Annotated in this window: 60 protein-coding genes; 25 read left to right on the forward strand and 35 right to left on the reverse strand. The window is 65.5% G+C overall.

Going from position 1 to position 55741, the window contains the following annotated elements:
* Positions 1-296 precede the first annotated feature (296 nt).
* Both AB0M74_RS19230 and AB0M74_RS19235 read right to left on the reverse strand, forming a co-directional pair.
* A complete protein-coding gene (locus tag AB0M74_RS19230; protein WP_366527611.1) occupies positions 297-1208 on the reverse strand; it encodes an SDR family oxidoreductase in 912 nt (303 codons plus the stop codon).
* A gap of 49 nt (positions 1209-1257) precedes the next feature.
* Positions 1258-2058 (reverse strand): SDR family oxidoreductase, encoded by an 801-nt coding sequence (locus AB0M74_RS19235; protein WP_366527612.1) that lies wholly within the window; start codon positions 2056-2058, stop codon positions 1258-1260.
* A 74-nt stretch (positions 2059-2132) separates the two neighbouring features.
* Here AB0M74_RS19235 and AB0M74_RS19240 point away from each other — a divergent pair, with 74 nt between their 5' ends.
* Genes AB0M74_RS19240 through AB0M74_RS19255 form a run of 4 tightly spaced genes read left to right on the forward strand, consistent with a single transcriptional unit; the run spans position 2133 to position 5682 of the window.
* A complete protein-coding gene (locus AB0M74_RS19240) occupies positions 2133-2909 on the forward strand; it encodes an enoyl-CoA hydratase family protein (RefSeq protein WP_328408671.1) in 777 nt (258 codons plus the stop codon).
* Positions 2910-2913: 4 nt separating this feature from the next.
* Positions 2914-3798 (forward strand): CoA-transferase, encoded by an 885-nt coding sequence (locus AB0M74_RS19245; protein ID WP_366527613.1) that lies wholly within the window; start codon positions 2914-2916, stop codon positions 3796-3798.
* Positions 3795-4553 carry a CoA-transferase gene (locus tag AB0M74_RS19250; RefSeq protein ID WP_366527614.1) on the forward strand — a complete coding sequence of 253 codons (759 nt, stop codon included), beginning with the start codon at positions 3795-3797 and terminating at the stop codon, positions 4551-4553. Before AB0M74_RS19245 ends, AB0M74_RS19250 begins: the two co-directional genes overlap by 4 nt.
* A 37-nt stretch (positions 4554-4590) precedes the next feature.
* Positions 4591-5682 carry a nitronate monooxygenase gene (locus AB0M74_RS19255; protein ID WP_366527615.1) on the forward strand — a complete coding sequence of 364 codons (1092 nt, stop codon included), beginning with the start codon at positions 4591-4593 and terminating at the stop codon, positions 5680-5682.
* A 429-nt stretch (positions 5683-6111) separates the two neighbouring features.
* Here the strand turns inward: AB0M74_RS19255 and AB0M74_RS19260 are convergent, their stop codons facing one another.
* The 5 genes from AB0M74_RS19260 to AB0M74_RS19280 all read right to left on the reverse strand — a co-directional run bounded on the left by AB0M74_RS19260 (position 6112) and on the right by AB0M74_RS19280 (position 11272).
* Positions 6112-7266 carry an acetyl-CoA C-acetyltransferase gene (locus AB0M74_RS19260; RefSeq protein WP_366527759.1) on the reverse strand — a complete coding sequence of 385 codons (1155 nt, stop codon included), beginning with the start codon at positions 7264-7266 and terminating at the stop codon, positions 6112-6114.
* 41 nt (positions 7267-7307) lie between these two features.
* Positions 7308-7916 carry a TetR/AcrR family transcriptional regulator gene (locus AB0M74_RS19265; protein ID WP_366527616.1) on the reverse strand — a complete coding sequence of 203 codons (609 nt, stop codon included), beginning with the start codon at positions 7914-7916 and terminating at the stop codon, positions 7308-7310.
* Positions 7917-8018: 102 nt separating this feature from the next.
* The gene (locus tag AB0M74_RS19270) at positions 8019-8753 is read right to left on the reverse strand and encodes a hypothetical protein (protein WP_366527617.1); all 735 of its coding nucleotides are present in this window, start codon (positions 8751-8753) and stop codon (positions 8019-8021) included.
* A 522-nt stretch (positions 8754-9275) separates the two neighbouring features.
* A complete protein-coding gene (locus AB0M74_RS19275; RefSeq protein ID WP_366527618.1) occupies positions 9276-10085 on the reverse strand; it encodes an SDR family oxidoreductase in 810 nt (269 codons plus the stop codon).
* Entirely contained in the window at positions 10082-11272 is a 1191-nt protein-coding gene (locus AB0M74_RS19280) for an acyl-CoA dehydrogenase family protein (protein WP_366527619.1), read from the reverse strand. The genes AB0M74_RS19275 and AB0M74_RS19280 overlap by 4 nt, the downstream gene beginning before the upstream one ends.
* A 97-nt stretch (positions 11273-11369) precedes the next feature.
* Between AB0M74_RS19280 and AB0M74_RS19285 the strand changes: the two genes are divergently transcribed.
* The 6 genes from AB0M74_RS19285 (at position 11370) to AB0M74_RS19310 (ending at position 17731) form a co-directional block, all read left to right on the forward strand.
* On the forward strand, positions 11370-12923 hold the full coding sequence (locus AB0M74_RS19285; protein ID WP_366527620.1) for a FadD3 family acyl-CoA ligase: 1554 nt from the start codon (positions 11370-11372) through the stop codon (positions 12921-12923).
* On the forward strand, positions 12923-13810 hold the full coding sequence (locus tag AB0M74_RS19290; protein WP_366527621.1) for an enoyl-CoA hydratase: 888 nt from the start codon (positions 12923-12925) through the stop codon (positions 13808-13810). Before AB0M74_RS19285 ends, AB0M74_RS19290 begins: the two co-directional genes overlap by 1 nt.
* On the forward strand, positions 13810-14952 hold the full coding sequence (locus AB0M74_RS19295; RefSeq protein ID WP_366527622.1) for an acyl-CoA dehydrogenase family protein: 1143 nt from the start codon (positions 13810-13812) through the stop codon (positions 14950-14952). Before AB0M74_RS19290 ends, AB0M74_RS19295 begins: the two co-directional genes overlap by 1 nt.
* A 91-nt stretch (positions 14953-15043) precedes the next feature.
* Entirely contained in the window at positions 15044-16075 is a 1032-nt protein-coding gene (locus AB0M74_RS19300) for an acyl-CoA dehydrogenase family protein (protein ID WP_366527623.1), read from the forward strand.
* A complete protein-coding gene (locus AB0M74_RS19305; RefSeq protein WP_366527624.1) occupies positions 16072-17127 on the forward strand; it encodes an acyl-CoA dehydrogenase family protein in 1056 nt (351 codons plus the stop codon). The genes AB0M74_RS19300 and AB0M74_RS19305 overlap by 4 nt, the downstream gene beginning before the upstream one ends.
* Before the next feature lie 154 nt (positions 17128-17281).
* Positions 17282-17731, forward strand: a complete 450-nt coding sequence (locus tag AB0M74_RS19310) for a MarR family transcriptional regulator (RefSeq protein WP_366527625.1) — start codon at positions 17282-17284, stop codon at positions 17729-17731.
* Between the two features lie 191 nt (positions 17732-17922).
* Here the strand turns inward: AB0M74_RS19310 and AB0M74_RS19315 are convergent, their stop codons facing one another.
* Positions 17923-19263, reverse strand: a complete 1341-nt coding sequence (locus AB0M74_RS19315) for a DUF2716 domain-containing protein (RefSeq protein WP_366527626.1) — start codon at positions 19261-19263, stop codon at positions 17923-17925.
* 194 nt (positions 19264-19457) lie between these two features.
* Here AB0M74_RS19315 and AB0M74_RS19320 point away from each other — a divergent pair, with 194 nt between their 5' ends.
* Together AB0M74_RS19320 and AB0M74_RS19325 are read left to right on the forward strand one after the other, a co-directional pair.
* Positions 19458-20288, forward strand: a complete 831-nt coding sequence (locus tag AB0M74_RS19320) for an NAD(P)H-binding protein (protein WP_366527627.1) — start codon at positions 19458-19460, stop codon at positions 20286-20288.
* Positions 20289-20329: 41 nt separating this feature from the next.
* Positions 20330-21082 carry a DUF427 domain-containing protein gene (locus AB0M74_RS19325; RefSeq protein ID WP_366527628.1) on the forward strand — a complete coding sequence of 251 codons (753 nt, stop codon included), beginning with the start codon at positions 20330-20332 and terminating at the stop codon, positions 21080-21082.
* Between the two features lie 201 nt (positions 21083-21283).
* Here AB0M74_RS19325 and AB0M74_RS19330 read toward each other — a convergent pair whose 3' ends face one another.
* Positions 21284-22207 (reverse strand): AraC family transcriptional regulator, encoded by a 924-nt coding sequence (locus AB0M74_RS19330; protein ID WP_366527629.1) that lies wholly within the window; start codon positions 22205-22207, stop codon positions 21284-21286.
* A 90-nt stretch (positions 22208-22297) separates the two neighbouring features.
* On the opposite strand from AB0M74_RS19330, the gene AB0M74_RS19335 reads away from it, so the two are divergent.
* The gene (locus AB0M74_RS19335) at positions 22298-22474 is read left to right on the forward strand and encodes a hypothetical protein (RefSeq protein ID WP_366527630.1); all 177 of its coding nucleotides are present in this window, start codon (positions 22298-22300) and stop codon (positions 22472-22474) included.
* Here the strand turns inward: AB0M74_RS19335 and AB0M74_RS19340 are convergent.
* On the reverse strand, positions 22471-23310 hold the full coding sequence (locus tag AB0M74_RS19340; RefSeq protein ID WP_366527631.1) for an MBL fold metallo-hydrolase: 840 nt from the start codon (positions 23308-23310) through the stop codon (positions 22471-22473). The genes AB0M74_RS19335 and AB0M74_RS19340 overlap by 4 nt on opposite strands.
* 76 nt (positions 23311-23386) lie before the next feature.
* Between AB0M74_RS19340 and AB0M74_RS19345 the strand changes: the two genes are divergently transcribed.
* The gene (locus AB0M74_RS19345) at positions 23387-23785 is read left to right on the forward strand and encodes a helix-turn-helix domain-containing protein (protein ID WP_366527632.1); all 399 of its coding nucleotides are present in this window, start codon (positions 23387-23389) and stop codon (positions 23783-23785) included.
* A gap of 7 nt (positions 23786-23792) precedes the next feature.
* On the forward strand, positions 23793-24203 hold the full coding sequence (locus AB0M74_RS19350; protein ID WP_366527633.1) for a cupin domain-containing protein: 411 nt from the start codon (positions 23793-23795) through the stop codon (positions 24201-24203).
* On the opposite strand, the gene AB0M74_RS19355 is transcribed toward AB0M74_RS19350, so the two are convergent.
* The gene (locus tag AB0M74_RS19355; RefSeq protein ID WP_366527634.1) at positions 24200-24529 is read right to left on the reverse strand and encodes a hypothetical protein; all 330 of its coding nucleotides are present in this window, start codon (positions 24527-24529) and stop codon (positions 24200-24202) included. The genes AB0M74_RS19350 and AB0M74_RS19355 overlap by 4 nt on opposite strands.
* Complete coding sequence (locus tag AB0M74_RS19360) at positions 24529-25743, reverse strand: Rieske 2Fe-2S domain-containing protein (protein WP_366527635.1); 1215 nt, start codon at positions 25741-25743, stop codon at positions 24529-24531. The genes AB0M74_RS19355 and AB0M74_RS19360 overlap by 1 nt, the downstream gene beginning before the upstream one ends.
* 198 nt (positions 25744-25941) lie before the next feature.
* Between AB0M74_RS19360 and hsaA the strand changes: the two genes are divergently transcribed.
* The 5 genes from hsaA to AB0M74_RS19385 all read left to right on the forward strand — a co-directional run bounded on the left by hsaA (position 25942) and on the right by AB0M74_RS19385 (position 29903).
* A complete protein-coding gene (hsaA, locus tag AB0M74_RS19365; protein ID WP_366527636.1) occupies positions 25942-27105 on the forward strand; it encodes a 3-hydroxy-9,10-secoandrosta-1,3,5(10)-triene-9,17-dione monooxygenase oxygenase subunit in 1164 nt (387 codons plus the stop codon).
* A gap of 8 nt (positions 27106-27113) precedes the next feature.
* Positions 27114-27995: a 4,5:9,10-diseco-3-hydroxy-5,9,17-trioxoandrosta-1(10),2-diene-4-oate hydrolase gene (gene hsaD / locus AB0M74_RS19370; protein WP_366527637.1), complete on the forward strand. Its 882-nt coding sequence runs from the start codon at positions 27114-27116 to the stop codon at positions 27993-27995.
* Positions 27995-28900, forward strand: a complete 906-nt coding sequence (hsaC, locus tag AB0M74_RS19375; protein ID WP_366527638.1) for an iron-dependent extradiol dioxygenase HsaC — start codon at positions 27995-27997, stop codon at positions 28898-28900. The genes hsaD and hsaC overlap by 1 nt, the downstream gene beginning before the upstream one ends.
* A gap of 20 nt (positions 28901-28920) precedes the next feature.
* Positions 28921-29496: a 3-hydroxy-9,10-secoandrosta-1,3,5(10)-triene-9,17-dione monooxygenase reductase subunit gene (gene hsaB, locus AB0M74_RS19380; RefSeq protein ID WP_366527639.1), complete on the forward strand. Its 576-nt coding sequence runs from the start codon at positions 28921-28923 to the stop codon at positions 29494-29496.
* Positions 29497-29711: 215 nt separating this feature from the next.
* A complete protein-coding gene (locus AB0M74_RS19385; RefSeq protein WP_366527760.1) occupies positions 29712-29903 on the forward strand; it encodes a helix-turn-helix domain-containing protein in 192 nt (63 codons plus the stop codon).
* Positions 29904-30133: 230 nt separating this feature from the next.
* Here AB0M74_RS19385 and AB0M74_RS19390 read toward each other — a convergent pair whose 3' ends face one another.
* From AB0M74_RS19390 to AB0M74_RS19440, 11 genes are all read right to left on the reverse strand, one after another.
* The gene (locus AB0M74_RS19390; RefSeq protein ID WP_366527640.1) at positions 30134-32038 is read right to left on the reverse strand and encodes an ABC transporter ATP-binding protein; all 1905 of its coding nucleotides are present in this window, start codon (positions 32036-32038) and stop codon (positions 30134-30136) included.
* Between the two features lie 25 nt (positions 32039-32063).
* Positions 32064-32630: a hypothetical protein gene (locus tag AB0M74_RS19395; RefSeq protein ID WP_366527641.1), complete on the reverse strand. Its 567-nt coding sequence runs from the start codon at positions 32628-32630 to the stop codon at positions 32064-32066.
* Positions 32631-32676: 46 nt separating this feature from the next.
* Complete coding sequence (locus AB0M74_RS19400; protein WP_366527642.1) at positions 32677-33252, reverse strand: hypothetical protein; 576 nt, start codon at positions 33250-33252, stop codon at positions 32677-32679.
* Positions 33249-33692, reverse strand: a complete 444-nt coding sequence (locus AB0M74_RS19405; RefSeq protein WP_366527643.1) for a hypothetical protein — start codon at positions 33690-33692, stop codon at positions 33249-33251. Before AB0M74_RS19405 ends, AB0M74_RS19400 begins: the two co-directional genes overlap by 4 nt.
* A gap of 20 nt (positions 33693-33712) precedes the next feature.
* Positions 33713-34519, reverse strand: a complete 807-nt coding sequence (locus AB0M74_RS19410) for a hypothetical protein (RefSeq protein ID WP_366527644.1) — start codon at positions 34517-34519, stop codon at positions 33713-33715.
* Positions 34520-34884: 365 nt separating this feature from the next.
* Positions 34885-35796, reverse strand: coding sequence for a T3SS effector HopA1 family protein (locus tag AB0M74_RS19415; protein WP_366527645.1), 912 nt, complete (start codon positions 35794-35796; stop codon positions 34885-34887).
* A 40-nt stretch (positions 35797-35836) separates the two neighbouring features.
* Positions 35837-36949, reverse strand: coding sequence for a phosphotransferase (locus AB0M74_RS19420; RefSeq protein WP_366527646.1), 1113 nt, complete (start codon positions 36947-36949; stop codon positions 35837-35839).
* An 8-nt stretch (positions 36950-36957) separates the two neighbouring features.
* Positions 36958-37803 (reverse strand): hypothetical protein, encoded by an 846-nt coding sequence (locus AB0M74_RS19425; RefSeq protein ID WP_366527647.1) that lies wholly within the window; start codon positions 37801-37803, stop codon positions 36958-36960.
* Positions 37800-38351: a flavoprotein gene (locus AB0M74_RS19430; protein ID WP_366527648.1), complete on the reverse strand. Its 552-nt coding sequence runs from the start codon at positions 38349-38351 to the stop codon at positions 37800-37802. The genes AB0M74_RS19425 and AB0M74_RS19430 overlap by 4 nt, the downstream gene beginning before the upstream one ends.
* 76 nt (positions 38352-38427) lie before the next feature.
* A complete protein-coding gene (locus AB0M74_RS19435; RefSeq protein ID WP_366527649.1) occupies positions 38428-38652 on the reverse strand; it encodes a hypothetical protein in 225 nt (74 codons plus the stop codon).
* A gap of 467 nt (positions 38653-39119) precedes the next feature.
* Entirely contained in the window at positions 39120-39647 is a 528-nt protein-coding gene (locus AB0M74_RS19440; RefSeq protein ID WP_366527650.1) for a hypothetical protein, read from the reverse strand.
* 56 nt (positions 39648-39703) lie between these two features.
* Here AB0M74_RS19440 and AB0M74_RS19445 point away from each other — a divergent pair, with 56 nt between their 5' ends.
* Positions 39704-40165, forward strand: a complete 462-nt coding sequence (locus AB0M74_RS19445; RefSeq protein WP_366527651.1) for a DUF433 domain-containing protein — start codon at positions 39704-39706, stop codon at positions 40163-40165.
* Complete coding sequence (locus AB0M74_RS19450; RefSeq protein ID WP_366527652.1) at positions 40162-40365, forward strand: hypothetical protein; 204 nt, start codon at positions 40162-40164, stop codon at positions 40363-40365. The genes AB0M74_RS19445 and AB0M74_RS19450 overlap by 4 nt, the downstream gene beginning before the upstream one ends.
* Positions 40366-40376: 11 nt before the next feature.
* Here the strand turns inward: AB0M74_RS19450 and dmpG are convergent, their stop codons facing one another.
* The 4 genes from dmpG to AB0M74_RS19470 are packed head-to-tail and all read right to left on the reverse strand — an operon-like array spanning position 40377 to position 44806.
* Entirely contained in the window at positions 40377-41414 is a 1038-nt protein-coding gene (gene dmpG, locus AB0M74_RS19455) for a 4-hydroxy-2-oxovalerate aldolase (RefSeq protein WP_366527653.1), read from the reverse strand.
* A 12-nt stretch (positions 41415-41426) separates the two neighbouring features.
* Positions 41427-42338, reverse strand: coding sequence for an acetaldehyde dehydrogenase (acetylating) (locus AB0M74_RS19460; RefSeq protein WP_366527654.1), 912 nt, complete (start codon positions 42336-42338; stop codon positions 41427-41429).
* 10 nt (positions 42339-42348) lie between these two features.
* Complete coding sequence (locus AB0M74_RS19465) at positions 42349-43134, reverse strand: 2-keto-4-pentenoate hydratase (protein WP_366527655.1); 786 nt, start codon at positions 43132-43134, stop codon at positions 42349-42351.
* A 1-nt stretch (position 43135) separates the two neighbouring features.
* Positions 43136-44806 carry an FAD-binding protein gene (locus AB0M74_RS19470; protein ID WP_366527656.1) on the reverse strand — a complete coding sequence of 557 codons (1671 nt, stop codon included), beginning with the start codon at positions 44804-44806 and terminating at the stop codon, positions 43136-43138.
* A 105-nt stretch (positions 44807-44911) separates the two neighbouring features.
* Between AB0M74_RS19470 and kstD the strand changes: the two genes are divergently transcribed.
* Both kstD and AB0M74_RS19480 read left to right on the forward strand, forming a co-directional pair.
* Entirely contained in the window at positions 44912-46621 is a 1710-nt protein-coding gene (gene kstD, locus AB0M74_RS19475; protein WP_366527657.1) for a 3-oxosteroid 1-dehydrogenase, read from the forward strand.
* Between the two features lie 206 nt (positions 46622-46827).
* Positions 46828-47694, forward strand: a complete 867-nt coding sequence (locus AB0M74_RS19480) for a MaoC/PaaZ C-terminal domain-containing protein (RefSeq protein WP_366527658.1) — start codon at positions 46828-46830, stop codon at positions 47692-47694.
* Here the strand turns inward: AB0M74_RS19480 and AB0M74_RS19485 are convergent, their stop codons facing one another.
* The 8 genes from AB0M74_RS19485 to AB0M74_RS19520 form a co-directional block, all read right to left on the reverse strand.
* A complete protein-coding gene (locus AB0M74_RS19485) occupies positions 47695-48153 on the reverse strand; it encodes a hypothetical protein (RefSeq protein WP_366527659.1) in 459 nt (152 codons plus the stop codon). It abuts the gene before it with no gap.
* On the reverse strand, positions 48150-49424 hold the full coding sequence (locus AB0M74_RS19490) for a DUF58 domain-containing protein (protein ID WP_366527660.1): 1275 nt from the start codon (positions 49422-49424) through the stop codon (positions 48150-48152). Before AB0M74_RS19490 ends, AB0M74_RS19485 begins: the two co-directional genes overlap by 4 nt.
* Positions 49421-50383 carry a MoxR family ATPase gene (locus AB0M74_RS19495; RefSeq protein WP_366527661.1) on the reverse strand — a complete coding sequence of 321 codons (963 nt, stop codon included), beginning with the start codon at positions 50381-50383 and terminating at the stop codon, positions 49421-49423. The genes AB0M74_RS19490 and AB0M74_RS19495 overlap by 4 nt, the downstream gene beginning before the upstream one ends.
* Positions 50384-50501: 118 nt before the next feature.
* Positions 50502-50999: a hypothetical protein gene (locus tag AB0M74_RS19500; protein WP_366527662.1), complete on the reverse strand. Its 498-nt coding sequence runs from the start codon at positions 50997-50999 to the stop codon at positions 50502-50504.
* A complete protein-coding gene (locus AB0M74_RS19505; protein ID WP_366527663.1) occupies positions 50996-51940 on the reverse strand; it encodes a DUF4129 domain-containing protein in 945 nt (314 codons plus the stop codon). Before AB0M74_RS19505 ends, AB0M74_RS19500 begins: the two co-directional genes overlap by 4 nt.
* Positions 51941-52175: 235 nt before the next feature.
* Positions 52176-52745 carry a hypothetical protein gene (locus AB0M74_RS19510; RefSeq protein ID WP_366527664.1) on the reverse strand — a complete coding sequence of 190 codons (570 nt, stop codon included), beginning with the start codon at positions 52743-52745 and terminating at the stop codon, positions 52176-52178.
* A 407-nt stretch (positions 52746-53152) separates the two neighbouring features.
* On the reverse strand, positions 53153-53665 hold the full coding sequence (locus AB0M74_RS19515; protein ID WP_366527665.1) for a type VII secretion system-associated protein: 513 nt from the start codon (positions 53663-53665) through the stop codon (positions 53153-53155).
* Positions 53666-53937: 272 nt separating this feature from the next.
* Entirely contained in the window at positions 53938-54615 is a 678-nt protein-coding gene (locus AB0M74_RS19520) for a TetR family transcriptional regulator (protein WP_366527666.1), read from the reverse strand.
* Positions 54616-54673: 58 nt separating this feature from the next.
* On the opposite strand from AB0M74_RS19520, the gene zapE reads away from it, so the two are divergent.
* Positions 54674-55684: a cell division protein ZapE gene (gene zapE, locus AB0M74_RS19525; protein WP_366527667.1), complete on the forward strand. Its 1011-nt coding sequence runs from the start codon at positions 54674-54676 to the stop codon at positions 55682-55684.
* The last annotated feature ends 57 nt before the right edge of the window (positions 55685-55741 follow it).

Raw genomic sequence — 55741 nt, forward strand, 5'->3', positions numbered from 1 at the left:
CCCCGCAAACGCCACGGCTTCCGAACACCGACCTACATCCTCGACCAGGTACTGTCCAACACTGCCCCTGTTGCATCGACCACGTGAATCCGCCGAGGGCGGGGACCGCCATTTCACTGCGCTCGGCGATGGGGTGGGTGGGTGGGTGGGTGGGGCGTCACTGTGACGCCACATGCGGCGGCTGCGTCAGAGCCTGGGTGGGCGTGCTCAGGGTGCGCGGTGTGTCTTGGCCACGTCAGGCGCGCACCGTTTCAGAGTCGTTCCGCGGCGTATGCAGCGGAGGGTTCAGGCATTGCTCAGGCGCCGTATACGGGCTCCGCCGGAATGGCCTTTGCGATCAGGTCGGCGACGACGGGGCCCAGTTCCGCGGGGGTCCAGCGGGCGCCGCGGTCTACGGGGACGCCATGATGCCAACCGTCGGCAATGGCCACTTTGCCGCCTTCGACCTCGAACATGCGGCCGGTGACGCCTGCGGACTGCGAGCTGCCGAGCCAGACGACCAGGGGGGAGATGTTCTCGGGGGCCATTGCGTCGAAGCCGTCCTCGGGGGCCGCCATGGTTTCGGCGAAAACGGTTTCGGTCATTCGGGTGCGGGCGGCCGGTGCGATGGCGTTCACGGTGACGCCATAGCGGGCGAATTCGGCGGACGCGGTCAGGGTGAGGCCCGCGATGCCCGCCTTTGCCGCGCCGTAGTTGCCCTGGCCGACGCTGCCCTGGAGACCAGCGCCCGAGCTGGTGTTGATGATGCGGGCGTCGACCGGGCGGCCCGCCTTGGATTCGCCGCGCCAGTATTCGATCGCGTGCCGCATGGTCGCGAAGTGGCCCTTGAGGTGGACCCGGATGACCGCGTCCCATTCGTCCTCGCCGAGGTTGACCAGCATGCGGTCGCGCACGAAGCCCGCGTTGTTGACGAGCACGTCGAGACCACCGAACGTGTCGACAGCCTGCCGGATGAGAGTGCGGGCGCCATCCCAGTCCGCGATGTCGTCGCCATTGGCGACGGCCTCACCACCGAGCGCTTTGATCTCCGCGACTACCTGTTCGGCGGGTGTCTCCGTGGTTTCCGCGCCGTTGAGCGCCGAGCCGAGGTCGTTGACCACCACCCGGGCTCCCGCGGCGGCGAAGGCGAGCGCGTGGGCCCTGCCGATGCCTCGGCCCGCGCCGGTGACGATAACGGTGCGCCCGGCGCAGATCTGCTCGGTGTCCATACCTGTTGTCCCTCTGTCGTATTTGTCTTGTTGGATCAGGTCCGCCGGGTCAGGCGTCGGCCCGCTGCTGTCCGCCGACCACCGCATTGGACGCCGCGAGGAAAGCGGGCCGCTCCCCGCCACCGTGCACGAGCAACGTCGCACCACTGACGTAGGAAGCCAGCGCAGAGGCGAGGAAGGCCGCGCAACGGCCGATATCGTCGGGCGCGGCCATCCGCCCGAGCGGGATCGTGGCACCCACCGCGTCGATGCCATCCTGGTCGCCGTAGTGCAACTGGCTCTGTTCGGTCTCGACCGGGCCGACAACCAGCGAATTCACCCGGACCTTCGGCGCCCACTCGACGGCGAGCGAGGCGGTGAGGCTGTCCATGCCCGCCTTCGCGGCCCCGTAGGCGGCAGTGCCGGGCGAGGGGCGGTGCCCGCTCACACTCGACACCATCACGATCGATCCGCCGCCGGGCTGCTGTTGCATCACCGCGTTCGCGGCCTGCGAAACAAGTAGTGGTGCAAGCAGATTCAGTTCGACGATCTTGGCGTGGAAATTCTTGCTCGCCTCGGCGGCAAGGGCGAACGGTGCGCCACCGGCATTGTTGATCAGATGGTCGAGACGACCGTGCCGCTCGACGATCGTGTCGATGAGTGCCTGCACGGAACCGGCGTCGCGCACATCGCACGGCAGATATTCGATCTCGCGCCCACCGCTGCGCACCGGGCCGTCAGCCGGCCGCCGTGCGCATGCCACCACGGTCGCGCCCGCGGCGAGAAATGCCTTGCTCACCCCGGCGCCCACCCCACGCACACCTCCGGTGACCAGAACGACGCTGCCGGCGAGATCGATTTCGAGTGCCACCGTGCTAACCTACCAAGCAACTGCTTGCTTTGCCAATGCGCCGAGCTAATCCGGCACGCACGATGGGATATGCGATGGGGATCAACCGTCACTCCGAATCAACCGGCATCACCGTGGTCACGGTCGACTACCCGCCGGTCAATGCCATACCGTCCGACGGCTGGTTCGCCATTGCCGACGAGATCCGCGCAGCAGGGCGCGACCAGGAGACCAAGGTGGTCGTACTGCGCGCGGAGAACCGCGGGTTCAATGCCGGGGTCGACATCAAGGAAATGCAGCGCACGCCCGGCCACCAGGCGCTGATCGACGCCAATCACGGCTGCTACGAGGCGTTCGCGGCGGTCTACGACTGCCCGGTTCCGGTGATCGCGGCCGTCCAGGGCTTCTGCCTCGGCGGCGGGATCGGGCTGGTCGGCAATGCCGACGTCGTCATCGCCTCCGACGATGCCACCTTCGGCCTACCCGAAGTCGACCGCGGCGCGCTCGGCGCGGCCACCCATCTGTCGCGACTGGTGCCACAGCACCTGATGCGGGCGCTGTTCTACACCGCGAGCACCATCACCGCACAGCAGTTGCAGCACTTCGGCTCGGTGTACCAGGTGGTGCCGCGGGCCGAACTCGACGCTGCCGCAATGGAAGTCGCGAAAAACATCGCGACGAAAGACGGCCGGGTGATCCGCGCGGCGAAACGCGCGCTCAACGGCATCGACGTGCAAGACGTGCACCGCAGCTACCGCTTCGAGCAAGGCTTCACCTTCGAGCTGAACCTGGCAGGCGTCGCGGACGAGATCCGTGCCCGCTTCGACGACGACCTGGCGGCGCGCAAGGCAGCAGAGAGCAAGGGGAACTGAGACCATGCGAGACAAGCGAATGTCGCTCGACGAGGTCGTCGGCGAACTGCGCAGTGGCATGACCATCGGCATCGGCGGCTGGGGTTCCCGGCGCAAGCCGATGGCCCTCGTGCGGGCCATGCTGCGCTCGGACATCACCGACCTGACCGTGGTCAGCTACGGCGGACCCGACCTCGGGCTGTTGTGCTCGGCGGGCAAGGTCAGCAAGGCCTACTACGGCTTCGTGTCGCTGGATTCGCCGCCGTTCTACGATCCGTGGTTCTCCAAAGCACGCACGTCCGGTGCGCTGGTAGCCCGGGAAATGGACGAGGGCATGCTCAAGTGCGGGCTGGAAGCGGCCGCTGCGCGACTGCCGTTCCTGCCGATCCGCGCCGGACTCGGGTCCGATGTCCTCGAGTTCTGGGACGGCGAACTGCGGACCGTCACTTCCCCGTACGCCGACGCGGACGGCAAAACCGAGACACTCGTCGCGATGCCTGCACTGAAACTCGATGCGGCGCTTGTTCATCTCAACCTCGGAGATCGACACGGCAATGCCGGCTACACCGGTGTCGATCCGTACTTCGACGACCTGTACTGCCTTGCCGCCGACCGCCGCTACGTCTCGGTGGAACGGGTGGTCGATACCGAGGAGCTCGTGAAAACCGTGCCACTGCAATCACTGCTGCTCAACCGCATGATGGTCGACGGCGTCGTCGAGGCACCCAATGGCGCGCACTTCACCTTGGCGGGCGACAGCTACGGCCGTGACGAGAAGTTCCAGCGCCACTACGTCGAAGCGGCCAAGACGCCGGAAACCTGGCAGCAGTTCGTCGACAAGTATCTGGCCGTCTCCGAAGCGGAGTACCAGGCCGCCGTTCGTGAGTTTGGACAGGAGGCATCGAAGTGACGAGCACCGAGACCAGCACCAGGGCCGAGATCTGCGCGGTCGCCTGCGCCGAGATATTCAGCGGCGCAGGGGAAATCATGGCGAGCCCGATGTCGCCGATGTCGATCATCGGGGCGCGTCTGGCCAAACTCACCACCGAGCCGGACCTGCTGCTCTCCGACGGCGAGGCGCTGTTGTTCGCCGACACTCCCCCGATCGGCGGAAAATCGCCGATCGAGGGCTGGATTCCGTTCCGCAGAGTGTTCGACGTGGTGGCCTCCGGCCGCCGCCATGTGGTGATGGGCGCCAACCAGATCGATCGGTTCGGCAACCAGAACCTGTCGGCCTTCGGCCCGCTGCAACAGCCGAGCAGGCAGATGTTCGGGGTGCGCGGCGCGCCGGGCAACACCATCAACCATGCGACGAGCTACTGGGTGTCGCGGCACACGAAGCGGGTCTTCGTGGACACCGTCGACATTGTGTCCGGGGTCGGCTACGACAAGATCGATCCGGCCAATCCGGCGTTCCGGTTCCACCACCTGCACCGGGTAGTCACCAATCTCGGCGTTTTTGATTTCGAGGGCCCCGATCACACCCTGCGGGCGCGCAGCCTGCACCCCGGCGTCACCGCTGCCGAGGTCGCCGAGAACACCTCCTTCGAGATCGCGGGACTTGCCGACGCGGGCGAGACCCCGCTGCCCACCGCCGAGCAGCTGCGGTTGATCCGAGATGTGCTCGACCCCAAGAAGGTTCGTGAATCGGAGGTACCGGCATGAGTGCGCGCAGCAAGTCGAGCGCCGGCGAGGTGGCGTCATGAGTGGACCACTGCGGACGCCACTGACCGAGCTCGTCGGCATCGAGCATCCCGTCGTGCAGACCGGCATGGGCTGGGTAGCGGGCCCGAGCCTGGTGTCGGCCACCGCCAACGCCGGTGGTCTCGGCATTCTCGCCTCGGCCACCATGACCTTCGAAGAGCTGGAAGCAGCGATCGCGAAGACCAAGGCACAGACCACGAAACCGTTCGGCGTGAACATCCGCGCCGACGCGACCGATGCCGGCGAGCGCATCGACCTGCTGATCCGCGAGAAGGTGGCGGTCGCCTCGTTCGCGCTCGCGCCCAAGCAGGACCTCATCGGCAAGCTGAAAGATGCCGGAGTCGTGGTGATTCCGTCGATCGGCGCGGCAAAACACGCCGTGAAGGTCGCCTCCTGGGGTGCGGACGCGGTGATCGTGCAGGGCGGTGAGGGCGGTGGGCACACCGGACCGGTGGCCACCACCCTGCTCTTGCCTTCGGTGCTCGACGCCGTGGACATTCCCGTTGTCGCGGCGGGCGGCTTCTTCGATGGACGCGGGCTCGCCGCCGCCTTGGCCTACGGCGCGGCAGGTGTCGCGATGGGCACCCGTTTCCTGCTCACACAGGAGAGCACCGTGCCCGACGCGGTCAAGCAGGAGTACCTGGCCAAGCAGCTCCAGGACACCGTCGTCTCCCTCAAGGTCGACGGCATGCCGCACCGGGTGCTGAATACGGAATTGGTACAGCGCCTGGAGCATTCGGGCCGCTGGCGCGGCCTGGCCGCCGCAGTCTCCAATGCGGCGAAGTTCAAGGGTATGACCGGCATGAAGTGGTCGACCCTGGTCCGTGACGGCCTGGCCATGCGCAAGGCCAAGGACCTCACCTGGTCCCAGGTCGTCATGGCGGCCAACACCCCGATGCTCCTGCGCGCGGGCCTTGTCGAGGGCAACACCCACGCGGGCGTGCTGGCCGCGGGCCAGGTCACCGGCATCATCGACGACCTGCCCACCTGCAAGGAACTCATCGACCGCATCATCGCCGACGCCGTCGCCCGAATCGAGGCCATCAACGCCCTCACCGAACACCACAAGGTGACACCGAGCGCGCCCTGACCCGCACACCCTTCGACTTATCCACAAAGGCCGCCCCGATCCTGCCGACCGGAGCGGCCTTTGGTGTGTCACGAGCGCCGTCCCGTTGCACCAACGTCGAGAACGCCTCTGCGCCATCTGCCACTGGTCGAGCTCGGGGTTGTACCGAGCGGCATGACGCACTTGGATGCCAGCTGGCAGCTCACCCCGCCCCTTCGAGGTCAACGGGATGGTGGCAGTGCTGCGGAACGTGCAGCGCTGTTGGTGATGATTCTCGAGGCGCAGAAATCGAGGCCGCCCCAGGGAATCGCTCCCCTGGGGCGGCTTCGGTTCGCGGCGGTAACCGATCTCGTCACTGGATACGTCGGGCACGCCCGATATCCAGGCCGAACCGTAAGCAGAACCTGCCGAAAGCCTTGCGGCGCTGACAAGTACGGCCTGAATACTCGGCTAGTCGGACAAGCGTTCGATGATGGTGGCGTTTGCGGTACCGCCGCCTTCACAGATGGTCAGCAGGCCGTAGCGGCCGTTGACGCGCTCGAGCTCGTTGAGGAGAGTGGCGAAAAGCTTTGCGCCGGTGGCCCCGAGCGGGTGGCCGAGGGCGATCGCGCCGCCGTTGACATTGACCCGCTCCGGGTCCGCGCCGATCTCCTTCATCCACGCCAGGACGACCGGTGCGAACGCCTCGTTGATCTCGACCACGTCGATGTCCTCGATGGTGAGGCCGGACTTCTCCAGCGCCCACTTGGTCGCCGGGATGGGGCCGGTGAGCATCATGATCGGATCGGCGCCGCGGGCGCTGACGTGGTGGATGCGGGCGCGCGGGCGCAAACCGTATGCCTCGACAGCCCATTCGGAGGCCAGCAGCGTCGCGCTCGCGCCGTCGGAGATCTGGCTGGCGACCGCGGCGGTCAGCGTGCCACCCTCGGCGAGCACGGGCAGCGACGCCATCTTCTCCAGCGTGGTTTCGCGCGGGCACTGGTCGATCCAGAAGTCACCGACGGGCACGATCTCGTTGTCGAAGCGACCGTTCTTGATGGCATCGCGTGCCCGTTCGTGACTGCGAAGAGCCCAGCGCTCCATGTCTTCCCGGCTGATATCCCACTTGTCGGCGATCAGCTGCGCGCCGTTGAACTGCGACACTTCGCCGGTGCCGTAGCGGTGATCCCAGCCGGTGGCCCCGACGAAGGGGGAATCGAATCCGTACTCCTTGCCCGCGAGCATCGCCGCGGAGATCGGGATGGCGCTCATGTTCTGCACACCGCCCGCGACGATCACCTCGGCGGTGCCGCTCATGATGGCCTGGGCACCGAAATTGATAGCCTGCTGGGAAGATCCGCACTGCCGGTCGACCGTGACACCGGGGACTTCCTCCGGGTATCCGGCAGTCAGCCACGCCGTACGGCCGATATTGCCCGCCTGCGGGCCGATGTTGTCGACGCAGCCGACGATCACGTCGTCGACGACCGCCGGGTCGATCGGGGTACGGTCCAGCAGTCCGCGCAATGCGGCCGCGCCGAGGTCGGCGGGATGCACGGCGGCCAGTGCGCCGTTGCGCTTGCCGACCGGTGTGCGCACCGCGTCGATCACGTAGGCATCGCGCATCGGCGCATAGGGACGGCGGGCAGGTGCAGACATGGAATCTCCTACTTGGTGGACTCGGGCACGGTGAGCCCGTCGAGCACGATGGTGAGGTATTGCTTGGCAAGGTTTTCGACAGTGATGGCGCCACCCGGCTCGTACCAGCGCACCGCGACCCACACGGTGTCGCGCAGGAAGCGGTAGGCCAGCTCGACGTCGAGTTCGGGCCGGAAGCTGCCGTCCTGCACACCGTTGGTCAGTACTCGGTGCCAGAGCTCGCGGAATTCGCGGTTGTAGTCGGCGATATAGGTGAACCGCTCCGAGCCGCGCAGCCGTTTGGCCTCGGCCTGGTAGATCGCCACCGCCGCGTGCGAGCGATCGAAGGACTCGTAGGAGGCAAGCACCAAGGCTTCCAAGGTGTCTCGCGAGCTGAGCCCGGAACCCACGATCTCCCGATAGCGCCCGAACAGGTCGTCGAGGAAGCCGCGCAGGATCTCATCGACCATCGACTCCTTGGAATCGAAATGGTGATAAAGGCTGCCCGATAGGATTCCGGCCGCATCGGCGATATCGCGCACGGTGGTCGCGCGCAGCCCCCGCTCGGCGAACAGCTGGGCTGCCAGTGCGAGCAGTTCATTGCGCCGTGCTGATTTCGAGGCGTCTGGTGCGGTCACGCCGCCATAATACAACCAAGCATTTGCTTGGTCGAGAGGACACGCCTTCCGGTCATCCTGACAATCGGTGGCACGCCGCACGGACCACGCCGCACCTGCCCATCACCGCTCCGAATACCGCAGCGGTGAGGAGACCGACAGGTCCGCCAGCAGCCGGTCGCAGATCACCACGGGCGAGATCCCGGCGCGCGCCATTCGCGCGACCAGCGCAAGACGGCGCTCACAGCTGTCCCACTCGACGACGAGATGACCGCGCCCTGGCCCGGCATCCACGGTCGCCATCACCCGTGGCGGCCCGAAAGGTACCGATACCTCGTTCAGCTTCAGCACCATGCCCCGCTGCCAGGCTTGATAGGTGTCCATATCCGCACCGACGACCAGCTTGTCGGTAGCGGCGCACAGCCCCTGCGCGATCTCATCCGCAAATGCCACGCGATCGAATCGGAATTTCCTGGACTTGCTGACCACCTCCAGCAAATCGGCGCGCACCTCACTCAGCAGCGCCTTCTGCCGCTGTCTGCGCCGATCTTGGTCGGAGGCGGGCGTCCCCGACTCGACGCTGAGCCCGATCCGGCAGGCTCGTGCGTTATCGCGGGCTATATCCGAGCGCAACGCACCACGCGGATCGCGCGCGACTTCGCTTTCATCGACCGCATACCGCTCCAGGATCTGCGCGGCCCGTGTCGCAGTCGCCCGCTCGGACGGGTGATCCATCAGTTCGGCGCCGAGCGTCAACGCGGCAAGTACCAAGCTGTCCAGGCGCCGCCTGGCCAGTACCACTTCGCGCACCAATTCGAGTTCCAATTGTTCGCGGGCAACTGGGCGATCCAAGCCCATAGCCATCGCCCCTTTGGGGAGTGCGGGATCCGACCACTTTCAGCATGGCACACCCGCAGACACAACGCGCCATCCTTTTTACCTGATCGGACGCCCCCTCGGCAGCAAAGCCCGGGGGCCGGAATGCGATCGCATTCCAGCGCTGAAGTCCACCAAAAAGCCGGTATTACGCATGCCGTTCACCGCCGCCTCGCGCGGAAAAGCAACCGCATCCAACAAGGTCGCATCACACCCGACGCACCCTATCGGCGCGATAGCGTCTCCCGAGCGCAGCAAAACTCACCACTCGAGTTCGCCGCCCACCCCACCCGCTGTGCATGGCCATAAGCCCCCTACACCTATGCGCCGGCTCGGCACGATGGCATGCTCCGAGCGCGACGAAACCCAGCACTAGAGTTCGCGGCCCGTCTCGCTTCCGAGCCGTCGAAGCGCACGCGACGAAGTCGCAAGTCTCGACGGCTCGGAAGCGAGACCAAGGGGGCCGCGAACCCGCAGCGCCGCAGGCGCTGCCAAAAACACAGCTCAAGCGCGCTGACTGCTGACCGACACGACTTCACCGGTCAGGTAGGAGGTGTAGTCGCTTGCCAGCATGGCGATGGTCGCGGCGACTTCCCACGGCTCGGCGGCGCGACCGAATGCTTCGCCTTCGGAGAGGCGGTCGAGCAATTCGGTCGAGCTGACCTTGTCCAGGAATGCGTGCCTAGCGATGCTCGGGGCCACCGCGTTGATCCGGACACCGAGTTCGGCGGCCTCGATCGCGCTGCAGCGGGTCAGCGCCATCACGCCGGCCTTGGCGGCGGCGTAGTGGGCTTGGCCGTATTGGGCCCGCCAGCCGAGAACGCTTGCGTTGTTGACGATCACACCACCGTGGCCCGCATCGCGGAAGTAGCCGAGCGCCGCGCGGGTGCAGCGGAAGGTGCCGTTGAGGGTGATGTCGAGAACGCGGTCCCATTGTTCGTCGGTCATATCGACCACCGGGGTCTCGCCGCCGAGGCCCGCATTGTTGACCATGATGTCGATGCGGCCGAAAGCGGTTGCCGCGCCGCGCACCAACTCGTTGACCTGCTCGGTGCTCTGCACGTCGCAGGCGATCGACGCCACCCGGCGATCCGAGAACTCGGCCTTCAGTTCAACCTCGGTCTCGGCAAGACGCCGCTCGTGCCAATCGGACACCACGACATCGGCACCCTCCGAGAGCAACCTGCGGGCGGTGGCCGAACCGATTCCGGTGCCTGCGGCGGCGGTGACGACGGCGGTCCGGCCGGTCAGTAGACCGTGGCCGGGGATCGGCTCGGGTGCAACAGACAGCGGCCGTGCGGTGTTGTCGCTCATGGACGCGCCTCCCGTGGCAGACCGAGCACACGCTCGGAGATGATGTTGCGCTGCACTTCGTTCGAACCTCCGTAGATGGTGTCGGCGCGGGTGAACAGATACAGCCGCTGCCATTCGTTCAGATCGTTCTCGTCGGCGACCAGGCCGGCGGGACCGAGCACCGCCATGGCGAGTTCGCCGAGGCCGCGATGCCAGTTGGCCCACAACAGCTTCGAGACCGATGCCTGTCCCCCGTCGTCGGCGCCGGTGCCTTCCATCGTGCGCAGTGCGTGGGCGCGCAGCACACGTAGTCCGACCCAAGCTTTGTCGATGCGGTCGGCGATCAGTGGATCGTCGGCCGCGCCGGTGCGTCGGGCCAGCGCCTCGACATCGGCGAGTTCGCGAGCGAACCTGATCTGCTGGCCGAGCGTGGAGATGCCGCGCTCGAAGGTCAGCGTGCCCATCGCGATGCGCCAGCCGTCGCCGGGCGCGCCGACCACCAGATCCGCGGCGGTGCGCGCGTTGTCGAAGAAAACCTCGTTGAATTCCGAGGTTCCGGTCAGCTGGATGATCGGACGCACCTCGATGCCCGGCTGTTTCATGGGAACCAGCAGGTAGGAAAGGCCCTTGTGGCGCGTCGAACCGCGTTCGGTGCGTGCGACGACGAAGCACCAGTCGGCGACGTGGGCCAGTGAGGTCCAGATCTTCTGGCCATTGATCGACCATTCGTCGCCGTCCAGCTGGGCGGTGGTGGTGATCGCTGCCAGGTCCGAGCCCGCGCCTGGTTCCGAATAGCCCTGGCACCACAGTTCGGTGACATTGCGAACGCCCGGCAGGAACCGAGCCTTCTGCGCATCGGTGCCGAAGGCGATGACCGTCGGCCCGAGCAGTTCCTCGCCGACGTGCGAGACCCTGGCGGGCGCGTTGGCCTTGGCGTACTCCTCGTGGAAGATCACCTGCTGCCGCACCGACGCCTCGCGGCCGCCGTATTCCTTGGGCCAGCCGAGGCAGGTCCAGCCGGACGCGGCCAAGTGCCGGTCCCAGGCGAGGCGTTCGTCGAACGCCTCGTGTTCCCGGCCCGGCCCGCCTAGTCCGCGCAACTCGCGGAATTCTCCGTTGAGGTTTTCGTCCAACCACTGGCGCACTTCTGCGGAAAACCGCGCGTCCTGTGCGGCAGTGTCGGAATCTGAGGTCTGGATCGCAACCACGCCGGTAGGATAACCTACCAAGCACTTGCTTTGTTAGAGCCTGATGACTTTGACTGAGTATCGGCATCAAATGACCGCACCGACGGTGAGGACAACCGTGACAACCCCTGCTCAAACGACACCGCTGGCACTGCACGACGCCGCACGCACCTACGGTGGCGCACCCGCCGTCGGCGACGGCGACGTCCGGCTCGACTGGACGCAGTTGCTGACGTCGGTCCAGGAGGTGGCGCGAGCACTGATCGCGCGCGGGGTGCATGCAGGCGACCGGGTCGCCATGTGGGCACCCAATACCCATCACTGGGTGATCGCGGCGCTGGCCGCCCACTATGCGGGCGCGGCCCTCGTGCCGCTCAATACCCGCTACGTCGCCGACGAGGCCGCCGATGTGCTCGCCAGGGTCGACGCGAAAGCACTGTTCATCGCAGGCACCTTTCTCGGGCGTGATCGACTCGCCGAACTGCGGGCGGCGGCACCGGAATTGGCTATCGACACCGTGGTCGTCATCCCGGTGGAACCGGGCACCACGGCCGCGGGGGACAACGTGGTGAACTGGTCGGAGCTCCCCGCCGCCGCGGAGCCCGTGACGGTCGCCGAGGCAGAAAAGCGCGCGCGCGCCGTCACCCCCGACGACATCTCCGACATCCTGTTCACCTCAGGAACCACCGGGCGCAGCAAGGGCACCTTGGTCGCGCACCGGCAAGCGCTTTCGGTGGTGCGCGCCTGGGCCGAGTGCACCACCCTCGCGGGCACCGACCGCTATCTCGTGGTCAGCCCGTTCTTCCACAACTTCGGCTACAAGGCGGGCATCCTGGCCTGCCTGGTCACCGGCGCGGCGATCATCCCGCAGCCGGTGTTCGATGTACCTGCCACCATGCGGCTGGTCAGCGATGAACAGATCACGGTGCTGCCGGGCCCGCCGACCATCTATCAGACGATTCTCGACTTCCCCGAGCGCGACACATTCGACCTGAGCACGCTGCGGGTCGCGGTCACCGGCGCGGCGACCGTACCGGTGGTGCTGGTCGAGCGAATGCGATCGGAGCTCGATTTCGATGTCGTCATCACCGGCTACGGCCTTTCCGAGGCCGCGGGGTTCGGCACCATGTGCCGTGCGGACGACGACGCGCAGACCGTCGCGGGCACCTGTGGACGGCCGATCGCCGACTTCGAGCTGCGGCTGGGCCCCGACGGTGAAGTATTGCTGCGCGGCCCGAACGTGATGCTCGGCTACCTGGACGATCCGGCAAGCACCGCCGAGACCATCGATGCCGACGGTTGGCTGCACACCGGCGACATCGGCACGATCGATGAGCGCGGCTATCTGAAGATCACCGACCGGCTCAAGGACATGTACATCTCCGGCGGTTTCAACGTGTACCCGGCGGAAGTGGAACAGGCACTCGCCCGGCTGGACGGTGTCGCCGAATCCGCGGTCATCGGCGTGCCCGACACCAGGATGGGCGAGGTCGGCAAGGCCTACGTGGTCCGCAAGCCGGGATCCGCGTTGACCGAAGACCAGGTGCTTACGCACGCAACCACCGTGCTGGCGAACTTCAAGGTGCCGCGGGTCATCGAATTCCGCGATCAGCTGCCCTACAGCGCCGCCGGGAAAGTGCTCAAGCGCCAACTACGTGAGGAGAAGTCGTAATGTCGGACGAAGCCGGTGTTCCCGACGAGGGAGACGTCGTCACTTATGAACGACGCGGCCGGGTCGCGATCATCACCTTGAATCGGCCGGATTACCGCAACGCGCAGAACTCGGTGATGACCTACGCCCTGGACGCCGCCTTCGAACGCGCCGTCGAGGACGACGAGGTCGGTGTGATCGTGCTGGCGGGCAACGGGAAACACTTCAGCGCCGGACACGACATCGGCACACCGGGGCGCGATCACCACGTGCGCTACCCGAACAAGGCAGCCCTGTGGTGGGACCACGTCGACAAGGTGGGCGGCGATCAGCGCTTCGCGCGTGAGCTCGAGGTCTATCTCGGCATGTGCCGCCGCTGGCGCGAGATTCCGAAGCCGACCATCGCGATGGTGCAGGGCGCCTGCATCGCGGGTGGGCTGATGCTGGCCTGGGTGTGCGATCTGATCATCGCCTCCGACGATGCCTTCTTCTCCGATCCCGTTGTCCGTATGGGTATCCCGGGTGTCGAGTACTTCGCGCATCCGTGGGTGATGGGACCGCGCGCTGCCAAGGAGTTCTTGTTCACCGGTGACCGGTTCGGCGCAGCGCAGGCCAAGGAGTGGGGCATGGTCAACCGCGTCGTGCCGCGTGCCGAACTCGAGGCCGAAACCTTGGCGCTCGCCGAAAAGATCGCGGCCATGCCGCGATTCGGGCTCGCACTGACCAAGAAGGCGGTGAATCAGGCCGAGGACCTCATGGGCATGCGTGCCGGCATGGACTCCGTATTCGGCCTGCACCACTTCGCTCACGCCCACAACGCCGAGGTCGGCGCGGACTCGTTGGGCGGTATGAACGCAAAATCCATGAAGGCGACGGCGAGCACCGCAGAGCAGAACGGAACGACGTAGTGGATCTGGATCTGGACCCGGCGACCCAGGAATTCCAGCGGGAAGTCCGCGAATTCCTCGCCGCCAACAAACCCGAGCAGCCGCTGCCCTCGATGGATACGAAGGCCGGCTTCGAAGCGCACCGCGCATGGGAACGCACACTCGCCGATGCGCGCCTTTCGGTCGTTTCCTGGCAACCGGAGTACGGCGGCCGCGATGCCTCGTTGCTGGAGTGGGTGCTGTTCGAGCAGGAGTACTACGCCGCGGGCGCGCCGGGACGCGTCAGTCAGAACGGCATCTTCTTGCTCGCACCGACACTTTTCGAGCACGGCACCCCTGAGCAGCTCGACCGCATCATGCCGCGGATGGCGCGCGGCGACGATATCTGGGCGCAGGCCTGGTCCGAGCCGGAGGCGGGCAGCGACCTGGCGGGCATCCGCTCCACCGCGCGCCGCACCACCGGCGGCTGGCTGCTGAGCGGGCAGAAGACCTGGAGTTCGCGAGCGTCGTTCGCGGACTGGGCATTCGGGCTGTTCCGCAGCGATCCCGAAGCCGAGCGGCACCGCGGGCTCACCTACATGATGTTCCCGCTGACGGCCGACGGCGTCTCGGTGCGCCCGATCCCCCAGCTGGACGGCGAGCCCGGCTTCGCCGAGATCTTCCTCGACGACGTCTTCGTTCCCGATCGTGACGTCATCGGGGAACCGAACGACGGCTGGCGGGTGGCCATGAGCACCTCCAGCAACGAGCGGGGTCTTTCGCTGCGCAGCCCGGGCCGGTTCAGTGCCACCGCGCAGCGGCTGATCGATCTGTGGCTCGACGAAGGCGACCGCACCAACACCACGCAGCGGGATGCGGTGGTGGACGCCTGGATCGGCAGTGAGGCCTACCGGCTGCACACCTTCGGGACGGTCACCCGACTGAACGAGGGCGGCAAGCTCGGCGCGGAGTCCTCGATCACCAAGGTGTTCTGGTCCGAACTCGATATCGCCATGCACGAAACCGCGTTCGAGGTACTCGGCGCCGCCGCCGAGCGGGCCGGTCGGTGGACCGACGGCTATCTGTTCTCGCTGTCGGGTCCGATCTACGCGGGCACCAACGAGATTCAGCGCAATATCATCGCCGAGCGGCTGCTCGGACTACCGAGAGGCAGCAGCCGATGAGTGTGCACTACCTGGCCGGCGGCTGCCCGTCTCGTGCAGGCGATCGGTCTGCTTCGACTACGCGGGCATCGCGTACGGAAAGGAGGGCTCGATGAGATTCGCGCTCAGCCCGGAACAACTCGACTTCGGCACAAGCGTGCGCAAGCTGCTCGACGCTGGACGCACCCCCACGGCGGTACGCGCCTGGGCGGCCGGAGATCCCCGGCCCGGCCGGTCGCTGATCCGCCAGCTGGCCGGCGCGGGTGTGCTCGGCTTGGCGGTCGAGGAAAGCAACGGCGGCCTCGGCGCCGACCCGATCGACCTCGTCGTCGCCTTCCTGGAGATCGGCAGGGCCGCGGCGCCAGGTCCCCTGGTCGAGACCGCGGCCGCGATTCCCGCACTGCTGCAAGCTCTTCCGGATACCGCACTCGCGGCACGGTGGCTGCCCGGCTTCGCCGATGGCGCGGCGCTGGGCACCGTGGCGTTCGCCTCGCCCGACCAGGGTGCGGTCGCGCTGGATGCGGACACCGCGGACGTGGTACTGATCGCCTCCGGTGACCAGCTGTCCACCGCGCATCGGACCGATCTCGTGCGGTCGGTCGATCCGGCCAGGCGGCTGTTCACCGTCGAATCCGACGACGTGCTCGCCACCGGTGAGCACGTGTCCGGAGCCGTCGCGATCGCGTTCGACACCGGCGCACTCGCCGCCGCCGCTCAGCTCCTCGGCGCCGGGCGGGCACTGCTCGATGCCGCCACGGGATACGCCAAGCAGCGCAAGCAGTTCGGCAAGCCGATCGGCGAATTCCAGGCCGTCAAGCAGAAGCTCGCCGATGTACTGATCGGCCTCGACCTCGCCGAGCCGCTGCTGTTGCGCGCCGCGCTGACCATGGCCGAGCCAACCCGCGGCCGCGATGTGTCGGCGGCCGTTGTCGCCTGCGGCGATGCCGCTTACCAGGCGGCAAGGGCCGCTCTGCAGGTGCACGGCGCCATCGGCTACACCGCCGAGTACGACCTGTCGCTGTGGTTGACCAAGGTCACCGCGCTCCGGTCCGCATGGGGCTCACCGGATCTGCATCGCTCGCGAATCGCCCGTGCACTGCGCGACGAGACCGTGCGCGACCGCGGCCTGCGGGGGGCGGTATGACAAGCGCCGAGCACCTCGAATTCGTCAGCTCCGTCCGTGCGCTGCTCGCCAAGCACGCGGGCCGCGATGCGGTGCGTGCGGGCATGGAGACCGAACTCGGCTACGACGAGGCGCTGTGGCGACTGTTGTGCGAGCAGATCGGCGTCGCGGCGCTCGCGATTCCTGAGGAATACGGCGGCTTCGGCGCGAGCCTTGTCGAATCCCTGCTGGTGGTCAGCGAATTGGGGCGCACGCTGGCCGCCGTCCCGATGATCGGCTCGGCCGTGCTCGGCGCGCAGGCCGTGCTGCTGTCGGGCGATGTCGACGCGTGCAACAGACTGTTGCCCGAGGTGGCCGAGGGCGCCCGGACGATCGCGGTGTGCTGGGCGGGCGAGCGCGGCTGGGATGAACCCGGCGTGCTCGCCGACAACGGAATGCTTACCGGCACAGCCAGTTACGTACTCGACGGCACCCACGCCGACACCTTCATCGTGGTGACACCCGCCGGCCTGTTCGAGGTCGAGGCGGCGACCGAGGGCATTACCCGACGCGCCCTCCCGACCATGGACCCGACCCGCAAGCTCGCCGAGGTCACTTTCACCGCGGTCCCCGCCCGCGGGCTCGGCGCAGGCGATCCGGCGGCGGTCACGGCACGCCTGCGCGAAATCGCCTGGTCGGCAGTAGCCGCAGAGCAGGTCGGGGCCGCCGAACAGTGCCTGGACATGACGGTCGAATACACCAAATCCCGGGTGCAGTTCGGCCGCGCGATCGGCAGCTTCCAAGCACTCAAGCACCGCATGGCCGACATGTATGTGCTGCTGGAATCCGCCAAGTCCGCTTCGTACGCGGCGACGGCCGCCGTCGCCGCGGACAGTCCGTCGGCCGCAGAGGACGTCTGGGCCGCGCGCGTGCACTGCTCCGAAGCGCTGAGCACCATTGTGGCCGAAACAGTCCAACTGCACGGTGGCATCGCCATCACCTGGGAGCACGACGCGCACCTGTTCTTCAAGCGCGCCCACGGCGACGCCCAACTATTCGGCACACCCCACCGGCCACTGTCGCAACCGGTGTAGCCAACACGTTCGCGTCCGCACCGACCGAGCGCCTCGGCGGAGTCATTGCGCTCCCCGAGGCGCTTTCGCGTCTGAACGGCGACATATCCGCAGGTGATTCCCGCGTGGCACCTTTTCGCCGGTTTGCATAGTTAGCTTATGCAATAATAAGCAGGTGCAGCGGTCTCAGGCGACATCAGCAGAAGACAGCGTAGTCAATCTACTCGTCACCGCCGGTCGGCTGACCCGGCTGGCCGGGGCGATCAGCGGCGACGATCTACCGCGCGCCGTGCTGCGCGCGCTGGCGGTGCTCGACGAACACGGCGCCCTGCGGGTCAGCGAGTTCGCCCGCATCGATAGATGTTCACAACCTGCGGCAACGGCGCTGATCGGCAGACTCGTCGCGGACGGCTACGCCTCCCGGCGCAAGGACCCGGAGGATTCCCGGGCCGTCGTCGTCGAACTCACCCCGGCCGGACGTGACCGACTGCACCACGCGCGCCGCGCCTTCGGCACCGCACTCGCGACTCGACTGTCCGAGTTCGACACCGAGCGACTCGCCCGAATGGAAACGGATCTGAACGAACTGCTGGGCGCCCTGAAAAAGGCTGCGCCACGGCACTGATCGACATCGAGTGGCGCTCGGACACGCAGCCTCCTCGGCCGCAGACACTTTCGTCCACTCGGCGGCGGCGCGGCCGCCCGACCGCACAGGCAAGCACGGCGAACACAGCCGCACGTGGCGCACGACCTGACGCCTGTGGAGCTCGCGCGGGATGCCACTCGCCGACTTCGCCCTCGGATTCGGGAATGGGGCTATCGCGCGTCGGGGCCGAATGTCCGTGCGGCGCCGACTGGGCGGCCGCCGCGGCGGATGGGGGTGCCGAGGAGGGTGGTGAGCTCCTGCTCGACCTCCGACAGCAGCTGATCGCCGAAGACGCACAGCGTGGATTCCCAAGGGTGACCGAAGGTTCCGAGCCGGAAGTCGGGCGTCGCGTAGATGTAGTAGTCACCGTCGGGGTATGCGGAACCCGGCCAGTCCGGCTGGCCCGCGCCACCCACCCGGCCCGGGTCGAAGCGATATCCGGCGTGCTGCCAGTCGAGCCAATAAAGCACCTCGCCGGGCTTGTTGCACGCGAGCAGGCCCGCACTGATGATGCGCTGAAGTCGTTCGACGTCATCGTGTCCGGTGCTCACCGAGTCGAGCGCTCCCACCGGCCAGGTCACCGATGCGGCCGGTTCGGTAATGCCGGGCGATGTCGCGGTACTCGGGCGGAACTCGAACTCGGCAGAGAAGCGAGCCCATAGCGCGTCGTGTTCGGGGTCGTCGAATAGTCGCCGAATCGGGCGCGTCCTTGCCGGTGCTCCCTCCGGCAGCCAGTGGTAGGCAGTGACAGTCGTAATGACACGCATCCCCGCTGTTTCCAGCGCCGATTGCAGCTCACCGTCGGCCTCGGCAACCACGTAACCCACATCAGGTTTGCCGAACCCGCCGATCGAGCTCGAACATCGCCAATCCCATCCGCACAGGTGATCGGCGAACCTGCCCTCGGGATCCACGATCCCGCCGATCGCCACGAAGTTCGTGTGCGCGAGGTGCGCGGCCCATGCGGCGGCCCGTATCCGTCCGTCCTGCGTGGCGACCACCACATAGTCCTCCCACCCCAGTGACCGCCCGTCGGCAAGGAACTCGGTGAAAGCGATCGGCTGTGGTCCGGCCGCGGCAACGAATTTGGCAACGTCCTGGAGGTCTCGGTGGTCGGATACCTCTGTCACGACCGCCCCGTCCGACAGCGGATCGGCAGCGCTGATCTGCTGAATCGGCGCGACGAGAACCGCACGTTCCCGGCCGGTGATGAAACCCGCCGCCAGCAGCCGCTGCGGTAGGCCGACAGGACTGTCGTGCGCGTAGACCTTCCATTCCGCGGGCTCACCGCGCGCATCGCAGGCATCGCGCTGGCGGGCGATCAGCGCGTCGAGGCCCTCGACCGACAAGGGTCGATGCTCGATACTCGCGTGGGTGCCGTAGTGGATCCGGACAACCGGCCCATCGTCCTCGACCACGCTGCCGACCGGCCACGGCACCGGCAGCCTCCCACGTAGTTGGGTGTCGTGCAGCGCCAACAAATCTTCTATGCTCTCCGTCCTCGAGCCCATTCCATCTATCATCCCATCACTCCCGCCCTTGCCCTCCACGACGACTCCGCCAGCAGCCGCTTCCAGATGCGGGAGGTGCGCGCCGGCGATCGTCGCCGGTTCGGCGCGCCTGCGTGGAGTCGTCCCAGCAGGCGGTAGCGTCCGCCGAGTCGGAGCCTTGCGTGCGGGAGATCCCTTCGGTCGAACGGAGCAGCATGTTGGAGACAGCGCAGACGCTGGTGCTCGGCGGGACCGGCAAGAGCGGTCGACGCCTGGTACAGCGGCTTCGTGCCGTAAACCGGCCGGTGCGTGTGGGTTCCACGACGGGGACGCCTCGGTTCGACTGGACCGATCCGGCGACCTGGCCTTCCGCGCTGGATGGGATCAGCGCAGTTTTCGTCGTGTACTCCCCCGATGTGGCGATGCCGGGGGCGCCGGAGGTCATCGGCGCCTTCGCCGAGCAGGCGGTCGCCGCGGGCGCTCGGCGATTGGTCCTGTTGTCCGGACAGCGGGCCGAGGTCGGGGTGGACAGCGAGCGCCGACTACAGAACTCGGGTGCGGAGTGGACGATACTGCGGGTGGCCTGGTTCGACCAGAACTTCGACGAGGGGTTTCTCCGCGACGACGTGCGGGCCGGGCGGGTGGCGCTGCCGGTCGGCGCGGTGGGTGAGGCGTTCATCGATGCCGACGACATCGCGGATGTCGCGGCGGCTGTCCTCACCGAGCCGCGGCATTCGGGGGCGATCTATGAACTCACCGGACCCCGCCTGCTGACCTTCGCCGACGCGGTCGCCGAGATCGGCGCGGCCAGCGGGCGCGACATCCGGTTCGTCGAGGTGTCGCCCGATGCCTACGCCGCGACGCTCACAGCGCAAGGTAGGTCGACGGCCGAGGTCGAACAGTCGATCTACCTGTTCACCAAACTCATGGACGGCCGCAATGCCCGAGTGGAGCACGGCGTCCAAAAGATTCTCGGCCGCGAACCCCGCGACTTTCGCGACTATGCCGGTGCGGCCGCCACATCGGGAGTCTGGACAGCGCACTGACTTCGGATTTTCGTCGCTTTCCCGGAGTACGGTCGGGAACTATGACCGAAGAGCAGCGGGGCCGCGTCAAGATCGAGACGAGCCAGAAGCGGGTGCGGGTCTACCTCGCCGGACAACTGGTCGCCGATACGGCCCGGCCGGTCCTGGTCTGGGAAGGCCCGCACTACCCGACCTACTATCTACCGCTCGCCGACTTGCACGCAAAACTCGAACCGAACGGCAGCACGAAGCACTCCCCCAGCCGGGGCGAGGCAACGGGGTACGACGTGGTGGTCGACGGCGCAAGCGCGCCGGGCGGCGCGCTGCGCTATCACGATTCGCCATTCTCCGAACTCGATGATCTGGTCCGGCTGGACTGGAACTCGATGGACGAATGGTTCGAGGAGGACGAGCCGGTCTACGTCCATCCGCGCGACCCGTACTCCCGGATCGACATCCTGGCCAGCTCGCGGCGCGTACGCGTCGAGATCGACGGCGTCACCGTCGCCGACTCCCGTTCGCCGCGCATCCTTTTCGAAACCGGGCTTCCCCCACGGTATTACCTGCCGCTGACCGATGTGCGCATGGACTTGCTGCGCCCCTCGCAGACCCATTCGAGCTGTCCGTACAAGGGCACCGCCGACTACTGGAATATCCGCGTCGGCGACAAGGAATACGCCGATCTCGTGTGGGGCTATCGCACGCCGCTGCCGGAAAGCCTGAAGATCGCGGGCCTCGCCTGCTTCTACAACGAGAAGGTCGACATCTACCTCGACGACGAACTCCAGGACCGCCCGCACACACCGTTCAGCTGACCCACGCCGGTGTCGGGCGCAACCGACGGCTATCGACACAGTCAGCCGCGCCGGGCACCCGACCGCCGCCGATCCGATCACGATCCGGTGGAATCGACCCTGCGCACCGTCCGGCGATTCGCCGCAGAGAACAGCAGCACGCGACGCGGCTCGATCAGCGCCGCGTGACCGCCGGCCCCGCGCCTGAATCCAGCCTGCGATTCAGACCGCGATGAGCGGTGGCTTGTCCCCGGTGCGACGGTATCGGCCAGGGGCTCGTCCGTATTCGCGCTTGAACGCTTTGGCGAAGGCGAATTCCGAGGTGTAGCCCACCTTTCGGGCGATGGTGCTCAGCGAGCTGTCGGTGTCGCGCAGCAGACGAGCCGCGGTCAGCATGCGCCAGCGGGTGACGTAGGCCAGTGGCGGTTCGCCGACGGTGGCGGTGAACCGGCGGGCCAAGGTGGCGCGGGAGACGCCTGCGATGTCGCTGAGGTCGGGGACAGTCCAGGCGCGGGCGGGTTGCTCGTGCACAGCACGCAGGGCGGCGGCGACCGCGGGGTCGGCGAAGGCGCCCGCCCAGCCCGAGGCGGACTCCCCGGCCGCGGCTTGTTCGTCGAACCAGGCCCGCAGGATGAACAGCAGCAGGGTCTCCAGGATGGCAGGCACCGCGGCGTCACCGCCCTGCCGCGGCTCCGCGATCTCGGCGGCGAGCAGGTCGACGGTCGCGCGCAGCGAGGGGTGGCGGCCCGGGCGCGCGGGGAGGTGGATGAATTCGGGTAGCTCGTCGAGCAGTGGATGACTGCGCTGCCTGCCGAGTTCGTATGCCCCGCACAGCAAGGCGGTACGCGCACCGGTCCCGGGGATTTCGCGCGGCTCGCCCGGCCGCGCCGTCTCGGTGACGGGGCTGTCCAGGCGATCCACCAGATCATGGTCGGCACCCCTGGGCATGAACAGGACGTCACCGGCGCCGAGCGCGACCGGCTCACCCTCTGGCGGCACCAGCCAGCAGGAACCCTGCAACACCACATGAAAGCCCGCACCGGGAATCACCGGATAGCTGCGCCCCCAAGGGGCGTGCCGAACGAACATGCCGGAACCGGGGTTTCCCGTGCGGATGGCCGCGATGGTCTCGCTGAGAATGTCCACCTGCCCACCATAGCTCTCATGTTGTGAGCGTTAAGGACATGATTACGAGCAAATAGGCCATGTATTCGCTCTTGTAGAGGCCATATCTTGGTGAGCGGCGGCCATACCTACCGCGATTCGGCGCTGATGGCCGTGGCGGCCGCCCTCCGGCTCGCCGGAGGCAGCGCCGAGCCGGGCGCACTCACCGCGGCCGAGGCCTTCGACGCCACCGACTTCCTCGACGCCCGCACTCCATTCGGCATCACTTGGCGGATCGAAGCCCGTTAGCTTTGGACCAGTCGTTGCGCGAGCTCGGCCGCGACCGGGTCCGCACCGAGCGGTATCAGCCAGCCCAGCCCGGCGTCCGGCAAGAAGCGGACCATCTGTTCGGACAACTCCGCCTTCTGCTTGTCGGTCAGACTCGAAGCATCGGCGCCGATCCGGCGCACTGCTTCCTGGTACATCAGCAGGTACTTACGCTGATCGAGCAGCAAGCCCGCACCGCCGACGGGTCCGTGTCCCGGATACAGCGGTATGTCTGCCAACTCACCTGTCAGATGGTCCAGCACGCTGAGCCAGTCCTGCGAGTGCGCGTCGATCATGTACGAGTGCACACCGCCGAATGCCAGGTCGCCGATGAAGGCAACCCGCTGGGTACCCGCTTCGACCAGAATGTAGGAGTCGGCATGACTTTCGGCCGGGCCGACGTCCCGCACGGTGAAACGTAGCCCGCCGATCTCGACACTCGCTCCGCTGTCGAGCAGCTGCTCGGGCACCCGGTATCGGTCCGGCCACTCATCGCCGTAGGTCGGCCCCCACTGCTCGCGTTTGGCGACGGCGCTCTCCTCGATCACCTTCGCCACCGCGGCGGTCGCGTACACCGGAACGTCGTCGGGCACGACGTACGGGAGCCCGTTGAAATGGTCGGGATGCGGATGGGTCACGAACGCCGCCAGCAGCGGCTTGTGCAATGCGGCGAGCCGAGCGGCCAGCGCTTTCGCGTCGGAGATCAACAGACTGGCATCGATCAGCACCACGCCATCGGTTGTTTCGATCAGGTAGCTGTTGACGAAAATGCCCGGCTCGCCGGCACTGTAGGTGTGGATGCGGAATTGGTTGCTCATTGCGTTTCGCCCTTTTCGATTACGGTGAAACCGAAGGTAAGCCGCCTGGTCGGCGAACGAAAGAAGGCACTTTGCGGTGCCTATACCGCAGCTGGAGGTCGGCATGGCGCTGGTAATCCCCGACGTGCTGGCAGAGTCGTGCGCGACTCGGCAAGCCCTGGAACGACTCTCGGCCAAGTGGCGGATCTTGCTGATCTACGCGCTGCTCGACGGCTCGCAGCGCCACGCGGCGCTGCGCCGCCGCCTGCCCGGGATCACCCAGAAGGTGCTGACCGAAACGCTGCGCGGCATGGAATCCGACGGCCTGGTCACCAGGCGGGTATTCAAAGACACTGCGCCGCAGCACGTGGAATACGCGCTGACCACGCTGGGGAAATCGCTGGAGACCCCGCTCACCGCGATCTGCGACTGGGCGGTTGCCCACGCCGATCGACCCCCGCGCGCCGCGGCAACCGCGCAGCGCGATGAGGCATAGTCGGATCATGACCGAGAACCGACCACCGTTGGCCATTGCGCTCGATCTGACTCCGCATCCCGAGGGTGGCTGGTATCGCGAAACATGGCGCAGCGGGGTGGAATTCAGCCCCGGGGGATACAGCGGCGCTCGCGCGTCCGCCACGGGGATCTATTTTCTGCTCATGCCGGGTGAGGAGTCGGCGCCACATACGGTGCGTTCCGATGAGATCTGGCTGTGGCATCGCGGCGGACCGTTGGCGCTCGACATCGGCGGCGAGGAGATCATCCTCGGACCCGATGTCGAGCACGGTCAGGTATTGCAGGCAGTGGTGCCCGGCGGCATCAGCCAAGCGGCCCGACCGGCAGCCGACGACTACGTCCTGGTGAGCTGTATCGTCTCGCCGGGTTTCGACTTCGCCGACTTCCGGATGGACTAGTCGGCTACTCCGAGCACGCCCTCGTCGACGGCCCACTTGATGGTCTTCTCCAACTCGGCGCACGAATCAGGGCGACCCGGCGCACTGCCTTGATCGCTGAGCCTGGCGAAGACCGGGCAGTGCGTGGCCGGGTTCTCGGTCCACTGCACCGAGGTCTGATGCGAACTGCTTTTGCGCACCAGCACCAGGCTCTGGCACGCCTGACACCGCAACGGCGTCAGGCCTTCCTCGAGATAGCGCTGCTTGTCGACCACGGTCTGGGCCTGCACCGCGGCCCGCCGCGCCGGCTGGTCGGCGAAGTCGGGTGCTTTCGCCCAGGTGGTCATCAGACACCCGCCTCCGCCGCGGCCGATGCCTCGCTGGCGTCGGCCTCCGCCTTGCGCCGCAGGTTCTCCGCGACCTCGGCCTCCCACGCCTCATTGGCCTTGGTGGTGTCCACCTCGAACTCGAAGCGCTGCGTCATCTTCTCCGTCACGTCGGCCAGGTCGACGTAGAACTGGTCATACCAGCGCCGCAGCTGGTAGACGGGGCCGTCTTCCTCGCACAGCAGCGGGTTTTCGACCTTGGACTTGTGCTTCCAGATCTCCACGTCCTGCAAAAAGCCGACACTGATGCCCTCGGTCATCTTCGCCGCCAGCTTGTCGGCCATCTCACCGTCGACGCCCTGCGGCTTCTCCAGCGTGATGCCCCACTGCAGCATGAAAGAGTCCTGCGACACCGGGTAGTGGCAATTGATCAGGACACTCTTGACCTCGTACCCGCTGTAGATATTGATCAGCGGATTGATCATGTACGACGGCCCGAAGTACGACGCCTCCGACTTCAGCAGGGTGTCGCCGCCGTACTTGGAGGCCATGCCGATGTCGGGACGGCCCTTGGTCTCCAGGAACTGGGTGGCGATGTGCCCTTCGAAAACGTTCTTGAAGTACGTCGGGAAGGCGAAGTGGATGTAGAAGAAGTGGGCCATGTCGACCACGTTGTCGATGATCTCGCGGCAGTTCGCGCCCTCGATCAACAGGGAGTTCCAGGTCCAGTCGGTCCATCCGCTGTCGAGTTGCTCGGTCGGATTGCCGTCGGAGTCCGTGTATGGACCCTCGATGTGCGGAATGGTGATTTCCGGCGGTGGCTGGCTGCCCTCGTGGTCGTGCCAGACGAACAGCTGACCGTTGCGCTCCAGTGTTGTCCACTTCCTGGTGCGCGCCAGTGGCGGCACCCGCCGCGCATAGGGAATCGCCGTGCATTTGCCACTCGCGCCCCAGCGCCAGTCGTGGAACGGACAGGCGATGTCGTCGCCCTTGACCTCGCCCATGGTGAGGTCGCCGCCCATATGCCTGCAGTAGGCATCGAGCACCCGCAGTTCGTCATTGGTATCGGCCCAGATCACGAGTTTGGTGCCGAACACCTCGACGGCGTGCGGCTTGCCGTCGCGGAACGACTTCGCCAGGCCGAGGCAATGCCATCCCCGCGCATATCGGGTGGGTGCGGAGCCCACATCGAGCTCTCGAACCTTCGCACCGCTCCCCTGTGGGGTAACTGCCATCGCGATTCCTCCTCCTTCTGTACTAGAACACGTTACAAAAATGTCGCGTTCCACGCCAGCGATTCGGCCTACTTCCAGCACATGTCCGTACTACCTTCGAGATGAACGGCGGTTCTCGACATAAATAAGAACCTGTTCTAGTCTCAGAGGCAAATGAGTACCGGTTATCAATCCGACCAGGCAGGAGCAGGTCCCGAGATGACGCAAGAAGTGACCGAACGGGTCGAAGCGCTATTGCCGACGCTGCGCGAGCGCGCGCAGGAGGCCGAGGACCTGCGGCGCATCCCCGACGAATCGATGAAGGCGCTACAGGAGACCGGGTTCTTCCGGCTGCTGCAGCCCAAGCAATGGGGCGGCTACGCGGCCGACCCCGTGACCTTCTACGACACGGTTCGCAAGATCGCGAGCGCCTGCGGGTCCACCGGCTGGGTGGCGGGCATTGTCGGCGTACACAATTGGCACCTCGCGCTGTACTCGCAGCAGGCGCAGGAAGACGTGTGGGGCGAGGACACCGAGGTCCGCATCTCCTCGTCCTACGCACCGATGGGCGCGGGCACGGTCGTCGACGGCGGCTACCTCGTCAAGGGCGCGTGGGCCTGGTCCTCGGGCTCCGACCACGCCACCTGGGCGGTGCTCGGCGGCCCGGTGATCAAGGACGGCAAGCCGGTCGACTTCGGCAGCTTCCTGATCCCACGCACCGACTACCGCATCGATGACGTGTGGAATGTGGTCGGCCTGCGCGGCACTGGATCCAATACCGTGGCGGTGGACGAGGTTTTCGTGCCTTCGCACCGATTCCTCAGCTTCCGCAAGATGAGCGAGCTCGCCTCGCCCGGACTGGAGCAGAACACCGACCCGGTGTACAAGATGCCGTGGGGCACCATCCATCCCACAACCATCGCGACACCGATCGTCGGCATGGCCTACGGCGCCTACGAGGCGCACGTCGAACATCAGGGCAAGCGCATCCGCGCCGCCTACGCGGGCGAGAAGGCCAAGGACGACCCGTTCGCCAAGGTCCGGATCGCCGAGGCCTCCAGCGATATCGATGCCGCGTGGCGGCAGCTGTCTGGCAATGTCGCCGACGAATACGCGCTGCTGGTAGCGGGCAAGGAGATTCCGTTCGACCTGCGGGTGCGTGCGCGTCGCGATCAGGTCCGGGCCACCGGAAGGGCGATCGCCTCCATCGACAAGCTCTTCGAGAGCTCGGGCGCCACCGCGCTCGCGAACGGCACTCCGCTGCAACGTTTCTGGCGGGACGCGCACGCGGGCCGAGTGCACGCGGCCAACGATCCCGAGCGTGCCTATCTCATGTACGGCACCCACGAGTTCGGGCTGCCTGTCACCGACGGCATGGTCTAGGAGACTTCGTGACCTCGACAGTGGAACAACTCACCTTCGAATCCACTTCGCGCTACGCGCAGGTGCGACCGGATCTGCGGCTGCACTACCACGAGGCAGGAGTCGGCAACGGCCCGACGATCGTGCTGCTGCACGGCGGCGGGCCCGGCGCGTCCTCCTGGTCGAACTTTTCCCGCAATATCCCCGTGCTGGCGCGGAACTTTCACGTGCTCGCCGTCGATCAGCCGGGGTTCGGGCAGTCGGACAAGCCGGTCGACCATCCGCAGTACTTCGTGCACAGCTCGTCCGCGCTGAAGGACCTACTCGATAGCCTGCAGATCAGCGGCAGGGTCCCCCTGCTCGGCAATTCGCTCGGCGGCGGTACCGCGGTACGGTTCGCGCTGGACTACCCGGATCGCGCGGGGAAGCTGGTGCTGATGGGACCCGGCGGGTTGAGCGTCAACCTATTCGCACCGGACCCGACCGAGGGCGTGAAACTCATCGGGAAGTTCAACCGTGAGCCGACCAGGGAGAACATCGAAGCCTTCCTGCGGGTCATGGTCGTCGACCAATCGCTGATCACCGAGGAACTGATCGACGATCGCTTCGCCTCGGCCAGCACGCCGGAGTCGCTGGCCGCGACGAGGGCGATGGGAAAGTCGTTCTCCGGGGCAGACTTCGAGAAGGGCATGATCTGGCGCGAGGCGTACAAGTTGCGCCAGCCGGTGCTGCTCATCTGGGGTCGAGAAGATCGAGTGAATCCGCTCGATGGCGCGTTGGTGGCGACGAAACTGATTCCGCGAGTTCAGCTGCACGTGTTCGGCGGTTGCGGACACTGGGCGCAGGTGGAGAAGTTCGACGAATTCAACCGGCTGACAGCCGACTTTCTCGCCGACGTCAAGGAGAAGTGATGGGCATTCGATCACTGGCGTATCTGCGCATCGAGGCCACCGACATGGCGGCCTGGCGCGAGTACGGCCTCAAGGTACTCGGCATGGTCGAGGGCAAGGGCGGCGATCCGAACGCGCTGTACCTGCGGATGGACGATTTCCCGGCCCGACTCGTCATCGTGCCCGGCGAGAAGGACCAGCTACAGGTCTCCGGTTGGGAGACCGCCAACGCCGGTGAACTCCAGGATATTCGGGATCGGCTGGATGCGGCGGGCGTGCCCTTCAAAGAGGGCACCGCGGCGGAGCGGGCCGACCGCAGAGTCGATGAACTGATCCGCTTCGAGGACCCTTCGGGCAACGCGCTCGAGGCTTTCCACGGTGCGGCCCTGGAACATCGGCGGGTGGTCAGCCCCTACGGGCACACCTTCGTCACCGGCGAACAAGGACTCGGCCATGTGGTGCTGAGCACCAAGGACGACCAGGCCTCGCTGACGTTCTACCGGGATGTCCTCGGCTACCGGCTGCGCGACTCGATGCGGCTGCCACCGCAAATGGTCGGCCGGCCCGCCGACGGCGAACCGGCTTGGCTGCGCTTCTTCGGCTGCAACCCGCGCCACCACTCGCTCGCCTTCCTGCCGATGCCGACACCGAGCGGCATCGTGCATCTGATGCTCGAGGTGGAGGGCTCCGACAGCGTCGGGCTGTGCCTGGATCGAGCGCTGCGCAAGAAGGTGAAGATGTCCGCGACGCTCGGCAGGCACGTCAACGACAAGATGCTGTCGTTCTACATGAAGACCCCTGGCGGATTCGATGTCGAATTCGGTTGCGAAGGGCTCGAAGTCGACGATCATTCATGGATCGCCCGGGAATCCACCGCGGTGAGCCTGTGGGGTCACGACTTCACGGTCGGACAGCGACAGCAATAATGAACGGGGCGAGCGACACGATGACAACTGAAGACTATCCCGCCATCGACGGACGGCAGTTCCGCAACGTACTGGGCCAGTTCGCCACCGGCATCACGGTGATCACCACCTTCGATGGTGACAGCGCCCCGATCGGGTTCGCCTGCCAGTCGTTCGCCGCCCTCTCCCTCGAACCGCCGCTGGTGCTGTTCTGCCCCACCAAGTCCTCCCGGTCCTGGGCGGCGATCGAACAGTCCGGGCGCTTCTGCGTGAATGTCCTCGCCGAACAACAGCAGCAGCTGTGTGCCCGCTTCGGTTCCCGCGAACCCGACAAGTTCGCCGAAACCCGTTGGCACACCTCAGAACTGGAGCTTCCGCTCCTGGACGATGCCTTGGCCACCATCCAGTGCACGGTGGACAGCGTCGTCGACGGCGGCGATCACTACATCGTGATCGGCCGAGTGCTGGCCCTGTCGGAGTCGACCACCTCCGGCAGGCCGCTGTTGTTCTACCGAGGCCAGTACAGCGCCATCGAACCGGACAAGACCGTCCCGGCCCCTTGGCGCCACGACCTCGAGCACTTCCTCACCACAACGACGTTGGACACCTGGCTCTAATCCAAGTGTCCCGCGCCTGAGATCCGTTGAAGAACGGCAGGTTCGGCCGGTGGCGCGCGTCGGCAGGCCGGTGGCCGAGTTGATCCTGACCGATGATGAGCGCGAGACTCTGCGGCGGTGGGCGCGTCGGGCGAAGTCGTCGCAAGCACTGACGCGGCGGTACCGGATCGTATTGGGTTGCGCGGCAGGCCAACCCAATAAGGAAGTGGCCTCGGATCTGGGGATCCGGCCGCGGACGGTGGGGCAAGTGGCGCAACCGGTTCGTGGCCCGGCGGCTGGAGGGACTGGTCGACGAGTCTCGCCCGGGTGCGCCGCGCACGATCACCGATGAGCAGGTCGAAGCGGTGCTGGTGGCGACGCTGGAACGGCAGCCGGTCGACGCCACACACTGGCCGCGGGGTCGATGACCGAAGAGACCGGGTTGAGCAAGTCCACGATCGGGCGGATCTGGAAAGCGTTCGAGCTCACACCGCATCGGGTCGATGAGTTCTCGACAGCCGGTGGCGGGCCATGCTCCGAGCAGGTGGTACTCGTCGGGGGCGAGAATATTTCGCCCAGAGTCTCCCCGTTTGCCGTCCTCGTCGGCGGCCACCAGCCCCGCGATGTCCGGCACCGTGTTCCCGGAAGCGGAGGCCACTCAGCCGACTCGGGCGATGTTGGTGGAGTCCGCCCAGGGGCCGGTAGGAGCTGGCTGGTACGGCGAGGCTTGCAGCTGGTACAGGTCGCGATAGGTTCCGCCGTGGTCCATCAGCGCGGCATGGGTGCCGTGTTCGACGATTCGGCCGCGGTCAAGGACGTAGATTCGATCCGCGAAGCGGGTGCCGACCAGACGATGGGTGATGAGCACGACTGTGCGTCCGGCCGCATACTCGCGGATGGTGTCGAAGATCGCGCTCTCCATCCGGGGGTCCAATGCCGCCGTCGGCTCGTCGAAGATGAGCATCCGCGCATCTCGATACAGCCCGCGGGACAGAGCGATCCGCTGCCACTGCCCGCCGGAGAGATCGGTGCCATCGGCGTACGACGGATCGAGCACCGTTTCCATCCCCGTGTCGAGGCGGTCCATGACCTTGTCCACACCGGCCGCCGCGGCAACCCGCCTCAGGTGCGCGTCATCGTCGGACCGGCTGTTTCCGACGGTGATGTTGTCTCGTGCGGACATCGGCCAATGGGTGAAATCCTGTGCGACCACGGCGATCTGCTGCCGTAGCGCGGCGAGATCGACATCGTCGACCGAAATGCCGCCGTAGGTGGCCAGGCCGCTCTGGGGGCGGTACAGACTAGCGATCACCTTGGCCAGCGTTGACTTTCCGGCTCCATTCTCGCCGACCAACGCGATGACCTCACCGGGTTCGATGTCCAGCGTGACGTCACTCAGGCTGGGTTCCGCCGCAGACGGATAAGTGAACGAAACATTCTGCAGCACAATGCGATCCGGTTCGTCGGTGAGGGCCCGGCTACCACTGCTCTCCCGCCAGCCTTCGGCGTCGTCGCAGAAGTTCAGGTAGTCCTCATAAAACAGGGCATTCTGATAGGCGTGGTTCACATTCGCGCTGACAGTCGCGAGCGCTCCCATCGCGGTTCGCATCGCAACGACAGCGGTCCCGGCCGTTGCCAGTGGCATGACACCGAAATACAACAGGTAGGCCAATACCAGATAGACGACTCCCGTGCCGACGCCCGTGAGTCCCTGACCGATGGCTCGGGTGACGGCCTGGCCGCGCTCCGAACGAATCTGCACGTCCTGTAGGACGCGAGAGTGCTTCTCGAAGCGGCCGAGCAGAAATCGCCGCATGCCGTACGCACGGATCTCCGCAGCGGACTCCCGCTCGGCCATGAGCGTCCCGAGCGTATCCACCCGGCGTAGCAGTCCACTGGTTCCGGCGTATACCTGGTAGATCATCTGAGCCGACCGCAGCGACGCCCACCAGGCGGGCAGCACCGCAAGCAGCATCAATACGAACAGCATCGGGTGCAGCAGCGTGAGAGCGCCTGCGATGGCCAGCAATCCGACAGCGCCGGACACCGTCTGCAGTCCGCTGAACAACAAACCGGACAAGACGACGGAAGAACGATCCCGGATCCGATGCAGCGCATCGCGAAAACCACTGTCATCGAACGCGAGTAGTTCCACGTCGGTTGTCAGTTCGAGCACCCGTCGCTGCGCCGCGCGCTGCACCTGTGGCAGCAGTCGGGAACGCACCCAGTCCGCGGTGTGCGCCAGCACGGCACGGGCGACGACAGCCCCTACCAACGCCATCAGTCCGGGTACCGCAGACCGGACGCGATCGGGCGTCGGGCCTGCGGCCAGCAAGTTCGTCAACACCCCATTGGTGGCCAATAGCCCTACGGCAGTGAGAATCTCGACGACCAATGAGCATGCGATCACCGCGGCGGTATCGATCCGGCTCACGGACCAGCATTCCCGGAGGACGCGCGCCAGTACCATCGGCAGTCGCGCCGCCATCGTCCAGAACCCGGTTACCTGGGCGATCTCCTCGTCCCCGCCCCGAGGCCGGGCGTCGAGGTCGCTATCAGTCATCAGACATCCCCCCTTTCAGGCTTGGTCAGCCCGGAATCGCCGCCCCGACGAAACCCGTAACAATGGATGTGAACGACATTGAGCCCGTTCCGAATGCCGTGGCAAGCGCGGCCGCGACGAGGGCGTCTTCGACCTTCATTTCCGGCGGAACGACCGTCTTGTTCAGGACAACGACCTTTATCGACGAGGCGAGGAGGAAATCGACGGAGCCATCGGACAATAGTTTGATATCGGCAAGACGCTTCTCCATCTCATACGACTTTCCACCGACCAACACGAACGTCTCCAGGTCCTGCGGGCGAACGCTGAGAAATCTATCGCCGAGATCCACCGTAATACGGTACGAACGGCGAAATACTCTGCCCATGCCTGGTATTACCTTGATCTCACGTTCGTTCACGTGCGCGGTGAGAAATTTCGAGGCACGAGTCCCGATCGGCACGTCGTCCCGAGTGCGTGGTCCCGTCCTCACAATACGAACCACAGTGGAGTCATCGGACTCGAACTGAGCGGAGACGCGGTCTTCGGAACGAGTGGTGAGAATATTACCGAATTGAATACTGTCTGATACGAATGTGTCAGTATCGGTCATGGGCTGTCTCCTTCTCCTAATGCTCTACTGCCGCGCAGCGATTGGATTACAACATAGTTGTAGATACAAGGTCAAATGAAGGTAAATACTCTACTGCCGAGGTCTCGTAACCCCAGGAGATGTTGCTGAATTCGAACACCAGCGACATCGCCCGCCGGAATTCCGCAGCGGTCGTCACCGTTACCTCACGCATGTTGTCGTCGATGCACGGTACCTCCCCGAAGTCCATGACGCGGGCCAGGGAATAATCGATCCGGCTGGCCAGATCGGCAACCTGGATTTCCATTCCCGCCAAGACATGGGATTTCGTTAGATCGAATTCGTCGTCAGAAAGAAGAAAGGAGGTCTGCATACAGCGAACAGCCCGATCCACTATCGAACGAAGTTCGTCGGAATGCAGGACCATGACTTCGAATTCAGCGACAGCGGCCGCTACTCCAGCGATAGTCCCTTCGATGGACGCGGAACACAGTAACCTGCCCGAAGCAGACATATACGCAGCAACCGACTCGCACCACCTGTTCTGGTACAGGTCGAGAGCCGACTCTACGAGGTGGAATCGCCCCGGGGACGCCGCATAACCAGCCAAAGGGGCAGCAACCACCACATGTGCTCGAATCATTTCATGCTCCGTGATATGCGCTCGATCAATTGTGCGGCCAGCTGATTCGGAGCGCCGATCATCAGAAAACTCTCCACGTCGTCGAGATCTTCCTTCCGGAATCTCGCGCCGAAAGCCGTCCGCACGACCCGGTCGCGTAGCGTCTCGGGTTCGGCCGCGTCGCCGGCGGCTCGATACGCGGAGCAAATCATGTCGTTGACCGCCGCCAGTTGCCCCAGCGGCTCGATGACGCAGGCATCCGCGACGCACCGCGCAAGCAGCACGCTTTCGGACGCCGAGATACGATGTGCAATACGACAACCGTTGTCGAGGAACCAGTTCGAACAACCGTCACGACGGGATATCGACCTCAATTCCCGATCGGCCATTTCTCGAATAGATGCCGCGGCCGCCGGTGTTCTGCGGCGGACCGCAAACCGCACTTCTACCAGCGGCAGCATTGATTCGACGACAGCAATTCTCACTGCGCGCCCCTGCCGACTAATTGAAACTCAGCTTCCTCGAGCATTCTGATCATGCGAACTGAATTCCGTGTTTCAGAGAACACGATCTCGGCAGGATCGCACAGGTACGGGTGCGCTGATCCGAGCCCGGTATTACGCGCTCGACTGTGCCATAGAGCGCGCTGCAGTGGATCCGAGCCGTGCAGCACCGCGTCGAGTCGGCATCGGTTGTCAAGGGCGTCGAAGGACACCGAGCCTGATTCGAGAAGTTCGCGCGCGGTCCGCAGTATCGCCCTGACATATGTCCTGATCGTCGTTGCGGGCACCGGGCCGTTCCGAATGGATATCCACCCTACGACCAAGTCGGACTCCGCTGAAGTGAACTGTTCTCCGAACTGACCGAGCCGGAGGTGGATCCGCAAGTTCGGAAATTCGTGGCCGAGCAAGGATGGTACGACGGAGTTGACGAATCGAATGCAATCGTCAGCGATCTTGATACCGAACGGAGACCCATAACCGATCACCCATCCGACAGCAGCCTCCGAGTACTCGGAATCCATGTCGTCGGGTGCTGACGACGAAATCACGGATACGAGATCCGTATCTGTCGTCCTGGCCTCTTCGAGAAGTGCGCCCAATCCTTGATACCGGGGGTTGACGAGAGACGATATATCAATTGTGGTGACAATCGGATGCACGCAAGACCATGATTGTTCGACAATCGTGAAGAAATCATCCGTACCGAGTTCGGAAAGATGATCAGGTTCGCCGAATCCCCACCCACTCGACCATCCGAGTCTGCGCGGCAATACCTCGTCCGCCATCACGGCCGACGGGTTCGATCGAGCCTGCCGCACCTCCTCGGCAATAGCGAGAACCTCATGTTCGAGGTCGACGCCCCGATACTCGAGCAGACTATCCAACAGTGTCGAGGTGTCCATCTCGAACCCACCGAAAAGAAGAAGGTTCAGCTCGGTGGTGGTTCTGAGTGTCTTCGCGGATCGACGCACAACGCGGGCCGGCTCGAATATCTTGTCGATGACGGCGAGCGCCATGTGCTCCCGGAGATGCGCGAAACCATCGATACCGAACTTCGCATCATCCGAATATCCTCCCGGAACGAGGATTGCCACGGCTGTCGCCTGTCCGGAAATCTGATCCGTCGCATGCCAACGTTGCAACATAGCGATCAGGCCCTATTGAGGGATATGCACTCTGGCTCGACCGCGTAATCGTCACAAATTCGATGACAGGCCTGCAATAGTTCGCCATCGGGTCTGCACAAGGTATCGATCACGATCTCAGCGAGCATTCGCGAGCGGTGTTGCCCGAAGCTTCTTCCGCCCCCGAACCGTCCGATCGGCTCTTGGGCCCTGCCGATGCCAGGACCGACCTCGACACAGTAGTCGGATACTTGGCCCGTCGATATCCCGGTGTTCACGACCACCGACCTCAGGGCGTCGTGGACCGGCTCCACCAATTCGTGGTAGATGACAACAGTGTCGGTTCGTGGGTACTCGTTCTCATCGGTCAGAAACTTCACGCAGTAGTCGAGGGAAAGCGCATCCAGTGCGGCCACCAGAACAGGTGCAAGGTCGACGGCGGCATCAGGATTCACCACGGAAATGTAGGTACGCTCCGGATGGTGAATGATTCCGGAAAGAGTGCCCTTCCCGTAGATGAAGAAGAATCCAGGGGAAACAGTTCCCGAATAATGCTCGACCAGGACATCGTATCCGCTCGAATCATTTCCGCCGATGATCCTGTTCGATTGACAGCGAACAGCGATTCCACGGTGGTCGGCGACGACAGAATCATTGTCGCTGTCCCGCTTACCGGGTAGCCTTACCGGAAACAGTCGCTTGCTGAAAACATCCTCCAGAAGCACCGTGTACCTGGATTTCACCCGCCAACTGGGCGCGGACGAAGCATCGTCATCCATGTCATCGTCGAATACTTCGACCTTCTTGGCATGCATTGTTTGATAGAGGCACTCGGCAAGCAGATCCTTCGCCTCCGCCGCAGGCCCTTCTATTTCGCGGCCACGATATCGGAAGGACACCACGTCCGCCGTGATGTTCGACTCCGTGATCTCGTCCACTATCCTCCGCGCCATCTCATCGACCCGAGCGCGGGTGATATCAGAAACTAGCGCAGGCATGAGTAAGTCCCAACTCTTCGTCGATATCATGTGGAAACAAGAGAAATGTTCGGCCGACTCCGGCCATCGCCTTGGTGAGCGGCGAGATGAGGGCTGCGCTATCTGCCGATGCCAGCAATCGATCGAACTGGTGCCACCCTGCGAACCGAATCGCCCGCACAATGTGATCCCGCATTTCCGAAATCGGCACGCGTTGCTTGCCGAAGTACGCGGAGAGGAAATCAATCAGATACGGCCTTGCGCATTCGACCGCCCGCCGTATCTGTTCTTGCCAGTCAGGTTCGGCAACCGTGCGCTTGACATTCCATACCTCTGTGGTCGCGATGATGTTCAGCACATTTCCCATGAAAGTGCCGGTGTCGCGTGCCGGGTCGCCCCGACCGAAAGATTCCCAATCTATGATCGCCGAGAATCGATTGCCGTCGGCTTCGTCCAGCAGCACTTGATCGATCCGCAGATCACCGTGGATGTAGGTCTGGTCGGATGCGCGGTATTCTGCCAATACAGTCGCACGAGCCGTTTCCATCAGCTGCTTGTCATTGTGCATCAGCGCCCAGGCGCAGAGTTGACCTCCGGACAAGGTGGGTATCAGCTCAACGGGAAGCGCCGGTATCCCGTAGGTGCCAGGCAGGGACTCGGCGATGTGCGGCCCCGCGATATCCCGTGCTTCGGTTCCGGCCGCATGCAGACGCTGGATGCTCGCCGCGACCCCCTGGACGACCGCCCTGTCCAGCTTTCCTTCCGTGAGTAGATCCGAGCCCGAGACCGAGGATTGCCACGGGTAGACCTGAATGCGCCCATCCGGAGAGATCGCACGGGGATCGATCGCGGAAACAAAGTTCTTCAGCTCCGCGGAATCGACGCGCATGTCGAAGAATGTGAGGGCCCGACTCCGGTTCCCGTCGACACTTGCCTTCGGATCAATCAATTCCTCGATCTTCACGAAAACAAGCTCACCATCCGATGCACGACCTTTCCAACATGGATTCCGTCCGGCATGAATATGCTGATCCTGGTCTTCGACCACAACCCCTATCGATGTCAGGAAATCCGCGGCATCAGGATAGTCGCTTATCGAGCGATGATGATACATGTGCAGTCTCACTTAAAAATGTCGTTCAGGTCGGCAATTGTGGCGGATACTGTCTCGATGTCCGGCACGTCGGCTCCGAACATCCTGCATGTCTGCTCATAATCGACGAGATGCAGCAATCGCTTCGCGACAGCGACTTCCTGAATGTAGTCATAATCCAGTCCGGCTTCTCTCATGGTCGACCGATGCTCGTCGATCAATGCTGCGGAGAACTCGGCGACCGGATAATCGCTCGGCAAGTGCGCGAGCTCCTGGATTTCTCCGAGCAGATATCCCCAGTCGAGTTCGGGCCGCCCCTGAGCCAGATCCTCCCCGACCATGACGGTGGTGTGGCCGCGAGCGTGGTGGGCTCCGCCGAGCGACGGCGCACCATGGATCACCGTTGCCGCTTCCGTACGGGCGTCACGCACCACCGCGGCCAGATGTCGCCGCAGTCGACCGGAGGTCAGCCGCGCGACAAGACCGTCGGCATCACCGTGCAGATGCTTGCCGAGACGCACGAGCCACGGCGGGCAACTCGGCAGGACGCCCACCGGAGGCAGGCGAACGGCATGAAGCTTCGAAACTACTCCGGCGAGGGCCCGGACGCACTCACGCGCACCACGCTCCTCCGAGATTCCCAGACCGGTGACCCCGTTGCTCGGCACCAGGTAGTCGAGCGAATCGCCGGCCCCGCGGCGGGCTACGCGGCAGTGACGGTCGTCGACGGCCGTCGCGGCGAAGGACAACGCCGCATCGGGTACCGGCACATCGAGCCGTAGATGGGTTATGCGCAGCGTGCTCTGATCGATACGCTCGCGTCTCGCGGCCCGGACGCTGGTCAGTGCGGTAGTGGGCGGGTCCGTCTCGCTCATCGCCCCGGAATCCCCTGTATCGAGAGCGGTGCACACAGTTCGAGGACCTCCGCGAATGCGATGGGCGCGCGACCTGCCGCTGTGCCGAGCGCGAGGCTGTAACCAGGAACTGTATCGACCAAATGGTATTGCTCGTTTTCGGCGAGAAATTCCTGAGCGATACGGAATGCCGGCGACAGTTCCGAACCCGGCGGCAGGGATGGGCAGATGAATATCGGCGCGACGCTGCATTGCAGTGCAAGCATCATAGGTGTGTCGGCTATCCCCGACCGTAGTCGTCCGAGAAAGTTCAAGGTCGCGGGGTACACGATGATCCGGTCAGCCCATTCCGACCATCGGACGTGCAGCGCATCATCTCCATCCCAACTATCCCGGCAAACGACGCGGCTCCCGGACGCGGCACACGCACGCGCGGTGACGAAGGTCTCGGCAGTTCGGCTCAGCACCACCCGAATTTCATCGTCGGGTCGCAATGCCTCGAATGTGATCAGATTGATCGGCGTCAGCGAGCCTGCTGCGGCTCCGGTCACGTAAAGGAGGAATTTCACCCTGTCTCCGATGCTCGATATTCCGGTGCGGCAGATCCTTTCGGATCTGCCGCACCGGATTCACGACGTTACGAACTCAGCAGACTTCTTTGATGGTGTTGACGACGTTCGGCGTACCACCAGCGACAGCGATCGCGCATGCCTGCGACGAGCTCTGCGCGATCAGCGTCGCGCGGATCAATACAGCGGCAAGCCCCGCCGTTGTCGGCGTCGTCGCGGGAGCCGTGGTACCGAATACCGAGGCGGTGTCCATCTCATCGTCGCTGGTGTAGGCCCGGTACGACGTTGCCAAACGAGACATTGTTTCTCCATTGCTGCTAGATATCCGCGAACCGTTCGCGGGTACTTCCCCCGTGATCTCGTGTCCGAAGGAATCTTCTTCAAGATCACGTAATTGGTTGGACGGCAGCGGAACGTGATCGGTTCCAACCTTTCTCGGGGAAAATCGGTCGGTCAGCACGGTCTACGCGCTGACCTGCGAAAACACCAGACGCACAGTACAAAAATATGATGTGGATCACATCTTCTTCGGAATCTCTTGCTGCTCAGGGGTTTCCGTGGAGGTCTCGGTCCAGGCTGATGCGCCACCCCCATCCGCGAAGATCTAGCCCGTTGTAGCCATGAGTGCTACGTGTGGCTACAAAGGAATTACGAAGACGATCACGCAGCGTGAGTTCCGAAATAACTCTGCGGCGGTGATGGACGCGGCCGAGGCCGGCGAGATATTTCGGGTAACCCGCAATGGCCGTCAGCAGTCGATTTCGGCGGTCAGGCGGAGGCGGCGCGGAGGGCGAACCAGCCGTTGGTCGGGTCCGCGTAGCCGTGGTAGAGGAGGGGGATGCGCTGGTCTATTTCGAAGTGGCGGTAGATGGCCAGCATGGCTCGGCGGACGGCGTAGTCCTGGAAGTCGTCGACCCGCCGGGGGCCGATCGGGAGTTCCGGGAGCAATGCCAGGCGCGTCATGTCGGCGGTGTCGGCGGTGTCCAGGCCGATCGGCGCGGGATCGGTGATGAAGTGGTCGTGCAGGATGGCGCGGGTGCGCGCGTAGTCGGGCAGCCGGGCGGAGAAGTCCCGGAACTCCGCATGCACGGAGCTGTTCGGCTCGACCTGGGTTTGGACCAGTTCCATCAAACCGGCATCGAGATACGGGGCCGCGGAAGTGAGCGGCGTCTGCTCCAACAGATGCAGAATGCATCCGCCACGGACCAGCGGCTCCGGAACGAGAAATACCGCCAACGCGGGATCCGCGTACTCCCGGCAGGTCAGACAGACCTTCGTGTGAATCGGATCAGTCATGCGGCCCTCCTCGCGAGAGGCTTCGGCCGCTACTCCGACCCGCAAAGCGACCTCGATTGGGTAACCATCGAACGCCGACCACCGAAGACCACTGCGATCGCCGACACCCGACCAGGCTTGCACTGGCCAGTATAGGAGCCGGGCACCCAAGAGGAAACGCCCTCACCGGGTCTGATCAAGCAGTTGGTGGAGCGTGGTGGACAAGTAGTTCAGCCGACGCAAACGGCGTCGTTGAGCAACCGTTTCATCGGAGCTGTCAGCGGCTGGCCGGTAGAGTAGGGAGCATATCCAGACTGGATCGCATCACTTCGGACCCCGCCGTGTGTCATGGCAAACCAGTGGTGCGGGGTCTGCGCTATCCGGTGGAGATGCTCCTCGAGCTGCTGGCGGCCGGCATGAGCATCGAGAAAATACTCGATGACTATGCCGATTTGGAAACCGACGACATCCTTGCGGTGCTCGAATACGCTTCGATCGTGACTGCCCAGCGGACAACGATCCCGTTCAACGCCGCGTGAAGTTCCTGGTCGATGCACAGCTGCCCGCGAAGCTGGCGGCACTCCTGAAAGTTACCGGCCATGACGACGTGCACATGCTTCAGCTCTTCACCGACCACCTGGACGACGTCGTGACACTGTTGAGCCAGAGCGCAGTCGTCGAGCTGGGTCGCGATCGGCTTGTTGCACATACCGATCGCGACCCATCAGACGAGCGCTGAGCGAACCCGTATCAGGCGGAGACAACCGCCTGTTCGCGCTGGAGTTCCAGAGCGATGTCGATGAGCTGGTCCTCCTGGCCGCCGACCAGCTTGCGCTTGCCTGCGCGAACCAGCATTTCGGCGGCCGAGACGCCGTAGCGCTCAGCTTGGCGTTCGGCGTGCTTGAGGAAGCTGGAGTAGACGCCCGCGTAGCCCATCATGAGGGCCTGGCGGTCCAGCAGGCATTCCTGGGGCATGACGGGGCGGACGACGTCTTCGGCGGCGTCGGCGATGGCGAAGAAGTCGATGCCGGTCTTGATGCCGAGCTTGTCGCAGACACCGACGAAGGCTTCGACGGGGGTGTTGCCCGCGCCCGCGCCGAACCGGCGAGCGCTGCCGTCGATCTGCTTGGCGCCCGCACGGACCGCGTAGACCGAGTTGGCGACCGCGAGGTCCAGGTTCTCGTGGCCGTGGAAACCCACCTGGGCGTCATCGCCCAGTTCCGCGACCAGAGCGGCGACGCGGTCGGAAACCTGTTCCAGGACAAGGGCGCCCGCCGAATCCACCACGTACACGCACTGGCAGCCCGCGTCGGCCATGATGCGGGCCTGCTTGGCGAGCGCTTCCGGCGGCTGGGTGTGCGACATCATCAGGAAGCCGACGGTTTCCAGGCCGAGTTCGCGCGCGAGGCCGAAGTGCTGGATCGAGACGTCGGCCTCGGTGCAGTGGGTCGCGATGCGGCAGATCGAGGCGCCGTTGTCCTGGGAAACCTTGATGTCCTCCTTGACGCCGACACCAGGCAGCATGAGCACGGCGATCTTGGCTTGCTTCGCCGTTTCGGCGGCGATCTTGACCAGTTCCTGCTCAGGGGTTTTCGAGAAGCCGTAGTTGAACGAGGAGCCACCGAGGCCATCGCCGTGGGTCACCTCGATGACCGGAACGCCGGCACCGTCGAGGGCCGCGACGATATTGCGGACATCCTCGCCGGTGAACTGGTGGCGCTTGTGATGCGAGCCGTCGCGCAGCGAGGTGTCGGTGACGCGGATGTCGAGTTCTGCGGAATATGCCATGGTTGGAGCTCCTTACACCCGGGCCGAGAGGATCTGCTTGGCCATGACCTCGCCGACCTGCGTGGCCGCGGCGGTCATGATGTCGAGGTTGCCCGCGTACGGCGGCAGGAAGTCGCCTGCGCCCTCGACCTCGACGAACACCGAAACCTTCGCCATGCCACCGGAAATCACCGACGGCGGATCGAACTGCGGCTCGTTGAGCAGCCGGTAGCCCGGCACGTACTGCTGGATATCGGCGACCATCCGATGGATGGATTCGGCGATGGCCTCGGTATCGGCGTCGTCGGGGATGGCGCAGAAAATGGTGTCGCGCATGATCATCGGCGGCTCGGCCGGGTTCAGGATGATGATCGCCTTGCCGCGCTCGGCGCCACCGATGGTCTCCACGCCACGCGAGGTGGTCTTGGTGAATTCGTCGATATTGGCGCGCGTACCCGGTCCGGCGGAGACCGACGACACCGAGGCGACGATCTCGGCGTAAGCGACCGGCACCACGCGCGACACGGCCGCGACGATCGGGATGGTGGCCTGGCCACCACAGGTGATCATATTGACGTTCGGCGCATCAATATTCGCCCCGAGGTTCACCGGCGGCACCACAGCGGGGCCGACGGCGGCGGGCGTGAGATCGACCGCGCGGATGCCGGCTTCGGCATATCGAGGCGCGGCGGCGCGGTGCACATACGCCGAGGTCGCCTCGAACACGATGTCCGGCAGCTCGGACTGGCCGAGCAGCCAGTCGACGCCCTCGTGCGAGGTTTCCAGCCCCAGCCCGCGAGCCCGCTTCAAACCCTCGCTCTCCGGGTCGATACCGATCATCCAGCGCGGTTCCACCGTGGTGGAGCGCAGCAGTTTGTACAGCAGATCGGTGCTGATATTGCCGGATCCGACGATCGCGGCGGTGACGGTCCCCGTTTCGGACACGGCAGGCCTCCTACTTGAATTGCAAACGAACAGAACCGAGTCCGGCGAACTCGGCATGGAACGCATCGCCGGGGCGGGCGTCGATGGCGCGGGTGCAGGAACCGGGCAGCACGATGTCGCCCGCCTTCAAACGCACGCCGAAACCGGCGACCTTGCGGGCCAGCCACGCCACCGCGATGACCGGATCACCGAGCACCGCATCGCTGCGGCCCTGCGCGACCACCTCACCGTTGCGGGTGAGCACGGCGTCGATGGCCTTGATGTCCAGATCTTTCGGTGCGACTCGCGCCGCGCCGAGCACGAAACCCGCGGAGGACGCGTTGTCGGAGATGGTGTCGGCGAGACCGATCTTCCAGTCCTTGATCCGAGAGTCGATCAGTTCGATGGACGGCGCGTAGGCGACCGTCGCGGCGAGCACATCGGCCTCGGTGCAGTCTTCGCCGGGCAGGTCGGCGCCGAGCACGAAGCCGACCTCGACCTCCACACGCGGGAACAGGTAGCGCGACGCTTCGACCGGAACGTCCTCGAAGACTTCCATGTCCGCGAGGAGATGACCGTAGTCGGGTTCGTCGACGCCCATCATCTGCTGCATCGCGAGCGAGGAGAGCCCGACCTTGTGGCCGACCACCGTGGCCCCGTTGTCGAGCTTGCGCCGAATATTGATCAGCTGGATCTCATAGGCGTCGACGACATCGATATCGGGATGCCTGGCGACGAGAGGGTCGATGGCCACCCGGTCACGCTCGGCGACCTCGAGTTCATCGGCCAATTCGGTTCGTACCGAGTCGGACAGCACGCTAATTTCCTTCCACTGTTGTCGGCTCGGGCACCGCGGCCCGTGCAAGGACCCCCTCGGACGCTGTCGCCCGCGAGCTGGTTTCGCCGCCTGCCGCGAACTTGCCCGCGCGACGGCCGGAGTAGATGCAGTCGGCAAGGGACAATCCGCTGACATAGGAGTCAGAGCAGATTCCGACCGCTGTTCGTCCCGCCGCGTACAGGCCCGGAATATTGTTTCCGGCAGACGATTTCACCGCTCCAGTGCCCTCGTCGACGACAACGCCGCCGAGTGTGAGCATCGGGCACGGGTTGACGACACTCGGCTTGATACCCACATCCAACAACCAGAACGGCCCTGCTCCCACCGTTGTGGTGAATTCGGCCGGCTTGCCGACCGGATCGGGTGTGCCGTTCTCGATGGCGGCATTGTGGGCGGCCACCGTGGCGCGCAAGCCGTTCGCGTCGATACCGGCCCGCGCCGCGACCGCGTCCAGGGTCACGCCGCGCACCGCGCTCCGCCGCATCGCCTCGAACTGTCCACGCTGGAACCAAGCGGATTGGCGACCGATCTGCGAGATGGCGGTGCGCATGAGGTTGTCATCGGCGAGCAGCCAGCCTTTACCACCGTGCTCGGTGATCAGCGCATGTCCAACTGCCGCGCCGTACCTGGTTTCGTCGATCACCCGCTTGCCGTCCGCATCGACCAGCACCGCACCGGTAAACGCGCTGGGCGGCAAGATGAATCGCCAGGCAGAGATATTGCCCATCCGATCGGTCGCCGCGCCGACCTGCTGCGCCATCAGGATTCCGCTGCCGTCGTCGCCGGTAGTGCCGAGGGCGAGGCCGCCGCGGTAGCGCGGCCCATGCTCCTGCAGCATTGCGCGATTGGCGATGAACCCGCCCGCGCTGAGCACCACGCCGCGTCGGGCCTGGATCCGAATGGTGGTGCGGTAGCGGCGATCCATCTTCGCCAGCTGTCGTTCCATGGCTTTACGCAGCGGCGGGTAGTAAATGCCCGGCTTGGCGGCGATTTTCGCCATCCTGGTGTAGCGCTCCCTGATCCGGCCGGGGGCGTCGCGCAGCGTCCGGCATTCGACACCGACCACGCTGCCGTTGTCATCGACGATCAAACGGGTTGCCTGCGTAAGGGTTTCCACCCGCACACCACGCCGGGAGGCCGATGCGGCCAGCGGGCCGGTCAGCTTCTTGCCGGAAGTGCCCCGGCCCTTGACCCGATGTCCGCGCTGTGCGGGCGTCGCGACCTCGCGGCCGTAGCCGGAAACCTCACTGCCGGAGTAGTAGAGGTAGTAGCTGTCGTTCGGATAGGAGGTCTTGTACGGACACAGCGACGCCTCGAACGGCACGCCGTGGCCCTTCAGCCACTCGATCATCGCGGGGCTCTCGGCCACGAAGCGACGCAGTGTCTCGGGTGTGACAGCGGTGCCGACTTCACGCTCGAGGTAGGCGAGCATCTGCTCCGGAGTATCGCGGACACCCGCTTCTTGCTGCACCGATGTGCCGCCGCCCGCGTAGATGATGCCGCCGGACAGCGCCGATGCGCCGCCACCGGCGAACCGCTCCAGTACCAGTACCTGCGCACCCGCGTCCGTCGCTTCCAGCGCGGCCGCCGCACCCGCGGCGCCGTATCCGACCACGACTACGTCGGCGGCCAGGTCCCATTCGAGGCCCATGTACTCCACTCCGGTCCGAAACTGAAACAAGTTTTCCCGACTAATGGAACGCCGAGCAAGTCTTCTGCCACACAACATAGACCAACGGCCGCCCCATTCTATAACGTGTTCTACATGACAGATCGGGAATACGACGTGGTGGTGGTCGGGAGCGGCGCTGCCGGCATGACCGCCGCCCTCGCCGCAGCACACCATGGGCTCAGCGCGGTGATCATCGAGAAGGCCGCGCACTACGGCGGATCGACCGCCCGCTCCGGTGGCGGCGTGTGGATCCCCGGCAACAAGGCGCTGCTCGCGTCCGGGCGGCCCGACGACCGCGAGGTCGCACGCACCTACCTGCACAGCATCATCGGCGACGTGGTGCCGAAGGAACGGATCGATACCTACATCGACCGCGGCGCGGAAGCCTTCGACTTCGTGCTCGATCACACCCCGCTGCAGATGAAGTGGGTGCCCGGCTACTCCGACTACTACCCGGAGGCCCCCGGCGGCACGGGCGAGGGGCGCTCGTGTGAGCCGAAGCCGTTCAACGCCATGATCCTCGGCGAGGAACGATTCGGGCTGGAGCCGCCGTACGCAAAGGCACCGCTGAACGTCGCGGTCACGCAGGCCGATTTCGTGCGCCTGAACCTGATCCGTCGCCATCCGAAGGGCATGATGCGGGCCCTGCGAGTCGGCGCGCGCACCTACTGGGCCAAGTTCACCCGCAAGCACCTGATGGTGATGGGTCAGGCCATCATCGCGGCCATGCGCAAGGGCGTCATGGATGCGAAGGTGCCACTGCTGCTGAACACCCCACTGACCAAGCTCATCGTGGAGAACGGGGTGGTCACCGGCGTCGAGGCGTTGCAGGACGGCGAGCCCGTCACCTTCACCGCGCGCTACGGGGTTGTGCTCGGCAGCGGCGGTTTCGAGCACAACGCCGAGATGCGGACGAAGTACCAGCGTCAGCCGATCACCACCGGGTGGACCACCGGCGCGGCCGCCAACACCGGCGACGGGATCATCGCGGGGATGGAGGCAGGCGGCGCCATCGGCTTCATGGAGGATGCTTGGTGGGGGCCGACCGTGTTCAAGGGCGGCAGGCCGTGGTTCGCATTGGCCGAGCGCAATCTGCCCGGCACCATCATGGTCAACGCCGACGGCAAGCGATTCGGTAATGAGTCCGCTCCTTACGTCGAGGCTGTGCACACCATGTACGGCGGCGAATACGGGCAGGGTGAGGGCCCCGGCGAGAACATCCCCTCGTGGCTGGTGTTCGACCAGCGCTACCGGAACCGCTACATCTTCGCCGGATTGCAGCCTGGTCTGCGGTTTCCGTCCCGCTGGATGGAAAACGACAACATCGTCAAGGCGGACACACTCGAGGAGTTGGCGGCGAAAATCGGCGTGCCCGCCGACACCCTCGCCGCGACTGTCGCCCGGTTCAATACCTTCGCCGAGCTCGGCAAGGACGAGGACTTCGGCCGCGGCGACAGCCACTACGACCGGTACTACGGCGACCCGACCGTGAAACCGAACCCGTGCCTGGCCGGGCTGGTGCAAGGCCCCTACTACGCGGCCAAAATCGTGCCCGGCGACCTCGGCACCAAGGGCGGGCTGGTGACCGATACCGCCGGCCGCGTGCTGCGCGAGGACCAGACCGCGATCGAGGGCCTCTACGCCTCCGGCAACTCCAGCGCTCCGGTGATGGGCCACACCTATGCGGGCCCCGGCGCCACGATCGGACCCGCCATTACCTTCGGCTACCTGGCGGTGCTGGATATCGCCGAACGGAAGAAGCAGCTCTCGGACCAGGCCGCCGCCGAGGCGTAACCGATCGAACGCGGCGTGGCGTCTCACCGACCGGACGGCCCCCTTGCCCGGCCCGAGCCGACGCCGCAGGATCGATCCGAGGCCACCGTCACCGCGAGCGACGGACCGGAGGTCGCCTCGGGTCGACCCGGCAAGGACGCGTCCGACCGAAGGCCGCCTGCACCGGACAGCGGAAGCTGTCCACAAGCACTCACAAGGAGAATTCGATGCCCATCGACCCGCACATCGCACTCGGCGCGGAGCTCCCGAGTCGGGAGTTCGCGTGGACGCCGTCCGACGTGCAGCTCTATCAGCTCGGGCTGGGTGCGGGCACCCGCTGGACCGACCCCGCCGAGCTGCGTTACCTCGATGACCGCGGCCCGCAGGTACTGCCCACCTTCGCGACCGTTGCCGCGACGCTGCACGACACCGAGCCGCCCACGGTGCGGTTCCCCGGCATCGATATCGATCTGGCCAAGGTGGTGCACGGGCATCAGGAGGTCGAGGTGCATCGCCCGATCCCGGCCGCGGGCAAGGCGACCAGCACCGGTCGGATCACCGAACTCTGGGACAAGGGTTCCGCCGCCGTCGTCGTGCAGGAGCAGACCGTCACCGGTTCCGACGGCCAGCCGCTGTGGACCGCGCGCTCGTCCATCTTCGCCAAAGGCGAGGGTGGTTTCGGCGGCGAACGTGGCCCGAGCGCAAAGTCGGTGCTGCCCGAGCGCGCACCCGATTTCGATGTCACCACACCGACGCTGCCGCAGCAGGCGCTGCTGTACCGGATGTGCGGCGACCGCAACCCGCTGCATTCGGACCCCGCATTCGCCCGCGCCGCGGGCTTCCCCAACCCCATCCTGCACGGACTGTGCACCTACGGGATTGTCTGCAAGACCGCGACAGACACCGTGCTCGACTCGGACGCGAGCCGGGTCGCCGGATTCCGTGCGCGCTTCGCCGGGGTGCTCTACCCCGGTGAGACCCTGCGCACCCGAATCTGGCGCGAAGGCACTGAGTTGACCATCGTGGCCACCGTGGTCGAACGCGACGACGCCCCCGTACTCGGCGACGTCACGCTGCGTTTCCTGCCCGCCTGATCAGCCCGCGGCCGTGGCGGACTCATCTCCGGTGCGGCCGCGGCGAGCGGCGAGACCCTGGATTATCAAGGCGTACAACACGATCACCACGATCGGCACCGCTATCGGAGCCCAGGCCAGGCGCAGCGGCAGCAGCGCCGCACCACCGGCCGCGGCGGCGAATCCGACGGCGCCGACCACCGAGGGAACCGTCGTCGGGACCACACCGCTCGGCGCCGACACCGTCGCGGTGTTCAGCAGGTAGGTGGTGGCGACCAATCCCGTCGCCGCGGCGGCCAGCACGCCGGTGTCGGCGGCCGCGAGCACGCCGATCGCCAGCAGCACCGCCGCGACGGCCGCTAACCGAAACCACCAGCCCGCCGCGACCAGTATCAACGCGGGGATCGCTGCCCATGGCGTCATGAGGGTCACCGATGTCACCAGCAGCGCACCGGACAGGACGGCGAGGAAACGGATCATCGGCGCACCCGAACCGTGCGCCGGTGCTCCGGGATCAGCCGCATGACCTCATCGAGGCGCACACCGTCCGGCCACGCCACGATGTCGACGCCGACGGTGCCCATGTCCCGGTACATCGACGTGCGCTCCAACTGCCACATTCTGGCCAGCGTCGGATCGAGATGACCGTGGAAGGGCGTGCCGCGCAGGACATCCACGACGACCACGACGTGCCCGCGCTTGCGCAGATCGATCAGTGCCAGCGCGAACTGGGTGTCGAGCAGGGTGGAGAAGGCGACCACGATGGCGCCGATCGGCACTGCCCCGTGCGGAGCGAGCGTGCCGGTCGTCGGGATGTGCTCATCGCCGACATCGAGCACCGTGTCGACGATCCGATAGAACTGGCGGCGCCCGATATCGGGCCGCAGCCAACGCGGAGACTGGCCGAGGCAGACGACCGCTGTGCGGTCACCGGCCTGCAATGTCGACTGCACCACTTGCGCCGCGCCGCGTACCGACAGCTCCAAGGACTCGGTGGCAGGCCCCGGCGCCTGCTGCGAAGTGTCCACGAGCACAACCACATCCGCGGAACGGTTGGTCAGCCGCTCGGTGACGTAGAGCCTGCCGCGGCGAGCACTCACCGGCCAGTTCACGATCCGCAGCTGGTCGCCCGGGGCATACGCGCGGATATCGGCGTACTCGACGCCGGGACCGTATTTGCGGGTCAGGTGGGTGCCGAGCCGTTCGGGCAGCTCGGTGCGCGGCAGCCGCATGCGCTGCGGATCGGTGATCGGATAGACGAACAGCTGACCGGCGGGCACCACCGCGGAGGCCACCGACAGTCCCGCCGGGCTGAGCGCGGAAATCCGTACCGCCAGCGGATACCGACCCCAACGGTCGGCCGTCAGCGCCATCCGCAGCCCGGCGGGAGCCGTCCCGGAATCAATCGCCTCCTCGACCTCGATCCCGAGTCTTTCCACCGGTTCCGGCTTGCAACGCAGCAGCGCGTGTCCGGTCTCGACAAAGGCCGCGACCGTCAGCACGACCTCCTCCGTCTCGAAACACCGCAGCGTCCCACCGCCGTCGACCAGGACCCGGGTCGGCGACTGCTGCCAGGGCGCGGTGGCGAGCACGCCGAGCAGCGGCGCGGCGAACACCACGAGCTGCCAGCGGCCCGATACCACCGCGAGCAGCAGGGCCGAGGCCGCGCACACCGCGAGCATGAAAACCAATGGCGCAGGCCGCCATTGCAATTCGACCTCAACGGTCGTGCTCGCGTCGCGATGTCTCATGTCACCGAAGCGCGTGGAACCGGAAGACGGCGCAACAGCTCGCCGATGACGTCCTCGCCGCGGATGCGGCGCACCCACATCTCCGGGCGCAGCGTGATCCGGTGCGCCATCGCCGGAATCGCCAGCGCTTTCACATCCTCCGGGATCACATAGTCCCTGCCGAGCAGCAAAGCTCGCGCCCGCGACATCTGCACCAGGTCGAGCTCGGCGCGCGGGCTCGCACCCACCTCCACCTGCGGATGCCCGCGGGTGGCTGCCGCGAGCGCGACAACGTAGCCGACCACGTCGGGGTGCACCGTGACGAACTCCACCGACTGCCGCATTTCCAGCAGCCCGTTCGCGTCCACCACCTGCCCGACCGTCGGCGGTATCGAGCCACGCTCCAAACGGCGGCGGATCATCTGCGTCTCGTCGTGCTCGGAGAGATAACCGAGCCGCAGCTGGATCGCGAACCGGTCCAGCTGCGCCTCCGGCAGCGGATAGGTGCCCTCGTACTCGATCGGATTGTCGGTCGCTAGCACAACGAAAGGCTGTGGTAGTAAATAGGTTTCGCCATCCAAACTGACCTGCCCCTCGGCCATGGCCTCCAGCAGCGCCGCCTGCGTCTTCGGCGGCGTCCGGTTGATCTCGTCGGCGAGCAGCAGATTGGTGAACACCGGCCCACGCCGGAAGGTGAACCGGCCCGAGGTCATGTCGTAGATGGTCGACCCGAGCAGATCCGCGGGCAACAGGTCCGGCGTGAACTGCACGCGGGTAAATTCCAGCCCGAACGCGGCGGCAAAAGATCTGGCGATGAGCGTTTTGCCGAGACCGGGTAGGTCCTCGATCAGGACATGGCCACCGGACAAGACGGCGATCATGATCAGCTGCAACTCGTCCCGCTTGCCGACGATGACCCGGGACAACTCCCGAAGCACCGCTTCGCTGCGCTGGACGGTCGCGTCCATCGGCATCGTCATGTGAATTCCCGCACTTGCCTCAACCCATTCATTCTCTATACATGGTGTTCAATTTGGGCATGATCGAGGCCCTGCATGGTTGTGCACACAGCCCCCTCCGGGCCTCCCTTCGCCGGCATTACATCCCCTGTAGCCGACGCAGAATCTCATCGAGCACCTCCCGCCCAGGTGCGCGAGTCGTCTGATCGCGCAAGGCCGAGTTGGCCGGATCCACCCAGCGCCACAGTTCCGGGCCGAACTGCACTATTCCGGCGGCCTCGGTCGCCCTGCGGTTTTTCGCGACCCGCAGACCGGTGGACAACTCGAACTCCTTGGCCAGCAGCGGCCGCAGGTGCCGATCCCATTCGGCACGGGTCCCCTCGGCCCGGTCGGCGAGCATCTCTGCCCTGGCGTGCCAGTGGTACAGCATCTCCGCAGGGCCGTTCTCGATGGCGTCGGTGTCGATGTGGTCGCGGTGCGCAGGCTTGGCGCGCAGCGACCAGATCAGCTGGAAAAGCGCGAGCGCGACCGGCACTCCGGCGAGCATCAGCATGGCTTCGCGCGCCTTGCCGAAGGTGACGAGCTCGATCAGCACCACGACCGCTGCCGCGCCGAGCACGACTCCCCTGCGATTCATACCCGCACCTCACCTTGCAGATCGGCGAGCACAATGCGCAGCAGCTGTTCAGCGCGCATCCGCTGCCATTCGAGCATCGAGTGCGGGCTGAATCTGGCCTCCTCGAACAGTGCGACCAGTTCCCGTGCGGACGCGTCGTGCAACGCACCGCGTTCGAAGGCGCGCGCCAGCACCTCCATCGGGGTGTCCGACGCCAGCGGCGCGGCGGCGCGATCGAAGGACAGGCCGTGCTCCATAGCGACGTAGCAGGCGATGATCGCGGTCCGCGGATCCTGGCCCGGCGCGTTCATCGCGGCGAGGCCCATCTCGGCCGCCCTCGCCAGTGAACCTGCCTCGGTCGGCGCGGCCTGGGCAGGTGGCGGTACCACCGCAACCGGTCTGCGCCGCACCGCCACCGCGACCACCACCAGGCCGATGATGGCGACGGCGACCAGCACGATGGCCGCGACCGTGGCCACCAGCAGCGCGGTGCCGGTCAGCTGGGAGGCAGACCCGGACGGATCGGCGGGTGTGGTGACAACTTGTTCGGTCGGTTCGGCGGAGCCGGTGGCGGGCGGCGGCCGCTCGGTGCCGCCGTCACGGCCGACACCGACGAAGATGACCGCGGAGGCCGCCGCGACCACCAGCGAAAGACCTGCCAGCGCGGCAAGCACCAGCATGCCGAACCTCCCGAGCCGTCCCGGCCTGCGTTCGACGACACGATCCGACACCGGCATAGCCAGCGGAAGTCGATGCTGACTTGCGATTACGCCGGCGATCAGAATGACGATCGAGACGGTCAGCAGCACCGGCATCAACGCCACCGCCAGCGCCGACGGCATCGATCGGGGCTGCGCGGACCCCGCCGCGCCCGGGATGTGCCCATGTAACGCGATCGTGGCAAACGCAACCAGCGCGATCAGCACGATCACGCGCAATATCGGCGTTCGCGCCCCGGCCACTTGGTTACCGCCACCTCTGAGTACTGCAGAAAACAGCCACATAGTTACATGCCGAGCGGTCCGCTCGAGCGCGAATCGAATACTTAGGACTTGCTTCTGTTTATCCGCGGCACCCAGCTCCAGCCCGATCGGCGTGGGGCTATCGGCACTGTTCGGACCCGTCACAAAGCCCGCGACCGAATCTTGTGACTGCTGCCTGGTTGTTGCCGGATCATGCGGCGATCAGTGGCGCGCGTCAACCGTCAGCGGGGGCTGCTCTGCCCCGCGGGGCTCTGTACACCGCCCAATGGTCTTCGGCGCGACCGGGCGCGGCCTCGACACTGAGACCACGGAAAACAGGCTCGTTGTTGTGGAGGGAATAGATGACAACCGGGGCCTTGGCGGCATACACGTCGGTGCCGAAATTTGCCTCATGCAGCGCGCGAGCCGAGGCCTCGGCGGCGGGGCCTGTGCCCGGGCTGCACGATAGCTGTATCAGCAGGCTGTTCGGATGATTGTGGTAGGCCTCCAGCAAGTGGGGATTCCCGGCCAGGATGCGGCCGAAGTTTCCGCCGTCGACATCCACTTCCGGCAGCGCACCCTTGTGCTCGACGCTGATGATGTACACGTCGGAGACAGCGTGAGCGTCGGAGAACAGCAGGGCCTCGGTCTTCGCGTTCCTGGCCCAAAGGGCCGGCATCGACGGCCCCCGACCGAATACTTGCTTCCATTTGGCCACCGCGGTGTCGGTAGGTGAGGTGACGCCGTAGCGCTGGTGCACTCTGTCGAAGCCTGCGCGACTCCATTTCGGAGGCGTGTGGCGCATGCCGACCCCTGACGGAAACGTCGCACCGACGGTTCCCCCATCCGGGTCGAGAACCGGAAAACTGTGGATCGTGTCATTGGTGAAGACGAGCCGCTGGCGACCGATCGAGCCTAGGTACAGCGGAGTGTCCGGATCGCGCTCGAGAACAGCTAACAGTCGTCGGGCTGCTTCCCTATCGCCACTGGGCAACTTCGCGCTCACCCCATGCAGGTCCGCGACGATGCCGCTGTAATTATGTTCTATCGCTCTGCTTCCTTGACTGAGCGCATGGGCCAGGCGATCGGCAGCAGCGGACCACTGGGGGAGAAAGACATTGACGATGGCAGCACGCTAATTGCGGGTGCGGCGAGGTCTCGGCCGAGATCTGCCCACGTGTGGAAGGCCGATCACGGGATCCTACTGTCGGGTCATCCGCGCGCCAGCGCCTCGGTGCAGAGCCGGAACGCCGCCGCTCCACCGGGGTTGAGCATGATGTCAGCACCCGCCGGGCAGATCTCTGGCAGCATGCCGCCAGGTATCGGATTCCACCGCTCGACATCGATGCCGCTCTTGTGTATCGCGGCGGTAGCGACAACAACGCAGGCCACACCATCGGGAGCGAACCCGAGCAGGGGTTGATCATGTTCGTCGCAGCCGACCTCGACCATCGACTTTCGGAGGACGGGAACGACTTCGTCACCGACATCGGCGCCATCAGCGATCTTTCGCAGCACGGCATCCAGGGGATCGGACGGCGAATCGTCGGCGGGCACGTACTCGGGATTCGGCTGGAACAGTCCGGCAACGTCCTCGTCGAGCATCCACGCACCCACAACCATGGATGGTGGCGGCACTTTCTCGGAGTCTGTCGGCTGCCAGCGCGGATCGACAAGTGCAACCCACTTCTCATCCTGACCGGCAGCTGGTCCCGCCTCGTCCATTGCTCCTCCTGACACCATGCCACCTGTCGACAACAACCATCATGATGGTTCCCTACCGATGGCAAGCACGAGCGTTCAGTGATGTGGGCGCATGGTCGGCCGAAATCGGCTGGGTAGTAGGCCGGTCACAGTGCACCTCCGGCAGCGCCCATCGAGCCTCCGCCCGCCCTCAGCACGTGGCCGAGCGCCGTCGATAGCAACCTGCGGCCGGCATCCGCTCGACGGTAGGCGCAACAGCTCAGCGACGGTGTCGGAGCCGCCTCGACTGCGGACTAGCTCGCCGGCAGTCGATTGCCGATCAGGTAGGGCAACAGCAGTGCGGTGAGCTGGTCGATGCTCTCCGGGGTCCCCGGCGGCAGCTGGGTACGGGCGCCTGCGAAGCGATCGAACACCGCGCCCTCGATAACGGCGATGAAATCTGCGGCCGCGGTCTCAGGATCCGGGACATCCTTGGCGCGGAATAGGTTTCGCGCGTGCTCGACGGAGAACAGACTGTGCGCCAGCCGGGGGTGGAGTTCCGCATCGGACAGGAGGTCGATGAGCAATGCGTGCCGGACGATCAGGTGATTACGACGCTCTACCAGCAGCCGGTCGAGCCAGGTCGCGATGGCGCGCGCAATATCGGGTGGATCGATCGGCGCTACCTCCCGTGCTGCGGACCGCTGATCATCGAGCTGCGGGGTGAAGGACTGCGCGCCGGGAGGCGGTGCACCGGCGGGCTGTACGTCGTCGAAGCGGGCGGCGTGGAAGTCCGTGCGCGAGCGGCTCATGATGCGGTCCGCGATCGCTTCGATGAGGGTGCGTTTGGTGCGGAAGTAGTAGGACGCCGAGCCTGCGGGCAGGTCGAGCGCCGCGTCCAGGGCGCGGTGGGTGAGCGCCCGGATGCCGCGCGTGGCGATCAGATCGATGGCGGCGTCGACAATCAGCGTGCGACGGTCGTTTGTGGGCATCGTCACCTTCCTGGCGAATACATCTCCTGATCCTCTACAAATGTAGAGGATCAGGAGGATGGATATGGATACCGGTGTGATCGAATTGGATGCCGATCAGCTGCGGGCCGCCGCTGAGCTCGCCGAACTCCTCGACCGACGCGGACGCCCGGTCAAGCGCCACCACGGGATCTACCTGCATGGCAGGCCCGGTCGCGGCAAGACGATGCTCATGGACAGGTTCTTCGCGAGCATCACCTCGAATCGCAAGCGCCGCTTCCACTTCCACACCTTCTTCGCCCAATTGCACACGGCCCTCTCCGCATCCGGCTCCATCGATCGCGCCATCGATACCCTGCTCGACGACGCCGAACTGGTGTGCTTCGACGAATTCCACGTGCACGACATCGGTGACGCGATGCTGATCGCCCGCACCCTCGACGCGCTGTTCGCCCGCCGCATCGTGCTGGTGGTGACCTCGAACTACCCGCCGCAAGACTTACTGCCCAACCCCCTGTTCCACGACCGCTTCCTGCCGACCATCGCCCGTATCACCGCCAACCTGGACGTTCTCTCGGTAGACGGCCCACTCGACTACCGCACCCACGCCGCACACAGCGGCGCACCCACCGGTTTCCTCGCGGGCCGATACCAGCTCCACCCCACACCATCCGCGCGACCGCTGGAGCAGGCGGGTGGCGTCGAGGTGACGATCGGCGATCGGCATGTGCTCGCACGGGCCGTCGAGGGAGCAGCGATCGCCTTCGACTTTGCTGCCCTCTGCGGTACCGCGACGTCCTCCACGGACTACGTACAACTGGCCCAACGCTTTTCGGCCTGGACCCTCTGCGAGGTGCCGCGCCTGCGTGACGTGCCGACCGACTGGGCGATGCGCCTGGTGAACCTCGTCGACGTGCTCTACGACGCCGACCTCCCGCTCACCCTGTCGGCTCAGGTGCCGCTGGCGGACCTGGTCGCCGACGTCGATCTCCCCGATATCGCCCGGACCGCCAGCAGGCTCGGTGAGCTCACACACTCCAACCCCGCCCTGATCGGCTCGACGCACGACTCGGCCGCGGCTGTGGCATGACAGCACTGCTCAGCGCCAGGGAAGAATGCCCACACGCGGCTCACGCGGCTTGTCGTC

Origin of the sequence: Nocardia sp. NPDC051463 (assembly GCF_040681975.1) — a bacterium.
GTDB lineage: Bacteria > Actinomycetota > Actinomycetes > Mycobacteriales > Mycobacteriaceae > Nocardia.

Coding starts and splice junctions, on each gene's coding strand:
- AB0M74_RS19230 (WP_366527611.1), bottom strand. CDS start 1,208: ATGGACACCGAGCAGATCTGCGCCGGGCGCACCGTTATCGTCACCGGC.
- AB0M74_RS19240 (WP_328408671.1), top strand. CDS start 2,133: ATGGGGATCAACCGTCACTCCGAATCAACCGGCATCACCGTGGTCACG.
- AB0M74_RS19245 (WP_366527613.1), top strand. CDS start 2,914: ATGCGAGACAAGCGAATGTCGCTCGACGAGGTCGTCGGCGAACTGCGC.
- AB0M74_RS19255 (WP_366527615.1), top strand. CDS start 4,591: ATGAGTGGACCACTGCGGACGCCACTGACCGAGCTCGTCGGCATCGAG.
- AB0M74_RS19260 (WP_366527759.1), bottom strand. CDS start 7,266: ATGCGCGATGCCTACGTGATCGACGCGGTGCGCACACCGGTCGGCAAG.
- AB0M74_RS19270 (WP_366527617.1), bottom strand. CDS start 8,753: ATGGGCTTGGATCGCCCAGTTGCCCGCGAACAATTGGAACTCGAATTG.
- AB0M74_RS19275 (WP_366527618.1), bottom strand. CDS start 10,085: ATGAGCGACAACACCGCACGGCCGCTGTCTGTTGCACCCGAGCCGATC.
- AB0M74_RS19290 (WP_366527621.1), top strand. CDS start 12,923: ATGTCGGACGAAGCCGGTGTTCCCGACGAGGGAGACGTCGTCACTTAT.
- AB0M74_RS19300 (WP_366527623.1), top strand. CDS start 15,044: ATGAGATTCGCGCTCAGCCCGGAACAACTCGACTTCGGCACAAGCGTG.
- AB0M74_RS19305 (WP_366527624.1), top strand. CDS start 16,072: ATGACAAGCGCCGAGCACCTCGAATTCGTCAGCTCCGTCCGTGCGCTG.
- AB0M74_RS19315 (WP_366527626.1), bottom strand. CDS start 19,263: ATGGGCTCGAGGACGGAGAGCATAGAAGATTTGTTGGCGCTGCACGAC.
- AB0M74_RS19320 (WP_366527627.1), top strand. CDS start 19,458: ATGTTGGAGACAGCGCAGACGCTGGTGCTCGGCGGGACCGGCAAGAGC.
- AB0M74_RS19325 (WP_366527628.1), top strand. CDS start 20,330: ATGACCGAAGAGCAGCGGGGCCGCGTCAAGATCGAGACGAGCCAGAAG.
- AB0M74_RS19340 (WP_366527631.1), bottom strand. CDS start 23,310: ATGAGCAACCAATTCCGCATCCACACCTACAGTGCCGGCGAGCCGGGC.
- AB0M74_RS19350 (WP_366527633.1), top strand. CDS start 23,793: ATGACCGAGAACCGACCACCGTTGGCCATTGCGCTCGATCTGACTCCG.
- AB0M74_RS19355 (WP_366527634.1), bottom strand. CDS start 24,529: ATGACCACCTGGGCGAAAGCACCCGACTTCGCCGACCAGCCGGCGCGG.
- AB0M74_RS19360 (WP_366527635.1), bottom strand. CDS start 25,743: ATGGCAGTTACCCCACAGGGGAGCGGTGCGAAGGTTCGAGAGCTCGAT.
- hsaA (WP_366527636.1), top strand. CDS start 25,942: ATGACGCAAGAAGTGACCGAACGGGTCGAAGCGCTATTGCCGACGCTG.
- hsaC (WP_366527638.1), top strand. CDS start 27,995: ATGGGCATTCGATCACTGGCGTATCTGCGCATCGAGGCCACCGACATG.
- hsaB (WP_366527639.1), top strand. CDS start 28,921: ATGACAACTGAAGACTATCCCGCCATCGACGGACGGCAGTTCCGCAAC.
- AB0M74_RS19390 (WP_366527640.1), bottom strand. CDS start 32,038: ATGACTGATAGCGACCTCGACGCCCGGCCTCGGGGCGGGGACGAGGAG.
- AB0M74_RS19395 (WP_366527641.1), bottom strand. CDS start 32,630: ATGACCGATACTGACACATTCGTATCAGACAGTATTCAATTCGGTAAT.
- AB0M74_RS19400 (WP_366527642.1), bottom strand. CDS start 33,252: ATGATTCGAGCACATGTGGTGGTTGCTGCCCCTTTGGCTGGTTATGCG.
- AB0M74_RS19405 (WP_366527643.1), bottom strand. CDS start 33,692: ATGCTGCCGCTGGTAGAAGTGCGGTTTGCGGTCCGCCGCAGAACACCG.
- AB0M74_RS19410 (WP_366527644.1), bottom strand. CDS start 34,519: ATGGCGGACGAGGTATTGCCGCGCAGACTCGGATGGTCGAGTGGGTGG.
- AB0M74_RS19420 (WP_366527646.1), bottom strand. CDS start 36,949: ATGTATCATCATCGCTCGATAAGCGACTATCCTGATGCCGCGGATTTC.
- AB0M74_RS19425 (WP_366527647.1), bottom strand. CDS start 37,803: ATGAGCGAGACGGACCCGCCCACTACCGCACTGACCAGCGTCCGGGCC.
- AB0M74_RS19435 (WP_366527649.1), bottom strand. CDS start 38,652: ATGTCTCGTTTGGCAACGTCGTACCGGGCCTACACCAGCGACGATGAG.
- AB0M74_RS19440 (WP_366527650.1), bottom strand. CDS start 39,647: ATGACTGATCCGATTCACACGAAGGTCTGTCTGACCTGCCGGGAGTAC.
- dmpG (WP_366527653.1), bottom strand. CDS start 41,414: ATGGCATATTCCGCAGAACTCGACATCCGCGTCACCGACACCTCGCTG.
- AB0M74_RS19470 (WP_366527656.1), bottom strand. CDS start 44,806: ATGGGCCTCGAATGGGACCTGGCCGCCGACGTAGTCGTGGTCGGATAC.
- AB0M74_RS19480 (WP_366527658.1), top strand. CDS start 46,828: ATGCCCATCGACCCGCACATCGCACTCGGCGCGGAGCTCCCGAGTCGG.
- AB0M74_RS19485 (WP_366527659.1), bottom strand. CDS start 48,153: ATGATCCGTTTCCTCGCCGTCCTGTCCGGTGCGCTGCTGGTGACATCG.
- AB0M74_RS19490 (WP_366527660.1), bottom strand. CDS start 49,424: ATGAGACATCGCGACGCGAGCACGACCGTTGAGGTCGAATTGCAATGG.
- AB0M74_RS19495 (WP_366527661.1), bottom strand. CDS start 50,383: ATGACGATGCCGATGGACGCGACCGTCCAGCGCAGCGAAGCGGTGCTT.
- AB0M74_RS19500 (WP_366527662.1), bottom strand. CDS start 50,999: ATGAATCGCAGGGGAGTCGTGCTCGGCGCGGCAGCGGTCGTGGTGCTG.
- AB0M74_RS19510 (WP_366527664.1), bottom strand. CDS start 52,745: ATGCGCCACACGCCTCCGAAATGGAGTCGCGCAGGCTTCGACAGAGTG.
- AB0M74_RS19515 (WP_366527665.1), bottom strand. CDS start 53,665: ATGGACGAGGCGGGACCAGCTGCCGGTCAGGATGAGAAGTGGGTTGCA.
- AB0M74_RS19520 (WP_366527666.1), bottom strand. CDS start 54,615: ATGCCCACAAACGACCGTCGCACGCTGATTGTCGACGCCGCCATCGAT.
- zapE (WP_366527667.1), top strand. CDS start 54,674: ATGGATATGGATACCGGTGTGATCGAATTGGATGCCGATCAGCTGCGG.